Source organism: Arcobacter lacus (assembly GCF_003063295.1).
In the GTDB taxonomy this organism is placed as follows: Bacteria; Campylobacterota; Campylobacteria; order Campylobacterales; family Arcobacteraceae; genus Aliarcobacter; species Aliarcobacter lacus.
Genome location: NZ_MUXF01000001.1, coordinates 228,357 through 286,027 on the forward strand (window position 1 = coordinate 228,357; position 57,671 = coordinate 286,027).

The 57,671-nt window shown below is 26.6% G+C and carries 52 protein-coding genes (2 of these 52 cut by a window edge); 22 read left to right on the plus strand and 30 right to left on the minus strand.

What is annotated here, in order from left to right; all coding sequences use genetic code 11:
- The 3 genes in view from folK to mnmA (B0175_RS01255) are tightly spaced (at most 48 nt apart) and all read left to right on the plus strand, a layout consistent with a single transcriptional unit that may run on beyond the window.
- On the plus strand, nt 1-281 hold the 3' portion of the coding sequence (gene folK / locus B0175_RS01245) for a 2-amino-4-hydroxy-6-hydroxymethyldihydropteridine diphosphokinase (protein WP_004510556.1). Its footprint begins 205 nt before the window's first position; only the last 281 of its 486 coding nucleotides appear in the window; its start codon lies beyond the left edge, outside the window; it ends in the stop codon at nt 279-281.
- Between the two features lie 48 nt (nt 282-329).
- A complete protein-coding gene (mnmA, locus tag B0175_RS01250) occupies nt 330-1,433 on the plus strand; it encodes a tRNA 2-thiouridine(34) synthase MnmA (RefSeq protein WP_108526921.1) in 1,104 nt (367 codons plus the stop codon).
- 11 nt (nt 1,434-1,444) lie between these two features.
- Nucleotides 1,445-2,482 carry a tRNA 2-thiouridine(34) synthase MnmA gene (mnmA, locus tag B0175_RS01255; protein ID WP_108526922.1) on the plus strand — a complete coding sequence of 346 codons (1,038 nt, stop codon included), beginning with the start codon at nt 1,445-1,447 and terminating at the stop codon, nt 2,480-2,482.
- 44 nt (nt 2,483-2,526) lie between these two features.
- On the opposite strand, the gene B0175_RS01260 is transcribed toward mnmA (B0175_RS01255), so the two are convergent.
- On the minus strand, nt 2,527-3,660 hold the full coding sequence (locus B0175_RS01260) for an Opr family porin (RefSeq protein ID WP_108526923.1): 1,134 nt from the start codon (nt 3,658-3,660) through the stop codon (nt 2,527-2,529).
- A gap of 262 nt (nt 3,661-3,922) precedes the next feature.
- Between B0175_RS01260 and B0175_RS01265 the strand changes: the two genes are divergently transcribed.
- Both B0175_RS01265 and B0175_RS01270 read left to right on the plus strand, forming a co-directional pair.
- Nucleotides 3,923-4,855, plus strand: coding sequence for a ribose-phosphate pyrophosphokinase (locus B0175_RS01265; protein WP_108526924.1), 933 nt, complete (start codon nt 3,923-3,925; stop codon nt 4,853-4,855).
- Nucleotides 4,856-4,931: 76 nt separating this feature from the next.
- Complete coding sequence (locus tag B0175_RS01270; RefSeq protein ID WP_108526925.1) at nt 4,932-5,948, plus strand: OmpA family protein; 1,017 nt, start codon at nt 4,932-4,934, stop codon at nt 5,946-5,948.
- Between the two features lie 64 nt (nt 5,949-6,012).
- Here the strand turns inward: B0175_RS01270 and B0175_RS01275 are convergent, their stop codons facing one another.
- On the minus strand, nt 6,013-8,532 hold the full coding sequence (locus B0175_RS01275; RefSeq protein ID WP_108526926.1) for a heavy metal translocating P-type ATPase: 2,520 nt from the start codon (nt 8,530-8,532) through the stop codon (nt 6,013-6,015).
- Between the two features lie 11 nt (nt 8,533-8,543).
- Nucleotides 8,544-8,810 (minus strand): metal-sensing transcriptional repressor, encoded by a 267-nt coding sequence (locus B0175_RS01280; protein WP_004510548.1) that lies wholly within the window; start codon nt 8,808-8,810, stop codon nt 8,544-8,546.
- A 174-nt stretch (nt 8,811-8,984) separates the two neighbouring features.
- Between B0175_RS01280 and lepA the strand changes: the two genes are divergently transcribed.
- Nucleotides 8,985-10,772: a translation elongation factor 4 gene (gene lepA, locus B0175_RS01285; protein WP_108526927.1), complete on the plus strand. Its 1,788-nt coding sequence runs from the start codon at nt 8,985-8,987 to the stop codon at nt 10,770-10,772.
- Between the two features lie 132 nt (nt 10,773-10,904).
- On the opposite strand, the gene B0175_RS01290 is transcribed toward lepA, so the two are convergent.
- Nucleotides 10,905-11,309, minus strand: a complete 405-nt coding sequence (locus B0175_RS01290) for a hypothetical protein (RefSeq protein ID WP_108526928.1) — start codon at nt 11,307-11,309, stop codon at nt 10,905-10,907.
- Nucleotides 11,310-11,455: 146 nt separating this feature from the next.
- On the opposite strand from B0175_RS01290, the gene B0175_RS01295 reads away from it, so the two are divergent.
- Nucleotides 11,456-12,028 (plus strand): phosphoribosyltransferase family protein, encoded by a 573-nt coding sequence (locus tag B0175_RS01295; RefSeq protein WP_108526929.1) that lies wholly within the window; start codon nt 11,456-11,458, stop codon nt 12,026-12,028.
- 1 nt (nt 12,029) lies between these two features.
- Here B0175_RS01295 and B0175_RS01300 read toward each other — a convergent pair whose 3' ends face one another.
- Nucleotides 12,030-13,778, minus strand: coding sequence for a Na/Pi cotransporter family protein (locus B0175_RS01300; protein ID WP_108526930.1), 1,749 nt, complete (start codon nt 13,776-13,778; stop codon nt 12,030-12,032).
- Between the two features lie 119 nt (nt 13,779-13,897).
- Here B0175_RS01300 and hisH point away from each other — a divergent pair, with 119 nt between their 5' ends.
- From hisH to B0175_RS01320, 4 genes are all read left to right on the plus strand, one after another.
- Nucleotides 13,898-14,506, plus strand: a complete 609-nt coding sequence (gene hisH, locus B0175_RS01305) for an imidazole glycerol phosphate synthase subunit HisH (RefSeq protein ID WP_108526931.1) — start codon at nt 13,898-13,900, stop codon at nt 14,504-14,506.
- 20 nt (nt 14,507-14,526) lie between these two features.
- Entirely contained in the window at nt 14,527-15,387 is an 861-nt protein-coding gene (locus B0175_RS01310; protein ID WP_108526932.1) for a TIGR01777 family oxidoreductase, read from the plus strand.
- A gap of 1 nt (nt 15,388) precedes the next feature.
- A complete protein-coding gene (hisA, locus tag B0175_RS01315; protein ID WP_108526933.1) occupies nt 15,389-16,096 on the plus strand; it encodes a 1-(5-phosphoribosyl)-5-[(5-phosphoribosylamino)methylideneamino]imidazole-4-carboxamide isomerase in 708 nt (235 codons plus the stop codon).
- A gap of 71 nt (nt 16,097-16,167) precedes the next feature.
- Nucleotides 16,168-18,027 carry a GGDEF domain-containing protein gene (locus B0175_RS01320; protein WP_108526934.1) on the plus strand — a complete coding sequence of 620 codons (1,860 nt, stop codon included), beginning with the start codon at nt 16,168-16,170 and terminating at the stop codon, nt 18,025-18,027.
- Between the two features lie 8 nt (nt 18,028-18,035).
- Here the strand turns inward: B0175_RS01320 and qhpG are convergent, their stop codons facing one another.
- Genes qhpG through peaA form a run of 7 tightly spaced genes read right to left on the minus strand, consistent with a single transcriptional unit; the run spans nt 18,036 to nt 26,124 of the window.
- Complete coding sequence (gene qhpG / locus B0175_RS01325; RefSeq protein WP_108526935.1) at nt 18,036-19,382, minus strand: flavin-dependent monooxygenase QhpG; 1,347 nt, start codon at nt 19,380-19,382, stop codon at nt 18,036-18,038.
- Nucleotides 19,369-20,007, minus strand: a complete 639-nt coding sequence (gene qhpE, locus B0175_RS01330; protein WP_108526936.1) for a subtilisin-like serine protease QhpE — start codon at nt 20,005-20,007, stop codon at nt 19,369-19,371. Before qhpE ends, qhpG begins: the two co-directional genes overlap by 14 nt.
- The gene (locus tag B0175_RS01335) at nt 20,000-21,637 is read right to left on the minus strand and encodes an ABC transporter ATP-binding protein (RefSeq protein WP_108526937.1); all 1,638 of its coding nucleotides are present in this window, start codon (nt 21,635-21,637) and stop codon (nt 20,000-20,002) included. The genes qhpE and B0175_RS01335 overlap by 8 nt, the downstream gene beginning before the upstream one ends.
- Nucleotides 21,638-21,651: 14 nt before the next feature.
- The gene (peaD, locus tag B0175_RS01340; protein WP_108526938.1) at nt 21,652-22,785 is read right to left on the minus strand and encodes a quinohemoprotein amine dehydrogenase subunit beta; all 1,134 of its coding nucleotides are present in this window, start codon (nt 22,783-22,785) and stop codon (nt 21,652-21,654) included.
- A gap of 17 nt (nt 22,786-22,802) precedes the next feature.
- The gene (gene qhpC / locus B0175_RS01345; RefSeq protein WP_108526939.1) at nt 22,803-23,123 is read right to left on the minus strand and encodes a quinohemoprotein amine dehydrogenase subunit gamma; all 321 of its coding nucleotides are present in this window, start codon (nt 23,121-23,123) and stop codon (nt 22,803-22,805) included.
- 10 nt (nt 23,124-23,133) lie between these two features.
- A complete protein-coding gene (gene peaB, locus B0175_RS01350) occupies nt 23,134-24,507 on the minus strand; it encodes a quinohemoprotein amine dehydrogenase maturation protein (RefSeq protein WP_108526940.1) in 1,374 nt (457 codons plus the stop codon).
- A gap of 9 nt (nt 24,508-24,516) precedes the next feature.
- Complete coding sequence (gene peaA, locus B0175_RS01355; protein WP_108526941.1) at nt 24,517-26,124, minus strand: quinohemoprotein amine dehydrogenase subunit alpha; 1,608 nt, start codon at nt 26,122-26,124, stop codon at nt 24,517-24,519.
- A 181-nt stretch (nt 26,125-26,305) separates the two neighbouring features.
- On the opposite strand from peaA, the gene B0175_RS01360 reads away from it, so the two are divergent.
- Nucleotides 26,306-27,118 (plus strand): helix-turn-helix domain-containing protein, encoded by an 813-nt coding sequence (locus tag B0175_RS01360; protein ID WP_108526942.1) that lies wholly within the window; start codon nt 26,306-26,308, stop codon nt 27,116-27,118.
- A 10-nt stretch (nt 27,119-27,128) separates the two neighbouring features.
- On the opposite strand, the gene B0175_RS01365 is transcribed toward B0175_RS01360, so the two are convergent.
- A complete protein-coding gene (locus B0175_RS01365) occupies nt 27,129-27,344 on the minus strand; it encodes a GNVR domain-containing protein (protein ID WP_146175176.1) in 216 nt (71 codons plus the stop codon).
- Between the two features lie 148 nt (nt 27,345-27,492).
- Here B0175_RS01365 and B0175_RS01370 point away from each other — a divergent pair, with 148 nt between their 5' ends.
- Entirely contained in the window at nt 27,493-27,762 is a 270-nt protein-coding gene (locus B0175_RS01370; RefSeq protein WP_108526943.1) for a hypothetical protein, read from the plus strand.
- 24 nt (nt 27,763-27,786) lie between these two features.
- Nucleotides 27,787-27,954 (plus strand): hypothetical protein, encoded by a 168-nt coding sequence (locus B0175_RS11225; protein WP_210004210.1) that lies wholly within the window; start codon nt 27,787-27,789, stop codon nt 27,952-27,954.
- A gap of 8 nt (nt 27,955-27,962) precedes the next feature.
- On the opposite strand, the gene B0175_RS01375 is transcribed toward B0175_RS11225, so the two are convergent.
- The 16 genes from B0175_RS01375 to B0175_RS01450 all read right to left on the minus strand — a co-directional run bounded on the left by B0175_RS01375 (nt 27,963) and on the right by B0175_RS01450 (nt 48,942).
- Nucleotides 27,963-30,920, minus strand: a complete 2,958-nt coding sequence (locus tag B0175_RS01375; RefSeq protein WP_108526944.1) for a MutS-related protein — start codon at nt 30,918-30,920, stop codon at nt 27,963-27,965.
- Nucleotides 30,920-31,339 (minus strand): heme-binding domain-containing protein, encoded by a 420-nt coding sequence (locus B0175_RS01380; protein ID WP_108526945.1) that lies wholly within the window; start codon nt 31,337-31,339, stop codon nt 30,920-30,922. The genes B0175_RS01375 and B0175_RS01380 overlap by 1 nt, the downstream gene beginning before the upstream one ends.
- The gene (locus tag B0175_RS01385) at nt 31,336-31,668 is read right to left on the minus strand and encodes a thioredoxin family protein (protein ID WP_108526946.1); all 333 of its coding nucleotides are present in this window, start codon (nt 31,666-31,668) and stop codon (nt 31,336-31,338) included. Before B0175_RS01385 ends, B0175_RS01380 begins: the two co-directional genes overlap by 4 nt.
- A 39-nt stretch (nt 31,669-31,707) precedes the next feature.
- On the minus strand, nt 31,708-33,261 hold the full coding sequence (locus B0175_RS01390; RefSeq protein ID WP_012012272.1) for a 2-isopropylmalate synthase: 1,554 nt from the start codon (nt 33,259-33,261) through the stop codon (nt 31,708-31,710).
- 286 nt (nt 33,262-33,547) lie between these two features.
- Nucleotides 33,548-36,121, minus strand: a complete 2,574-nt coding sequence (locus B0175_RS01395; protein WP_108526947.1) for a sensor histidine kinase — start codon at nt 36,119-36,121, stop codon at nt 33,548-33,550.
- A complete protein-coding gene (locus tag B0175_RS01400) occupies nt 36,102-37,931 on the minus strand; it encodes an HD domain-containing phosphohydrolase (RefSeq protein WP_108526948.1) in 1,830 nt (609 codons plus the stop codon). The genes B0175_RS01395 and B0175_RS01400 overlap by 20 nt, the downstream gene beginning before the upstream one ends.
- A gap of 119 nt (nt 37,932-38,050) precedes the next feature.
- Nucleotides 38,051-40,042 carry an ATP-dependent zinc metalloprotease FtsH gene (gene ftsH / locus B0175_RS01405; protein WP_108526949.1) on the minus strand — a complete coding sequence of 664 codons (1,992 nt, stop codon included), beginning with the start codon at nt 40,040-40,042 and terminating at the stop codon, nt 38,051-38,053.
- A 4-nt stretch (nt 40,043-40,046) separates the two neighbouring features.
- Complete coding sequence (locus tag B0175_RS01410; RefSeq protein ID WP_108526950.1) at nt 40,047-40,865, minus strand: 50S ribosomal protein L11 methyltransferase; 819 nt, start codon at nt 40,863-40,865, stop codon at nt 40,047-40,049.
- An 81-nt stretch (nt 40,866-40,946) separates the two neighbouring features.
- Complete coding sequence (locus tag B0175_RS01415; RefSeq protein ID WP_004510516.1) at nt 40,947-41,876, minus strand: tRNA dihydrouridine synthase; 930 nt, start codon at nt 41,874-41,876, stop codon at nt 40,947-40,949.
- Complete coding sequence (locus B0175_RS01420; protein WP_108526951.1) at nt 41,877-42,884, minus strand: hypothetical protein; 1,008 nt, start codon at nt 42,882-42,884, stop codon at nt 41,877-41,879.
- A 59-nt stretch (nt 42,885-42,943) separates the two neighbouring features.
- Nucleotides 42,944-43,399: a 23S rRNA (pseudouridine(1915)-N(3))-methyltransferase RlmH gene (locus tag B0175_RS01425; RefSeq protein ID WP_004510514.1), complete on the minus strand. Its 456-nt coding sequence runs from the start codon at nt 43,397-43,399 to the stop codon at nt 42,944-42,946.
- Nucleotides 43,389-44,000 carry a thiamine phosphate synthase gene (locus B0175_RS01430; RefSeq protein WP_108526952.1) on the minus strand — a complete coding sequence of 204 codons (612 nt, stop codon included), beginning with the start codon at nt 43,998-44,000 and terminating at the stop codon, nt 43,389-43,391. The genes B0175_RS01425 and B0175_RS01430 overlap by 11 nt, the downstream gene beginning before the upstream one ends.
- Before the next feature lie 3 nt (nt 44,001-44,003).
- Nucleotides 44,004-44,867: an acetyl-CoA carboxylase, carboxyltransferase subunit beta gene (accD, locus tag B0175_RS01435; protein ID WP_004510512.1), complete on the minus strand. Its 864-nt coding sequence runs from the start codon at nt 44,865-44,867 to the stop codon at nt 44,004-44,006.
- 61 nt (nt 44,868-44,928) lie between these two features.
- A complete protein-coding gene (metK, locus tag B0175_RS01440; RefSeq protein WP_210004221.1) occupies nt 44,929-46,137 on the minus strand; it encodes a methionine adenosyltransferase in 1,209 nt (402 codons plus the stop codon).
- A 179-nt stretch (nt 46,138-46,316) separates the two neighbouring features.
- Nucleotides 46,317-48,119, minus strand: a complete 1,803-nt coding sequence (glmS, locus tag B0175_RS01445; protein ID WP_108526954.1) for a glutamine--fructose-6-phosphate transaminase (isomerizing) — start codon at nt 48,117-48,119, stop codon at nt 46,317-46,319.
- A 49-nt stretch (nt 48,120-48,168) separates the two neighbouring features.
- Nucleotides 48,169-48,942 (minus strand): inositol monophosphatase family protein, encoded by a 774-nt coding sequence (locus tag B0175_RS01450; protein WP_108526955.1) that lies wholly within the window; start codon nt 48,940-48,942, stop codon nt 48,169-48,171.
- A gap of 64 nt (nt 48,943-49,006) precedes the next feature.
- Between B0175_RS01450 and B0175_RS01455 the strand changes: the two genes are divergently transcribed.
- Entirely contained in the window at nt 49,007-49,570 is a 564-nt protein-coding gene (locus B0175_RS01455) for a YkgJ family cysteine cluster protein (RefSeq protein WP_108527064.1), read from the plus strand.
- 16 nt (nt 49,571-49,586) lie between these two features.
- On the opposite strand, the gene B0175_RS01460 is transcribed toward B0175_RS01455, so the two are convergent.
- Nucleotides 49,587-52,235, minus strand: a complete 2,649-nt coding sequence (locus B0175_RS01460; protein WP_108526956.1) for an ABC transporter substrate-binding protein — start codon at nt 52,233-52,235, stop codon at nt 49,587-49,589.
- 199 nt (nt 52,236-52,434) lie between these two features.
- Between B0175_RS01460 and B0175_RS01465 the strand changes: the two genes are divergently transcribed.
- The 7 genes in view from B0175_RS01465 to B0175_RS01495 are tightly spaced (at most 3 nt apart) and all read left to right on the plus strand, a layout consistent with a single transcriptional unit that may run on beyond the window.
- The gene (locus B0175_RS01465) at nt 52,435-53,517 is read left to right on the plus strand and encodes an ABC transporter permease (protein WP_108526957.1); all 1,083 of its coding nucleotides are present in this window, start codon (nt 52,435-52,437) and stop codon (nt 53,515-53,517) included.
- Entirely contained in the window at nt 53,514-54,137 is a 624-nt protein-coding gene (locus B0175_RS01470; RefSeq protein WP_108526958.1) for an ABC transporter ATP-binding protein, read from the plus strand. Before B0175_RS01465 ends, B0175_RS01470 begins: the two co-directional genes overlap by 4 nt.
- Nucleotides 54,121-55,692, plus strand: coding sequence for a hypothetical protein (locus tag B0175_RS01475; protein ID WP_108526959.1), 1,572 nt, complete (start codon nt 54,121-54,123; stop codon nt 55,690-55,692). Before B0175_RS01470 ends, B0175_RS01475 begins: the two co-directional genes overlap by 17 nt.
- Complete coding sequence (locus B0175_RS01480; RefSeq protein ID WP_047022503.1) at nt 55,680-56,645, plus strand: hypothetical protein; 966 nt, start codon at nt 55,680-55,682, stop codon at nt 56,643-56,645. The genes B0175_RS01475 and B0175_RS01480 overlap by 13 nt, the downstream gene beginning before the upstream one ends.
- Nucleotides 56,638-57,162 (plus strand): YceI family protein, encoded by a 525-nt coding sequence (locus B0175_RS01485; RefSeq protein ID WP_108526960.1) that lies wholly within the window; start codon nt 56,638-56,640, stop codon nt 57,160-57,162. Before B0175_RS01480 ends, B0175_RS01485 begins: the two co-directional genes overlap by 8 nt.
- 3 nt (nt 57,163-57,165) lie before the next feature.
- The gene (locus B0175_RS01490) at nt 57,166-57,621 is read left to right on the plus strand and encodes a hypothetical protein (RefSeq protein ID WP_108526961.1); all 456 of its coding nucleotides are present in this window, start codon (nt 57,166-57,168) and stop codon (nt 57,619-57,621) included.
- On the plus strand, nt 57,618-57,671 hold the beginning of the coding sequence (locus tag B0175_RS01495; protein ID WP_108526962.1) for a metallophosphoesterase. The gene runs 678 nt beyond the window's last position; the window shows 54 of its 732 coding nt (coding positions 1-54); the start codon lies at nt 57,618-57,620; its stop codon lies off the right edge, out of view. The genes B0175_RS01490 and B0175_RS01495 overlap by 4 nt, the downstream gene beginning before the upstream one ends.

Consider the following 57,671-nt stretch of genomic DNA (forward strand, 5'->3'; position numbering starts at 1 on the left):
AAAATCCTCCTTTTGGATTTTTGGAACAAAGTGATTTTTTAAATGGTATAATTCGCCTCAAAACAAATCTTTGTCCTAATGCTTTTTTAAAAGCAATGCAAAGATATGAAAAGAAATTCGGAAGAAAGCGATCCTTTCAAGATGCGCCTAGAACCTTAGATATAGATATTATATTTTTTGATGATAAGAAAATAGATACAAAAAATCTTATTATCCCTCACAAAAATTGGGCAAATAGAGAGTCAGTGATTATTCCTTTAAAACATATGCAAAACAACTAAATTGTTGTAAATACAGTTCTAAAAAAAGAACTTTTTAAAGGTAAAAAGATGAACAAAAATAAAAAAATTGTTGTAGGAATGTCAGGTGGAGTTGATTCATCTGTTACTGCGTTATTGTTAAAACAACAAGGATATGATGTTGTTGGACTATTTATGCGTAACTGGGAGTATGGAATTAAAGGTAGCCAATGTCCTAATCGTATAGAATTTGAAGATGCTAAAAAAGTTGGTGCATTAATAGGAATTGAAGTAAGAGGAAAAGACTTCGTAAAAGAGTACAGAGATAGAGTTTTTGATGTATTTTTAGAAGGTTTAAAGCAAGGTCTAACACCAAATCCTGATATTTTATGTAACAAAGAAATAAAATTTAATGTATTTTTAAATGAAGCAAAAAGTATGGGTGCAGATATGATTGCAACTGGACATTATGCAAAAATTGCAAAATACAAAGATCATTTTGTATTAGACACTCCAAAAGATAATACAAAAGACCAAAGTTATTTTTTACACGCATTATCAAGTGAACAATTATCACATGCTATGTTTCCACTTGGAGATTTAACAAAAAAAGAAGTTAGAGAAATAGCAAGAGCTCATAATCTTCCAGTTAGTGATAAAAAAGATAGTACAGGAATTTGTTTTATTGGAAATCAAAAATTTGATGAATTTATTACTCAACACTTACAAGCAATTCCAGGTGATATTTTAGATGAAAATGGAAAAGTTATAGGAAAGCACAAAGGTCTTGTTTGTTATACATTAGGTCAACGAAAAGGTATTGGTCTTGGTGGTATTAAAGGCAATGAAAGTGAAAATAATACACACAAACCTTGGTTTGTAGCTTCTAAAGATGTAGTAAATAATACCTTAACTATTGTTCAAGATACAAATCATCCACTACTTATGAGTAAAACGGTAGAAGCAAGCCATATGCATTGGGTACTTGAAGAAGCACCAAAAGTTGGTGATAAATTAATGGCACAAGTTAGATATAGACAACAAAAACAAGCTTGTACAGTGGTTGAAGCAAATGAGGAAAAAGTAGTAGTTGAGTTTGATCGTCCTCAAAGAGCTGTAACATTAGGACAAAGTCTTGTTTTATATTCAGGTGATTACTGTCTTGGTGGTGGCTTTATAAGTTTCTACAAATAAAAAGGCAAAAAATGAGCAAAAAAAAAGTAATGGTTGGAATGAGTGGTGGAATTGATTCTTCAGTTACTGCTTATATGTTACAAAATGAAGGATATGAAGTTGAAGGAATTTATCTAAAACTTCATAATCGAACAGACGGTTATCATGAAAAAAATTTAGGTTATATAGAAGATGTAGCTAAATTTTTAAATATCAAATACCATATATTAGACTTAGCTGATGAGTTTTCAAAAGAAGTTTATGACTATTTTGTTGATTCTTATCTAACTGGAACAACTCCAAATCCATGTGTAAAATGTAACAAACAGATAAAATTTGGAGCTATGCTTGATTTTGCAAAAAAACATGGAGCAGATTTTTTAGCAACTGGACATTATGCAAAAACTGATGGTAAGTTTTTTTACGAAGCTGATGATAAAACAAAAGACCAAAGCTATTTTTTATCACAAGTAGATAAAAATGCCTTACAATATATGATGTTTCCATTAAGCACTTATAAAAAAGAAGATATCGTAAAATTTGGTGCAAAGCTTGATGTAGCTTACAAAAAAATTACTGAAAAAAGTGAATCTCAAGAGATTTGTTTTGTTGAAACAGTTTATACAGATGTTGTAAAAAGACATGCAAACATTGACCAAGAAGGTGATGTTTTAGATGAAAATGGAAAAGTTGTTGGGAAACATAAAGGTTTTGCACACTATACAATAGGGAAAAGAAGAGGATTTACAGTTAAAGGTGCTCAAGAAGCACACTTCGTTACAAAACTAAATCCAAAAGATAATACTATTGTTGTTGGTAAAAAAGAAGCTTTAGAAGTAAATGAAGTTGTTGGAAACAATTTAAATATGTTTATTGATGATACTAAATTTTCATGTAATGTAAAACTAAGATATCGTTCAGTTTCAACACCTTGTGAAGTGCAAATAAAAGATGAAAAAGCTTATATCACTTTAAAAGAACCAGTTTTTGGAGTAGCAAATGGACAACTTGCTGTTTTTTATGATAAAGAAAAAGTGATTGGAAGTGCTTGGATAGAGAGTACTAAATAGTTTTGAAGTTAATAATTTAGGAGAATCTCCTAAATTATTTTATATTAGAATGTATATTCTATAGTTGCAATCCATTTATCATAATCACTATAATCTGGCTCATTAGAATCTGCATCAACATTTACATATAATACTGAAGTACTTAAAGATTCAGTAAATGCATATCCTACAGATAGATTCAACTCTTTTTCTTTTAAATTTTTAACAGTTGTATCGTAATCATAATCAGTTTGTCCATATAATGCTCCGAAAGTAACATCAGCTATTGTATATCCTAAGCTTCCATATACAGTTTTAGCATCTAAACCGTAGTTATAATTTCCATCTTCAAATGGAGAGATGTTATCACCTGCCGCAGCCATAGTTCCTGTTCCACCGTCTTTATCAGTTTTGATATATCCAACAGCCGCAGTAAATCCATCTATTTCAGTATTTAATTCAAGATGTGCAATAGAACCATCTTCAACATCTTGAACATCTTCATTTGAAGCTGCATAATGAGCAACTATACCAAAATAATCTGTATTAAATGTAGTTTTTAAACCATACCAATCAGCTAAATCTGGAGCTGAATAATAGTAAGGATTTAATTCAACACCTTCAAATCCTGCATATTTAATATCAGCTACATAAGCACCTTTATTTTCATTAATTTTCCAAAAATCTTCACTTAATTCAGATGTTGATTCAGCTTTTCTTTTTGTCCACCCTAATACTATTGTTGTATCAGGAACTGCTGTAATTCCAGCAACAACAGCCTCATGGTAATCACTTAACCATTCTAAATCAATAGCTTGTCTACCAGCACTTACAAAAAATGATTCATTAGCATATTTTAAATATGCTTCTGTCATTAATCCATCATTTTCAAATGGAGCATAATCTCTATCATTATTATGCACTTCACCTAAATCTAAATTTCCTTTAAATTCAGCTTTTGCACTAAATCCATATAAAGAAGCTGTTTCAAAACCAATAGCTGCATTACCATTTAAATAACCATAATCTTTTTCATCAAGACCTTTATCATTTTTTGGATCAACACTTTTTCCATATAAACTTAAACTTCCAGATGCTTTTCCATTTTTAAAAGCATCATCAAAAGTTTTTACTTCATTTGCAAATACAAATGAAGAACTTAAAACTAATCCACAAGTAATTAAACTTAATCTTTTCATTCTGTGTTTCCTTTTAATTAGAATTTTTTTGTTTTAGAAGAACAATCAAATTATATTATCAATTAAACAATTTTTTTTGTTTTTTCTGTATAAATAATATACTATGCCAAAAAATAGCACTAATTGATATGAATTATCATTTTATATACTATTTACTTAAGAATTTATTAATTTTCAGTTAATAATCCATTAATATTTAAAATAAATTTATTAAGTACATTTTTGATAATATTCTTTTTCAATCAAATCTAAGGAAATTTTTATGTCAAATTTTAAACTTTTTAGTGGTTCAGCTAATCCTGAATTTGCCAAAAAAGTGGGTGAATATTTAGGTATGCCTGTATCTGATGCCACTTTAAATAAATTTAGTGATGGTGAAATATCTGTTCAGATCACTGAAAGTGTTAGAGGTCAAGATGTATTTATAATCCAACCAACATGTGCTCCAACTAATGATAATTTAATGGAATTATTAATAATGGTAGATGCACTTAAGCGTTCAAGTGCAAAATCTATTTCTGCAGTTATTCCATATTATGGTTATGCAAGACAAGACAGAAAAGCAGCACCAAGAGTTCCAATTAGTGCAAAATTAGTAGCAGATTTACTTGAAGCAGCAGGAATTACAAGAGTTGTAACTATCGATTTACATGCTGCTCAAATTCAAGGTTTTTTTAATATTCCAGCTGATAATTTATTTGGTTCTATTCTATTTGTAAATTATCTTAGAAGCAAAAATTTAAAAAATCCTATTATTGCAAGTCCAGATATTGGAGGAGTTGCTCGAGCTAGATTATACGCAGATAAACTAGGTTATGACTTAGTAATAGTTGATAAAAAAAGAGAAAAAGCAAATGTTGCTGAAGTTATGAATATCATTGGTGAAGTAAAAGGAAAAGATGTTATTTTAGTAGATGATATGGTTGACACAGCGGGAACTTTAGTAAAAGCAGCTGAAGTATTGAAAAAAAGAGGTGCAACTTCTGTTATGGCTTGTTGTACACATGGAGTTTTAAGTGGGCCTGCTTATGATAGAATCGAAAAAGGTGAGCTTGATGAACTTGTAATTTCAGATACTATCCCTGCAAAAAAAGAGATAAAAAAGATAACAGTATTAACAGCTTCAACTATAATAGGAGAAGCAATTAGACGAATTCATAATAATGAATCTGTTAATTCAATTTTTAACAATTAACTATTCATTAATCTTCTTCTAATAAAAATTATCATAAAATTATTATTAGAAACTAAATTTTAAAAAAGGAAAGCTTATGAAAAAAGTATTATTATCAACAATTGCTTGTGCTTCTTTAGCATTAGCTGCAAATAGCGATTACAAATATGAAATTACTCCATTAATTGGTGGAGTTTTAACTGAAGGGAATACAGGATTAGAAAAAAACTATGCTAATGCTGGTTTATCTTTTGGTTTTAATCAATTTGATTCATTTATTGATCAAGTTGAATTAGGATTTTTAAGAACTCTTGAAGACGTTGATGGAAAAGGTAATTTCAAAGGTCAAGATACAGGTGTTACAAGAGTATTTGCTAACTTAGTAAAAGATTATGATTTAACTTCTGATTTATCTTTATATACATTAGTTGGAGCAGGTGTTGAGTTTTTTGACAATGAATTTGAAGACAATGAAAATGGTTTATTTGGTAACTACGGTGTAGGATTAAAATATAACCTAGCTGAAAGATTAGCTTTAAAATTCGATGTTAGACATTTAATTGAAGTTGATCATGGAGATAATACATTATTATATACATTAGGATTATCAGTTCCATTTGGAGAAGTTTCAAAACCAGCTCCAGTTGCTGAAAAACCAGCTCCAGTTGCTACTCCAGTTGCTGCACCAAAAGATTCTGATGGTGATGGTGTTATTGATAGTTTAGATGAGTGCCCAAATACAATGAAAGGTGCAAAAGTTGACAATATTGGTTGTATGACTTTAGTTAACTTAAATATCAACTTTGATACTGCAAAAGCAAACATTAAAGATTCTTACAATTCAAGAATTAATGAATTTGCAAAAGTTATGAAAGCTGATCCAAAATTAAAAGCAAACATTGAAGCTCATACAGATTCAGTTGGAACAGATGCTTATAATCAAAAATTATCAGAAAGAAGAGCTACATCTGCTGTTAATGCTTTAGTTGCAGCTGGTGTTGAAAAAGATAGAATTAAAGCTGTTGGATATGGTGAGTCTAGACCAATCGCTTCTAATGATACAGTTGAAGGTAGAGCTGAAAACAGAAGAGTTGAAGCTGTAATGGTTAAATAATTTAACTGTTTTCTTTTTTAAAGGGTTAGAAAATATTTTCTAACCCTTTTTTATTGTCTAATTTTTATTTGATAACTTCATATCCAGCATCTACTATTACATCAGATAAAGTTTGTTCTGATATATCTTTTGACATTTTAACTGTAACATTTTTAGAAGCTAAATCAACTTCAACATTATCAACACCATCAATTGCACTAACCACTTTTTCAACTCTTGCTTTACAATGTCCGCAAGTCATTCCATCAACTTTTAAAATTTTTTCCATTTTATCTCCTTTTGAAATATTATTTTGTTCTATTAAATTTTTACTAATTCTTGGTTCAAATAACTTTAATCTTAAAGCATTTAAAACAACCGTCACACTACTTAAACTCATAGCTGCACCTGCAAACATTGGACTTAATTTCCAACCAAGTATTGTATAAAATACTCCTGCAGCTAAAGGAATACCTATTATATTATAAAAAAATGCCCAAAATAGATTTTGTTTTATATTTTTTATAACTGCATTACTTAATTGAATTGCTTTTACAGCATCTAATAAATCACTTTTTACAAGTACAATATTTGCAGATTCTATTGCTATATCAGTTCCAGCTCCTATTGCGATTCCTACATCTGCTCGAACTAAAGCTGGTGCATCATTTATTCCGTCACCAATCATTGCAACTTTTTTACCTAAACTTTGAAGTTTTTGTATCTCTTTTTCTTTATCTTGAGGTAAAACTTCTGCTATTACATTATTTATATTTATTTGTTTTGCTATTGCATTTGCTGTTTTATAATTATCACCTGTTAGCATTATTACTTCTAAGCCCATTTTTTCGAACTCTAAAATAGCATCTTTGCTTGTTGGTTTTACAACATCAGAAATAGCAATCAATCCTAAAACTTCACTTTCGTCTGCAATAAATATTGGTGTTTTACCTTCATTTGCCAGTTTTTCACTCTTTTCATAAAATAAATCTAAAGAGATATTTTTACTATCTAATAATTTTTTATTTCCAATATAAAAAAGTCTATCTTGAACTTTTGCTTTTATTCCTAAACCATTAAGTGCTTCAAAATCAGTTGCGTTTAAAAGTTCAATTTCTTTTTCTTGTGCTTTTTTTAATATTGCATCAGCTAAAGGGTGTTCTGAGTTTTTTTCAATTGTTGCACATAATTGAAGTAATTTATCTTGAGTAATTTTTTCGTTTGTAAAAATATCCGTTACTTGAGTTTTTCCTTCAGTTATAGTTCCTGTTTTATCAATAACAACTGTATTTATAGTGTGAGCTATCTCTAAAGATTCTGCACTTTTGATTAATATTCCATTTTGAGCACCTTTTCCAGTTCCAACCATAATAGCTGTTGGTGTGGCAAGTCCTAAAGCACAAGGGCAAGAAATAACTAAAATAGCAATACCAATAGATAAAGCAAATTCAAATGAATATCCTAAAAACAACCATGTAACAGTTGCAAGTATTGATATAACTATAACTGTTGGTACAAAAATAGCACTTATTCTATCTGCGAGTTTTGAAATAGGAGCTTTTGAAGAACTTGCTTCTTCAATCAATTTTATAATTTGTGATAAAACTGTATCTTCTCCCAATTTTGTAACTTCAAATTTGAAAGAACCAGATTTATTTATACTTGCACCTATTACTTTATCTCCAACTTTTTTAGAGACTGGTAAACTCTCACCTGTTAACATTGACTCATCAATAGAACTACTTCCAAAGATAATAACACCATCTGTTGGAACGATATTTCCAGGTTTTACAATAACTATATCTTTTAAAACAAGTTCATCAACAGGAATTTCAATCTCTTGATTATTTCTTAAAACTAAAGCTGTTTTGGGAGTTAAATTTATAAGTTTGTTTATAGCTTCGCTAGTATTTTCTTTTGCTCTTGCTTCTAAAAACTTTCCAAGTGTTATTAAAGTTAAAACAATAGCTGCTGATTCAAAATATAAATCATGAGAATATTGTATCACCATATCTATATCATTATTTCCTAAACCATAAGCTATTTTATAGATTGAAAATACTCCATAAATCATAGCTGCGCTTGTTCCAATAGCTATCAAAGAATCCATATTAGGAGAACCTTTATATAAGGTTTTAAATCCTACTTTATAATATTTGATATTTATAAAAACTATTGGTAAAGCTAATAAAAATTGAGTAAAAGAAAAAGTTATAGCATTTGAATATCCATGAAATAAATGAGGAAGATACCAATTTAGCATATGTCCCATTGATATATAAAATAATGGTATCGCAAAAATAAAAGATATAATTAATCTATTTTTCAACTCATTAGTTTCTGTTTTAGCAAGATTATCTTCTGTTGAATTTTTTTGAGTTTTTTTACCATTTTCAACTAAAAATGCTTCATAACCTGCATCTTGAACTTTTTTGATAATTGTTTCATTATTAAGTACATTTTCATCATATTTTACAATCATACTATTATTTAGTAAGTTGACATTAACTTCATTTATTCCTTCTAATTTTTTTACATTTCTATCAACAGCAGTAGAACAAGCGGAGCAAGTCATACCTTTTATGTCAAATTTTTGTGATTTCATAAATATCCTTATTATTTATCAAGAATTTTTGATAATACTTGGGTGATTTCATCAATTTTATTATTAGCATCACCACTATTTACTGCTTCTAAAACACAATGATTCATATGTTGTTTCAATATCAATAAATTTGCTTTTTTTACCAAAGAAGAAACTGCAAAAATTTGATTTGATACATCAATACAATATCTTCCATCTTCAAGCATTTTTATAATACCTTCTATTTGTCCTTTTGCTGTTTTAAGAGCCTGAACAGCTTTTTGTTTTTCTTCATTCACTTTTAACTCCTAAGTTGCATATACCCTACCCCTAGTGGGTGGGGTATATGCAATTGTAAATCACTTTAGTTAAAATGTCAATATAGCAATAAATTTTTTTAACAAAAAACTTACTATAAATTAGATATAATCGCTAAATTTTAAGAAAACAAGAAACAATTAATAGGAAAAAACTTGCAAAAAAATATTAGAAATTTTAGTATTATTGCACATATTGACCATGGTAAATCAACACTAGCTGATAGAATCATTCAAGAGTGTGGAGCGATTGCTGATAGAGAAATGACTTCACAAGTTATGGATACAATGGATATCGAAAAAGAAAGAGGTATCACAATAAAAGCTCAAAGTGTTAGACTTGATTATATAAAAGATGGTCAAAAATATGTTTTAAACTTAATTGACACTCCAGGTCACGTTGATTTTTCATATGAAGTTAGTCGTTCTTTAGCTTCATCAGAAGGTGCTTTACTTATAGTTGATTCAACACAAGGTGTTGAAGCACAAACTATTGCAAATGTTTATATTGCTATGGATAATGATTTAGAATTACTTCCAGTAGTTAATAAAATAGATTTACCAAGTGCTGATCCTATAAGAGTTTTAGAAGAAGTTGAAGAAGCTATCGGACTTGATTGTACTTTACACAATTTAATTTCTGCAAAAACTGGTCTTGGAGTAAAAGACTTGATTGATTCAATAGTTGATAGAGTTCCAGCACCAACAGGAGATGAAAATGCTCCTACAAAAGCACTTATTTATGACTCTTGGTTTGACAACTATCTTGGAGCTTTAGCACTTGTAAGAGTTTACGATGGAAGTATCAAAAAAGGTCAAAAAATAAAACTTATGAATACAAAAGTTGAACATCAAGTATTAAGTTTGATGTATCCACACCCAATAAGAAGACAAGATACAAATGAGATAAAAACTGGTGAAATTGGTATTGTTGTACTTGGTCTTAAAACTCTTGATGGAATTGCAGTTGGTGATACGATGACTGATGCAAAAACACCAACACAAGAGCCAATTGATGGATTTGAACCAGCTAAACCTTTTGTATTTGCAGGAATTTATCCAATAGAAACTGATAAATTTGAAGATTTAAGAGAAGCATTAAATAAATTAAAATTAAATGACTCTTCTATCTCTTTTGAACCTGAAAGTTCAGCAGCACTTGGAAGTGGATTTAGAACAGGATTCTTAGGTATGCTTCATATGGAAGTTATCAAAGAAAGGTTAGAAAGAGAGTTTGATTTAGACTTGATAGCAACTGCACCAACTGTTATTTACCAAGTTGAAAAAAGCAATGGTGAAACAATAGAGATTCAAAATCCTAGTGAATTACCTGAGCCAAATTATATAAAAACAATATTTGAGCCTTATGTAAAAGCTACTATTTTAGTTCCTGATGAGTTTTTAGGAAATGTTATCAAACTTCTAAATGACAAAAGAGGAATCCAAATAAAAATGGATTATATTGGAAAAAGAGTATTACTAGAATATGATTTACCAATGAATGAAATCGTAATGGATTTTTATGATAAACTAAAATCAACTACAAAAGGTTATGCTTCATTTGATTATGAGCCAGTTGGATTTAGACCAGGAAACTTAAAAAAACTTGATGTTAGAGTTGCAGGTGATGTTGTTGATGCATTATCAATCATAGTTCCTGAAGATAAAGCTGTTTCAAAAGGAAGAGAGTTTGTAAAAGCACTAAAAGAACTTATTCCTAGACAACTTTTTGAAGTTGCAATTCAAGCTAGTATTGGAAGTACAATAATTGCAAGAGAAACTGTAAAATCTATGGGGAAAAACGTAACTGCAAAATGTTATGGTGGAGATATTACAAGAAAAAGAAAACTTCTTGAAAAACAAAAAGCTGGTAAAAAAAGAATGAAAGCTATTGGAAAGGTAAATGTTCCTCAAGAAGCTTTCATGGCAGTTTTAAAAATATAATTTCATCTTTTGGCAAATTTCTTTGTCAAATCAATAATTTAAATGCTCACGTACTTTTAGTACGCTGCGCTTTAAATTCTCTCTTTTCCTTGAACCTCACTCAAAATCTAAAACTTTATTTTCAAAATCATACTATATATAATAACAATTTCTGCATACTTTACATTGATAATGTTCAGAACTATATTCACTTCTTTTATAATAAGTTAAATGATGATATTTCCCGTCTTTTTCTTTGCATACTGTACAAAATGGTATTTTATCGTTTTCTTTCCAATAAAGTTTACCATCAAAAATTAAGGATTCTTTTTCTTCAATTTTATTCTTTAATTCTCTAATCACATCATCTTTATCAATTAAATCCACTTTAATATCTGCTAATTCCATTTTTAAATCTGCTAAAGAACTAATCAATTCTGCCAATTTCAATTTTGTTTCTGCTTCACCTAAAGAACTAGCACTATCGCTAATAAGTTTTGCAATATCCATTGATGTTTTTAAATGTGAAAAGGCTGTTCCAATTATTGTAATATCCATAAACTTCCTTTTAATAATTTCAACCATTATTATAGCAAAATCTGAACTACGCTCTTAAAATGTGAGCATTTTCAAAATAGTGAACGCTTTTGTTTCTTTTCTTTACTAAAAAGAAAAGATATATAATATATGATACTATTTATCTCATGATTTGCTTAACTTGTAAAAACCTATCATTTGAAATTATTTGCAAAGATTGTCAAAAAAATCTTTTAATTCCCTCTTTTCATAAAAGAGAAATAGATGATGGATTTTTCAACTACTCTTTTTACTCTTTATCTGAACTTGAAGATTTGATAAACTCAAAATATTATTTTCATGGTGATAGAGTTTTTAATATTTTGGCAAAACTTTCTTTTGCTAAATTTGCATTAAATTTTGATTTTCCTTCTGAAGTTTTGGCAATTCCTATTGATGACCATACAAGACATGATTTTTCCCACTGCGCAATCTTGGTAAAACATTTAAAATCAAAAATAATCAAACCAAAATACAACTCATTAAAAGCTACAAATATAGTTAAATATGCAGGAAAAAATTTAGAATTTAGACAAAAAAATTCAAGAAAATTTCAAATAAATAACCTCTCAGATAAATTTGTAATTTTATGTGATGACTTAATCACAACAGGAACTACAATAATTCAAGCAAAAAAAGCTTTGGAGAAAAAAAATAATCAAGTATTATTTTCTTTAACCCTAGCTGATGCAAAACTCTAAATTAATTTAAATTTTCGTCTTCTTCTAATAATAAAAAGTTATCTTCAACAAATAAAGTTATAAAAATATCTATTAAATTTTGACAAATTAAAATTGAAAAAGAGATATCTTTTAAAACTTTTGTTGAATTTTTTGCATCTATTTTTTTCTCTTCAAATAATTTCTCAATTTGGCTACTACTTAAATTATCAAAAGAGATTAATTTTTGTTGTAAAGTTTTAACTTTATACATTTTATCAATATTATCTAAATTAGAATTTGAAGAAATATTTTCAAGTTCTTTTATAATAATTATAAAAATCTCTTTTATAAAAAAATATTCTTTGACTATATCTTTATTTTTTGATTCTAAAAAAGGGTCAATATTTTTATCTAAATTTTTTATACTTTTTAGCAACTTAAATATTTGTTTTGTAATTCCTTGAAAATTATTAATCTCATAAAAATCGTCTTTATTTATTCTTTCTTGTGCAATTGAAACATACTCTAAAATTTCATCATGCAAATTTTTTATCTTATCTTTGTAAAGTTTATCTATTTTGTGATTTTTATCTTTTTTTATATTTTTATGTTTTTTGCTCCAATAAATATCTTCATCATTTATACTAAGTTGATGTCTTATAGCTTTTATCAAATTATTATATAAAACTATATTTTCTTTCTTTAATCCTATAATTATAGATTTTGAAGATTCAAGAGATTCGTTATCTAAAAACTCCAATCTTGACCAAGATTTAACCTTAGGAATAAACATTTTTTTTATTTTTTCCACTAATTTTGGCAATATCGGTATCATAATTAAAACAGCTGATAAATTGAAAATAGTAACAAATATTGTGAGTTTTATAACTTCACTTTTTATTTCAAAATATGTTGATAAATAATCTATTAGATTTATAATTGGATAGAAAAATATTATTCCAAATAGTGCAGCAACTAGATTTAAAATAAATTGCGCAAAAGCTAATCTTTTTCCATTTGAATTTGAAGTTGTTGAACCAATCAAAGTTGTAGCTGTACTTCCTATTTTACCACCAATAACAGCTGCTATTGCATTATAATATAAGATTTGTGAACTAGCTAATGCAGATAAAATTATAGCAATACTTGCAGAGCTTGATTGAACAACAAATGTCATAAATGCACCAATTATTGAAAAAATAAACATTCCAAAAAATCCATCAAAAGAGTACACTGATAAATCTACATTTTGTTTTAACTCAAAAAATCCATTTACCATATATGATATTCCTAAAAATATAAACCCTAAACCCAAAAGAATATTTCCAAAACCTTTTTGCTTTTGATTTTTTGAAAACCTAAAAAATATTCCAAAAGCAATTATTGGCATAGCATAATGAGAAATTTTTATCTTTAATCCAAAAAGTGAAATAAGCCAAGCAGTTGTGGATGAACCTAAACTTGAACCTAAAAGAACACTTATGGCGGCTTCTAAACTAATAAGTGAAGCTCCTAAAAATGAAATTAAAATTACACTCGTAAGAGATGAACTTTGAACAACTGAAGTTATCAAAAATCCATTTAAAATTGATTTTGGCATACTATTTGTAAACTTTTCTAATACTTTTTCTAAAAAACCACCTGAAAATAGTTTAAAACCATCTTCCATAAAAAACATACCTACTAGAAATATTGAAATACCCGCTATTATCTCTTTTGCACTCTCATAACTTAGTACAAAATAGGCTAAAACTAAAAATAATAGCGGAAATAAAACTTTTTTAATCATATTTATCTCCTTTTTTCTTTATATTTTATAAGAAATAAATAGCTTAAAAATAACTTCTATTAAAAATTTAAGAAAATCAAATTTCTACTAAGATATAATAAACAATTAAAGGAATATAAATGATTGGAATAATAGATTATAATATGGGAAATTTGGCAAGCGTTTATAATGCCTGTCATTTACTTGATGCAAAAGCAACTATAGTTAAAAACCCTGAAGATTTAAAAAATTTCAGTAGAGTTATTTTACCAGGAGTTGGTGCATATAAAGATGCAATGGAACATCTAATCAAAACAGGTATGAATGAAGCTGTTTATGAATTTGCAAAAAGTGGAAAACCAATGCTTGGAATTTGTCTTGGTATGCAACTTTTATTTGAAAGTTCACAAGAATTTGGTCATACAGATGGTTTAGGTTTAATTGATGGTGTTGTAGTAAAATTTGATAAATCAAAAATGAATGAAGACTTCAAAATCCCACACATGGGTTGGAATACAATTGTAAATAAAGAACACCCTTTATTTGAAGGACTTCATAATCCTTATTTATATTTTGTTCACTCTTACCATGCAGTAACAGAAGAAAGAAATATAATAGGGAAAACAACTTACGGATATGAATTTGCAAGTGCTGTAAATAAAGATAATATTTATGGTTTTCAACCACATCCTGAAAAATCTCACGATAATGGATTGAAAATTTTGAAGAATTTTATGAGCCTTAATTAATTTAAAAAAAAGGATTTTGTATGAAAACTATTGCAATTAGTGGTGCTAATGGATTTGTAGGAACAAGTTTAACAAACTTTTTTTCAAGCTTTGGATATAAAATCGTACCTTTATCAAGAGATATTTTAAACAATAAAAGTAAATTAGAAGAAGTACTAGATTCTGCTGATATTGTGATAAATCTTGCAGGTGCAAATATCATAAATAGATGGAGTGAAACTTATAAAAAACTTCTTTATTCTAGCCGAATTGATACAACTTCAAAAATAGTAAATGCAATAAGTAGTATTTCAAACAAACCAAAATTACTTATTTCAACTTCTGCTGTTGGAATATATGATAATAAATCAATTTATGATGAAAATGGCTCTTTTTCAAATGATTTTTTATCAAATCTTTGTCAAGATTGGGAAAAAGAAGCTTTAAAAGCAAAAAATGGGACAACAAAAATTGCTATTTTTAGATTTGGAATAATTTTAGGAAAAGATGGTGGAGCACTACAAAAAATGATTACTCCATTCAAATTTGGTCTTGGTGGAACAATAGGAAGTGGAAAACAAGCTTTTTCTTTTATTCATATAAATGATTTATTAAATGCTTACAAATTCGTTATAGAAAACAATTATGATGGAGTATTTAACCTAACAGCACCAACTCCAACAACAAATAAAGGTCTAACTCTTGCTTTAGGAAAAACACTAAAAAGACCTACTATACTTCCAATACCAGAGTTTGTTTTAAAACTTATTTTTAGTGAAGGAGCACGTGTTTTAACAGATGGACAAAGTGCAATTCCAAAAAAATTATTAGATTTGGGATTTGAATTCAAATTTAAAACAATAGAAGAAGCAATAGAAAATTTATGCAGTAAAAAGGACTAAGATGGACATATTACCAGCGATTGATTTAAAAGATGGAAAAGCAGTAAGATTAAGTAAAGGTTTAATGGATAGTGCAAAAATCTATTCTGATGAACCTTGGCAAGTAGCAAAAAGATTTGAAGAATTAGGTTCAAAATGGGTTCATATTGTTGATTTAAATGGAGCATTTGCTGGAAAACCTGCAAATTTAGAACAAATCAAAAAAATTAGAGAAAATTGTAATCTAAAAATTGAACTTGGTGGTGGAATTAGAGATGAAGAAACTATCAAAATGTATCTAGAACTTGGAGTTGATAGACTTATTCTTGGTTCAATTGCTGTAAAAGATCCAATGTTTGTAAAAAAAATGGCTTCAAAATATCCAATTGCTGTTGGAATTGATGCAATGAATGGAATGGTTGCAGTTGAAGGTTGGGCGGAAGTTTCAACAATGAAAGCAACTTCTTTAGCAAAAGAGTTTGCAAATGCAGGTGTTCAAGCAATTATTTGTACAGATATTAGCAAAGATGGAATGCTTTGTGGAGTTAATGTTGAGTTCACTGAATCAATTGCACTTGCAAGTAAAGTTGACACAATTGCAAGCGGTGGGGTAAAAGATATTCAAGATATTATAAATTGTAAAAACAATGGAAATATTTCAGGTGTTATTGTTGGAAAAGCATTTTATGAAGGAACTCTTGATTTAGAAGAGGCTTTTAGAATTTTATAAAATACCTATAAAAGTTATAAAAATAAAAATAATTTTATGATATTATATTTTATTAAAGAAAAGGGAAATAGATGAGCTCAAATAAAAAAATAACTCTTATAATTTTTACTATGATTTCAATACTTGCTGTTATAATAATAATTCTAATAGCACTTGGTTCAAGACACAGTGGATATGATGGAGCAAAAAAAAGAGCTTATTTAACAGCCGAATTAGTTAAAAATTCATTGACAAGCCATATGATAAATGGAACAATGCACCAAAGAGACACTTTTTTAAATAGTTTGAATAACCTACAAGGTATCAAAGGACTTTGGGTTGTAAGATCTAAAAGTGTTAGTGAACAGTTTGGAAATTCTTTATTAGCTACAGAAAAAGCAAGAGATCAAATTGACCAAAATGTATTAAAAACGGGGATAGAAGAAGTTGTTATCAAAGAAAGTTTAGAAGATGCTACTTTAAGAATAACTATTCCATATACTGCTTCATCTCTTGATAAACCTAACTGTATGTCATGTCACAATGCTCAAGAAGGACAAGTTTTAGGGGCAATTTCTCTAACTTTTGATATTAAGGACGATAGAGTTTCAAATATTATAGTACTATTAAAAGTTGTCGCTACAATTTCTATATTTTTAATCTTTATTTTAATTTATTTAAGAAAAAAAATCACTCCATTTACAAGTTCATTTGACTCAATAACGGAAGCTTTAAAAAGAGTGCATGAAGGTGATTATTCAGTTAGAGTTAAAGAAGGTGTTCTAAAAGAAGATAAAGAAGCTTCTATTTGGTTAAATGAACTTATAGAAAAACTTGAAACAGTTTTAACAGGTATTGAAAAAAATCTTACTTCATTTGTGCATAATAGAGCTACGATTTTTAGTAATGACAAACTTCTAACAGCAAAAGAGATTATTGAAGATATTACTGAAATTTATAACTATAAAAAAACTATTGAAACTGACTTAACAAAAGATGATATTTTTTATAGATTAATTCAAGTTTTAAAAAATAAATTAAATATTGAATCTTTTTATATTTTTGAAACTGATTTAATAAAAGATGAAAGAAAAACAATTTATCCTATAAAAGAGACTGAAAAACCTTGTTGTAGTATTTCAAAAGGTATAAAATATGGTTGTAGAGCAGAAAGAACAAACACTATTGTTTCTTCAGAAAATTTTCCTGAAATTTGTAGAATTGCAAAATGTTCAGGTGATATAAACCATATTTGTATTCCATTTTTAATAAATGAACAAAAAAATATTGTTATACATATAGTTTGTAAAGATAAAGAAAGTTTACAAAATACTAAATATCAAATAGGAATAATCAAAAAATATTTAGAAGAGACAAAACCTATTTTAGAAAGTAAACTTTTAATGGATGCATTAAGAGAAAAGAATTTAGTAGATGGTTTAACAGGACTTTATAATCGTAGATATTTAGATGAATTTATCGATAAAAAGTTACCTCATGAATTGCAAAATGGTACAAAATTTGCAATTATGTTCTTAGATATTGATTACTTTAAAATGATAAATGATACTTATGGACATGATGCAGGAGATGCCATACTACAAAAATTATCAGATACAATGAAAGAATCTATTTCTGAAAATGAGTTTATTGTTAGATTTGGTGGTGAAGAGTTCTTAATTATTATGAAAAATCCAACTGAAGTTACAGCAAAAGAACTTGCTGCAAAAATAAATGAAGAGTTTGCAAAACTTGTGTTTAATTACAATGGTCAAGCATTTAGTAAAACTGTAAGTATCGGTTATTCTTTCTTCCCAGATGATGCTGATCAAATTTGGAAATGTATAAAATATGCAGATATATCTTTATATCAAGCGAAAGAAACGGGTAGAAATAAAATAGTAAGATTCCAAAAAGAGTTCTTAAAAAGTGCAGATAAAAAGAGTTATTAATACTCTTTTTATCCTAAAACTTCTTCTTTTATACACCAATTTTTTAAAGAATTAGATACTTGAGATGAAATATTTTTTTCTTTACAAAAAACATCAAAATATTCCAAAGATTTTTCAAAGTTATTTTCTAAACAATATTTAGCTAAATCTATAATTTCAATATTTCCAAAATAGCAAGCACCAAAAGGATTATCTTTTGTAATTACTACCTCACTTTCCTTTACAAAACCATCTTTTACAACTGCTTTTTTTTCTATTCTTGGAAGTTTTTTTTCTATTCTTGGAAGTTTTTTTTCTAATTCATTCTTATCTTGAGGCCAAGTTTGTCTTTTTTGCCAAAAATTTGTATCAAACCTATTTTCAAGTAGATAAAACTCTTTTCCAACTTTTGTAAATTTATCAAATATAAACTCTACCCTACTTTTATAAAAATCAATTGCAACTTTTTGTTCATTTTCATTTTTGTTTAAAATTGTGTTTATTACATATGGAGCGATACTTGACATACTCATAGCTTGAAAAGCGCCATTTCCAGAAAGTGGGTCCACACTAGATGCACTATCTCCTATTAACATCATTTTACTATTTATTATCTCTTTATGGATTTTACAAAATGAATCTCTTTTAACTAATTTTCCAATAACTTTATAGTTATTTAAACTCCAAAGTTTTATATTTTGCTCTTTTAGAATTTTTAACATATCTTCAAAACTAGTAACTTTATTAGCTAATTCTTCATCACAAGAAAATTGGATATAACCTCTTTTTTCTCCAACATAAGCTTGCCAAATCCAACCATCTTTTACAGAATCAATTGAAGTTTTATTCTCTTTTACATTTTCAAGTTCTAGTTCTTGTAGAAGTGAATAACTTTTTGGACCAGTTATATATTCATCTTTAAAAGGGGTAAATCTTCCCCTTGCATCAACTATAAAATCAGCAATTAATTCATATTTATCTTCATCTATTTTATAATTAACTTTAGGTTTTAATTCACTTGTATCAATAGAACCAACAACTTTTGCTTCAATTATTTTTATATCATTTTCACCAACATCTTTTAATAATGCTTCATCTAAATCTCTTCTATTTACAACATATTCATAATTTACTTTATCTGCTTTTGCTGCCCAATTTGAGTTTCGTAAAGATTGATCAACTAAAAGTTTTGAAGCTTTTATACAACCTAATGAGATAAGTCCCTCTTTTGTTTTTTGACTAAATCCTTCATAAGCAGTAAATGGTCTTTTTTTGTAAATAACAGTTACATCAAAACCTAATTTTTTAAGTCCAATAGCAGTAGAACTACCTGCAATTCCTGCACCTAAAATCAATATTTTTTCATTTTGGTTCATTGATAATCCTTTTAGAAAACTCTTCAATTATTTCCTCTTTTTTAAAACCTTTTTTTAAATAGCTACAAAACTCTTTTGTAAACTTTGCAACAGCCACACTTGAACCTGCCACATTTTTTACACTAGAAAAGGGATTTGCTCCAAAAAATAGTTTTTCTTTATCTAAAGCTACAACTTTATCATCTTTACACATGCCTTCTGATGTTACTTTTATAACTCCATTATATGAAGCTGGATAGACAAAATCTTCTCCTCGTCTAGGAAATGATGAAACTATAACTACACCTTTATTTATAAGTTCATTCACTAAATTTTCTATCTCTTTATAGTTTGTTTTTAAACCTAAACTCATACTAATTACATCAACTTTTTTATCTTTTAAATAGTTTAATGCTCCAAAAATATGATTTGGAGTAGTTGATAAATTTTCATTAAATACTTGAATGTCATAAATATTTGTGTTTTCATCTTTTATGATGTTTCCAATAACATTTCCATGTTCAAAATTTATATTATTTTGTTTTTTAATTTTTATTCTATTGTTTTCTATATGTATGGCAATTTTTTCATAAGTTTCAAAACTACAACCACTATCAATAATTGCTACATAAATCTCTTTAGACATTTTTATACTCTTTTAAATTTTTATCTTCAAGTAGATAAACCTCATCAAAATTATTTAACATATTTAGATGATGAGTTATTGCAATAATAGTTGAATCTGGGAAAATTTTTGAAATATTTTCATAAAACCAAAAAGTATCTTTTTCATCAATAGAAGAGGTAAATTCATCTAAAATGATAATTTTTGGATTTAATAAAATTATTCTTGAAAGAGCTATTCTTTGTTTTTGACCACCAGATAAATTTGCTCCAGATTCAAAAATATTTGTATCTAATCCATTTTCAAGAGAATTGTACCAATCAAACATACCAGTTTTTTTCAAAGAATTTATCAATTCTTCATCTTTTGCTTTTTCATTTGCTAAAAGAAGATTTCCTCTTAAACTGTCATCAAATATAATTGGAGTTTGTTCAAGTTTTACCAAATATTTTGAAAAGTTTATAAAATCTTTTTTCCCTATTTCTTCATTTCCAATAAATATATTTCCATTTTGAGCTTTTAGAAATCCACAAAGTAAATCTCCAAATGTACTTTTTCCTGCACCATTTTTTCCAATAATCGCAATTTTACTTTTCTCTTTTATATGAAGATTTAATTTTTCAAATATTTTATTATTAGCATAAGAAAAATCTAAATCTTTTACTACAATCTCAAAATTTGTACTTTTAAAAGTTTCAGTTTTTTCATCTTTTGGTAAAATTTCTAAAACTCTATTTAAACTAACTTTCATTTTTGGAAGATTATTTACAACTCCTAAGATTGTATGAACTGGTGCTAGAATCATCGTAAAATATGTCAAAAATGCAAAAAGTTCACCAACTTTTAGCTCACCTTGAATAGTTAAGTATCCACCATATGCTATGATTATTGTTTTTCCAAGAAGTGAAATAAATGCTGGAATTTGTGAAAAGATTAGATTTATCTTTTTATTTTTTATTACAACTTTTTTATAATCATCTTGAATAAAATCTAGCTTTTCTAAAGTTTGTTTTTTTGCTCCAAGATTTTTTAGAACTAATAAATATCTAAAATTTTCAATAAAAAATTTTCCAATATTTGAAGTTGATTCTCTCATAGTTTTTGTACTTTTTTGAACATGAGGATAAAGTGGTTTTAAACAAATAAACTCAATTGGCAAAAATATAAAAATAAGTATCATTAGTTTTATATTATACGAATATATAATACAAGAGATAAATACAAGACTAATGATAGTTGAAAATAGTGAGAAAACACTATCAGTATAAAATCTTTGAAGTTCACTAATATCACCTTGAACTCTTGACATCAAATCAGCAGAGTGATATTTGTTTAAAAAAGTTTTATCATGTAAAAATAGTCTATTAAAGACAATTCTTCTAAACTCAAACAAAATATTCATAGAGTTTTTTGTGTAATAAATCTCATTTATATAACTTATTATCATAACAAAAACAGTAAGAAAAAATGAGATAGAAACTAAAAAAATAAGCTGATTTATATTTGAAGCTAGAATAGCATTATCAATTATGTGTTGCATGATATATGGTTGAATCGCTCCACCAAGAGAGACAAGAATAGAAAATAAAAAAATGACAAAAAATCCTCTCTTATTTTTTCGTAAGAGAGGATATATAATACTTTTAAACATACTAAAAAGTTTGCCTATTTTGTTTTAAATACTTGAAGAGCTGCTGAACCCATATCTCCAGATAATTGAATTTTTCCAATTTTTTCTAAAGTATTTGCATCATAAACAGCAATATCATTTAAACAACCTCCAAGATATAGTTTTTCTCCATCCATTGAAGGAACAACACTATAATATGTATGATCTGTAACAACTCTTTTTAACACTTTTTGTTCTTTTAAATCAAATTTTGTTAAATCATTTAAAACTCCATACAAAATATTTGAATCTTTTGGACTTCTAATTGCTGTAAACATCAAAGTTTCATACTCTGAAATATTTTGTTGAATTATTTCTCCAGTATTTAGATCAACACTTGTAATTCCCCAATACCAAGTTCCAGCATCTTCAGATGGATTATTTGGATCATCATATTTTATAGTTGCATATAAAGCTGTTAAATCTCCTGTTTGTTGCCCAATGATATAGTTTGCAGCAGAATCAAGGTCACTATATCCCTCTTTCCCCCATTTAACTATTTTTTTTGCAATTTTTATATCTCCACTATTTGCATTTACTTCATATAAATCTGTTCCAACTACATAAACTTTTCCATCTTTTCCAGTTGAAACAACTGTCGTTTGTCTTGGCATTTCAAAACTTTTAACAGGTTTTGCATCCAATCCATCAGCTACATTATAAACTGAAAAATATGGAGGTAAAACTTTATATCTATCATTTAACATCTCTGTTCTATTATAAATTGCATAAACTTTTGAACCATCTTCATTAACTGATAAACCAAACAGAGATTTTGCTCTAATATTTCCTTGAGTTAAAGAAGTATGAAATACTTTTTTACAAGTTTCTATTTCATAACCAGCAACTTGTTCTCCATATTCACCTAAAATAAATGCAACTTTATTATTTGGAGATAAAACAATCGCTCCTGGAGAAAATGCTTCATCTATTTTACATTCATTTATCATTTTATTTGTTTCCAAATCAACTAAAGCAATATTATTTGGTCTTGTAACAGTAACCAAATAATCGTGATTTGATTTTAATTTAACATTTGCTGCATTTAAATTTGTTGTTAAGCTTGAAGATAAAATCAATGAAAAGCTTAATAATCCTAAACTACTTTTTAAAAATTTTTTATTTAACATATTATCAACCTTTCTATTTATATTTTTGGATATACATGGTCTAATTCTCGCCAGTCATCTTTTGTTGCAGGAGCTTTTTCACCCCATTTTTTATAACTAGAAGAAGTATCAGGAACTTGAGTTGGCCACCAACAAGGATCTGAACATCCATATAAATCTGCTTCCATTGGCTGACAAAGACTTGCAACTCCACCATCACTATCTACTTCCCAACCTGGATCAAACGTTGTAACACATCCCACAACACTTGACATTGCAACTACTTCATTTGCATTCCCTTCTTTTAAAGCCTCTTCTAAAAGTTTAGCTTTTGGTGTAATTGGTTTTAAATGTTTCATTTTCTTTTCCTTATTTAAAATATTTTGTAAAAAATTCTGGATTTTTTGCTTTTATTCTTATATATGCTTCTACTGCAAAATCAATCCAATTTCTCATATCATCACAATAATGTAACACTGATTTTTCAGGTGTTCCATATTTGATATAACTTTCGTGATAACAGCCACCTGCACATAAATTTCTAATTCTACATGTTTGGCAACTTGTATCTTTTTCATTTGCTCTTTTTTCTAAAAAACTCCCTAAAGCTTTTTTATCAAGACCTTTTTCTATATTTCCAAAAGATGGATAATCAGAACCTGTAAATCTATGACACAAATCTATATCACCTTTATATGAAACTGAAAGTAATCCAACTCCAGCTCCACAAGGTAATTTTTTCTTTCTTCCTTCATGAATATCAATTACTGTTCGATGAAGATTTGAAAAACCATTAAAATTACCCTTAATTGCCTCATTTATATAATCTTCACCCAACTCTTTAAATCCTGCAAAAACTTTTTTCAAATCACTATCACTTAAATTAAAAAAGTCATTATCGCCTGAAGTTGCAGGAGCAAAACCAACCTCTTTAAATTTTAAGTCATATCTTAAGTGATTCCAAATTGTTTTTACATCTGTAACTCCTCTTGTTAAAGTAACTCTAGCTCCAACTGTTCTATTTTTATAAATATCCAATAGTTTTGCTACATTTTTAGCTACTTTTTCATAACTTCCTTTTCCATTTTCATATACTCTAGTTTTATTATGAAGTGATTCAGGTCCATCAATACTAATAGTTAAATCAACTTTACTTTCATGTAAATATCTAATAACTTCATCAGTTAAAAGTGTTGCATTTGATGTCATCGAATAACCAATTTTTAAACCTTTACTTTCAAAAAAATCATTTGCATAAGCAATAATTTGTTTGATTAAAGGTAAGTTACTCAAAGGCTCTCCTCCAAAAAAAGTAATTGAATACTCTTTTAAATATGGAGATTCTTTATAAAACATATCAATAGCATCTTTTGCGATTTCAAAAGTCATTTGACCACTATTTTTTAAAGATGTTAAATCTGCTTTATAGCAATATGTACAACTAAGATTACATCCTGAAGTTACATTTAAAACTAGAGCTTTTGCAGGAAAATGTTCTATTTTTGTCTCTTCTTCTTTTACAAAAAATCTGCTTCCTACAATGTTTAACTCTTTAAACTCTTCAACTATCTCTTCTTCATCTTTTGTTATCTCTTCTTTGTTTTCCATCTTTTTTAGAAGATTTGCACTTTCAGTTGATAACTCAAAAACTGAAGAAGTTGGTATATGAAATAAAAACTCTTTTGAGTCTATTTCTAAAATATGGTAATTTGTTTTTATTAAACTATAGTTATTGATACTCATGATAAATTCTTAATTAATTGGTGGGTTCACAAATTTAGGAACTGTTACAATCATATGAGATTTTTCACTTAACTCTTTTTGTCCATCTTTATATGTTGCAACAACACTTATATTTCCAGCATTATTTGTCATCAATTTTCTTTCTTCATTTGGTCCAGCTATGCTTGGAGTAAATTTTCCTGTATTAACATCTATTTGACCAACATACTCTAAATCTTTATCCTCTTGCGCTTGTTCATCGTAAGCTTCTAAACTCCAAGTTGCAGGAACAACACCTAAATTGATATCATCATCTGTATCTTTTTTACCATCTTTTCCAAAAGAATAACCAATTGCTTCAAAAGTTGCATACTCTTTTAAGATTTTATCTTTTCCTTCTTCTCCACCAATTCTTGAAATTGCATAATCAGGAGTAACTTTTAAATAATCAACTTTGTCATATACAACTAAACTATTTTTAAATGTTTTTGTACCAATCGAAATATTTCCATCAATAGTTTTTGAAATTTTATTTGCAACAACCTCTAAAATAATCTCATTATTTGTATGTTTAATAGTTTTTAAAACTTTTAAACTACTTGGTAATTTAATATCTCCAACTAGATTTGTACCAACAATTGAAATAGTCGATTTTTCTCCAGCTTTTACAGCTTTTGGATAAACTGCTACTAATGCTGTCTCTTTTGAATCTTTTGCTTTTCCTACTAAAGTTGAACCATTTTCAGGATGAAGTGCTTCAAACATTCTTCCTTCAAAACTATTTGTTTTTGGATTTAAGTGTAAAGTTTGTCTATATTTAACCCCATTTACTTCAAAAGAAGCTCTAATTTCACTTCCTCCATAAACTACAGCTATTCCTCTTCCTTTATATTCTTCACCAGAAGCATATTTGTAATCCATCAGCATTGCATAAGATTCATCTGTACTTTTTATTAAAGTTAAAGTTGCTGTAAAATCACCTAATATTGGAGTATGACCATAAGTAATCCATTTTTTTGGTAATTCATAATTTTTTACTGATTTTATGTATTTATCAAATTTTTCTTTGTCTTTCCCAAAATTTTCTGCTAAATATGGTACTACTTCATTTTGAGCTACACCAAACCAATCTCTATCCCTTGCTTGTGCTTGAACTTCAAAAGAAGGGAATTGTGCAACATGGTAATTTACTAAGCTATTCCATTCATTTGCAGTTCTTCTTTGAAGACCAATTCTTGCTTCCGAGTGACATCTAACACACATTTCCGTTAGCAATTCATCTTTGCTTTCTTCTTGAATATTTGGTGTTTTATCTAAAACATATGTGTATGGTTTTATCTCATCAGGAGTTAAACCTTGGTAGTCTGCTAGATATTTAATAACATTTGTTTCTTCATCTCTTGTGATAGATAAGCCATGTTCTCTTTGCATTCTTTTTACTGTCATATACCAACCTTCTGGTGTTTTTCTTTGATCAGAAATACGACTTAAGCCCTCTTTTAAATCACCTGTATGACAGGCAATACATTTACTTTCAATAACTTCTTTTCCTTTTTGTGCATCAACTGCAAATAAAGGTAAAGCAGCTAATAAAACTAAAGATTTCATCCCAAATTTTGATAATCTTTTGTAATTCAACTTTTGCTCCTCAAATAAAATTTTTTTAACTAAAAACCTATTATTTAGTTTCAATGGATTATAAATAATCATTCACTTATTTGTATAGTATTAAAACGACATTTGTGTATATAAAATATACAAACTGAAGAAATAAATAGTAATGAAAAGTATTAAAATTCTTTTTTACAAAGGATGAAATTTGTTTCAATTTAAAACTTTTAAACCAAATTACAAATTAGAAAAATGGGTTAAATCTTATTGGTTTGTTAACTATGAACAAACATTAGATGAAATAGAAAAAGAAAAAGTTATTTTGCCTTATGACAATGTATGTTTATTGATGATAATAGATATAAAAAAGAATCTTTCTTATTCAAATAAAACTTTAAATAGAGGTATTTATATATGTCCTCCAAGTTTAAATATACATAATTTAAACCTTGATTCAAATATTTACTATATAGATATTTCTTTATTCCCTGGTGTTTTTTATAAACTTTTTGGAATACCTGTATCGAAACTTGAAGATAGAGTTTATGAAATAAAAGAGTTATCTTTAAATTTTGATGTTTCTATTCTTGATTTATTGTATGAATTAAAAAATAGTACTTTAAGTTCTTTAGATAAACTCGATGAATACCTATTTAAAATATTTCAAAATATGCAAGAAGATAGTTTATTATCAAATCTTTATGAATTTACTAAAAATCCTAATTTAGAAAATTTTTATAATCAAAATAGATTATCTATTAGACAAATTCAAAGAAAAGTAAAAGATTTTACAGGACTTGCTCCTAAATCAATTGAAAAAATAAATAGATTTTATGGAACTTTAAAACTTATAAAATCAAATAAAAATAGTATTGATTTTAAAAATATTGCAGTTGAAAATAACTTTTATGATCAATCATCTTTTATAAAAGAGTTCAAGTTTTTTACAGGAGTTACTCCAACTCTATTTCTTTTACAAGCAGATGATTTTTTACAATATAAATGTAATATTTTTTGTTAAATTTTAAAAACTACTCTTTTCTAATAAAATTCAAAATAAACACTAAAAATATTGATAATATAAATCCAGTTACAAATGAAACTGCTAAAATCAAAGATTTCTTTGGTTTTACAGGATAATCATTTACTATATAATCTCCTACGACTTCACTATTTCTAACACTATCATTTGTAAGTTTTAACTTTTCTATCATTAAACTATTTTTTAAATCATCTAATTTCTTCACTAAATTTACATTTAATTTGATTTCTTCTTCTCTAATATCTTCTTTTTCTTTATATTATAGAATTTTTCCTCTTATATAGACTTTATGTATAGATTTTTTCTTGTTTTAGAGAAGAATAATATATAAAATTTCTACAAAAGGTAGAATTATGGAAATATATGAAAAAATAAATCTATTATTGAAAGAAAAAAGTTTAAATAAGAAAAATTTTGCTATAAAACTTATTGCACTTGAGCCAAAATTAAAAAGTACTGGAGAAATTCCTACTATAAAAGCAATATATGCTTATTTAAGTGGTGATATTGCTTTAAAAGTAGAGTTATTACCATATATTGCAGAAGTGTTAGAAATACCTGAACAAATACTCTTTGATGATAGTAGTCGAACTAGAAAAATCTATTTAAAACATATTTTATAAAGTCTCTCAAGTGAAGAAAAAGAGTTGATAAAATCAAAAGTTTGTTCAGAACAAACATCAAAAATAAATATTCCAAAAGATAGATTTCATCAAATCAATGATTTACTAATCTATGCTCCAGAGATATTTTTAGAAAATTTAGAGAATACTTTAAAAAACTACAAAGATTTAACTTTAAAATTTACAAAATAAATAGTTTTTTATTTCTCATCAACCATTGTATAATGTAACTCTAAACCTTTAGAAGTTGCAACAAAACCATTTATATTAATAGTTCCATCATGTACCATTTTATGATGTTCTTTACAAAGAGGAATTAGATTATATTTATGGTTTGCATTTATATGTCCAATAAAGCCATCTTTATTAGCACGTGCTTGTTCTTTTATATGATGAACATCATCACAAGCTCGTCCACAAATTACACAGTTTGAAGCAAAAACACTATTATTATATTTTGAAGTTTTCTTTTGAGATAGTCTTTCTAAAGGATTATAATCATCAGTTAATTTTTTTCGTATTTCATTTGCAATATTTAAAAACTCTTTATCCATATGAAGTGATTTTGCATATTCTAATCCATACATAGAAGAACCACTTCCAAAAGCTAATTTTCTATCAAAAATAAGTTTATCTTCATCATCTTTATAAAAAACGGATAAATGTAAAGAAATAATATTTTTTAGTTTTTGTATCTCTTCAATTTCAGGAAGTTGATGTAAATGTGTAGCAAAAACAAATAAAGCTTCAAGTTTTGCTAATTTTAAAATAGCACTTGCAACGATACTTAATCCACTCATAGTTTCTGTACTATGTGAGATTTCGTCACCCAAAATAAGTGAATTTTTACTAGCTCTATTAAAGATATTTTTTAACTCCAACATCTCAACTGCAAAAGATGATAATCCTTTTGCAATATTATCAGCTCCACTAATTCTTGTATAAACTGCATCAAAAATAGAAAATCTCATAGAACGACATGGTACATAAAATCCAGCTTGTGCTAAAACAACTGCGATTCCAATCGATTTCATCAAAGAAGATTTTCCCGAAGAGTTTATTCCATAAAGTAAAACTCCATGCATTTTATTATTGTACATATTTACTGGATTTGAATTTTTTATAATTATATTATCTTTGTATTCTTGAGAAGCAAGGCTTAGTTCTCCCAAAATAATGTCATTTGGTACATAAATTCCTTGTTCTTCATTTGCTTCAATTATTGGATGTCTTAAATCAATAAGTTCTAAAAAGTTTTCATTCTCTTTTGTTTTTACAATCTTTGGACAAGTATAGTTATATTTTTTTGCTGTTTTTATATTTGAAACTGTTAAATCTACCTCAGCTATAAACTGTACTAATTCTTGAAGTAAAGTAGCAAATTTCTTTTCAAATTCGTGAATTTTTTCTTTAAAAACAAGCTTATTTAACTCTACAATTTTTCGTAAATTATGTACATATTTATCTGAAATATCTTCAGTTAATTTACAAAAAATCTTTACTGAATTTGTTTGAACTTTTATATTAAAATCTTTAAACAAATACAATTCATCATCAACTATTAAATGAGAATTTAATAACTCTTTTTTAACTAAGTTAAATCTATTTTTTGTCAAAGTGATAAAAAATCCCTCTTTATCGAGTCTATTTATACTTACAAAATTTGAATCATCACTTTTCATAAATGATAAAATATGTGTTCTTAACAATTCTAATTTAGAATATAAAATCTCATTTTGAGCGTTTAATTCGTCAATTTGAGTATTTATTCCAAAACTTATCATATTGCTATCAACATCTTTTAACATAAATTTACCACTGATATTTAAATCAAAAGTCGAATCAATAGATTGAATAAATAAAGTTAAATCCGCACTACTACAAGGCGGAGTTATAAATTTATAATTCTCCATAAAAGCTACAACTTCTTTGATACTTAAAAGCGAATCATAAAGATAATTTAACTCAAAAGGATGAAGCCTATTTAGTTTTATTCTTCTTGTTAATCTTTCAATATCATAAATATTTGCTAATTCATTTTCTATTGGAGAGTGATAATCATATAACTCTTTTGATAAAGCATATCTTCTTAACAACTCTTTACTATCTTTAACTGGATGAGTAAGTCTCTCTTTTAAAAGTCTTTTTCCCATTGCTGTTGAAGTGTTGTTTATAAGTTTTATCAAACTTGGATTATGAGTTGTTTCAATTATATTTAGTTGTTCAAGTGCATTATTTCCAAGATAAATGTATCTACTAATATCAAGTTTTTGTGGAGTTGAAAGTTTTTGAATAATATTAGAGTCATGCCCAATTACAAAATCAATCAAAACAGCAAGAGATTCAGTGCTTAAAGGAACTCTTTCCATATCAAGATGTTCAATAGAAGTTAGCAAAGACTCAATATTAAATACATTTTTAAAAAGTTCATTTTGATAAGAGATTTTTGGTCTAAAACTTCCAATATGAAAAGTCTTAAGATTTAACTCTAAATAATCAATAACCTCTCTTTGATTTATATTTTTATCTGCAAATGTTATAACTACTTCGTTTGTTTTATGCATATTCATATAATTAAACACTTCATCAAGTGCAAAAAATTTATCTTCACTTGTTCCATGAACTTCATTGTAATAACACTTTCCAGTAGTTACATCAATAGCACTATAACCAACCAAATAAATACCTCTTATTTGATCAATTAAAAGTGAAGTTATATTATTTTCATCTTGGTCTATTACAAAATCAAAGTTTGTTCCAGGACTTACAACCGTATCCAAATATCTACTTACATTTGGAGGAAGTCCTTTTTGTCTGATAATTGCAATAGTATATTTTTGTTCAGATATTATTCTTGCTAAATGCTTTTCAAAAGCAATTGCTGGAACTCCAGCCATTATTGGATTTTCTTTTGAGTTTTCTAAAATAGATTTATTTTTTCGTGTAAGTTGAATATTAAGAAGTTCTGCTATCTCTTTTGCTTTTCCTATTTTTTCTTCATCATTATTTACTTCATAAACCTCAAAAAAAGTTCCTATTTCCATAAGAACCAAAGCGTTTGAGCCATATTTTTTTTCAAATAACTTTTGAAGTTTAAAATAGGTAATAGTTAGAAGTTCACCCCTATTTTCTAAAAGTTCAGCAACTTCTTCTCTCACTATCTTCGCACTCCTGTCCAATCTCTTATTACTTTTCTATCTTCAGAGCTGATATTAGCTTTTGTATGTATTAAAAGGTAAGGTTGAAGAGGCATAGCAGCATATATTGTTCTATAAATATCTTTTAGATGTTCTTCTTTCTCTTTTTCACTATAAGTTTCCCAAATTGAGAAATTTAAAGCTTTTTTTCCTTCATTTACATGTTTTGAAATTGTCCAAGAAAAAGGAGCAATATATGAATACCAAGGATATACTGTTTCATTTGAATGGCAGTCATAACAAGCTGTTCTTAAAATATCCATGATTCCTTCTTCAGCTGTTATTTCTAAAGATTTATCTACAACTTCATTTTTTTTATTTGTTGGAATAAGTTGTATAACTAAAAAAAGTCCCAATAAAATTAATAAAAATCTTTTCATGTACCATCCATTAAATTATAAATTCTTCTTATTTCCTCTATAAATAGAGATAAGCTTATATTTCTTCCATATCGTTTGAACTCTTTTTTATCAAAAAGAACAACAATTGTAGGAATCGAAAATACGCTAAACTGACTAGAAAGCTCTTTTGAAATATCTGTTTTTATTTCAAAAAGTTTCATTTTAGGAAAGTTTTTTGATACTTCAGTTTCAATTTTTGGTTTTAAAACTTTACAAACAGAACAATTATCTCCACTAAAATAAAGTATTATAGCTTGATTTTCACTTATAGCTTTTTTTAGTTCTTTTTCGTTTTCTATTTGTGTCATTTTATACCTCAAAAAAAAAGATAGCTAAAAAGCTACCTTTTATACTTGGTGTTCACTACTTTTTGAAAGTCTCTTTTTCTGAGAAAGATAAGAATTTAAAGCACCAATATATGCTTTTGCTGTTGCAAGCATAGTATCAATACTCAATCCATGTCCTACAAAAGCTGGACTTGTTTCATCAAAAGAAACCCTTGTTGTTACTTTTGCTAAAGCATCTTTACCTTCTGTTACAGAGATTACTTTATAGTCTTTTAATTCACCACTAAATCCTGTAATTCTATCAATCGTTTTAAAAATAGCATCCATTGTTCCATCACCAATTGCAGCATCTTTTATGATTTCATCTTTATATTTGATAGCAACAGCTGCTGTTGGAACACCATTTGTACAATCACTAATTTGTAATCCAATTAAATCATAAGTTTTATCGTGATTTAAAGCTTCATCTGTGATTAACATTCTTACATCTTCATCACTTATCTCTTTTTTATTATCTGCTAAAACTTTAAATCTTTCAAATGCTGCATTTAACTCATCATCACTTACTTTATCAAACCCTAATTGAACAATTTTATCTCTAAATGCTGCTCGACCAGAGTGTTTTCCTAAGATTAAAGTACTATCTTTGATAACACCAACATCTTCAGGTTTCATAATTTCATAAGTTTCTTGATGTTTTAAAACACCATCTTGGTGGATTCCACTTTCATGTGCAAAAGCATTTTTACCAACAATTGCCTTATTTTGTTGTGGCTCAACTCCTGTGATTGTAGCAACTAATCTTGAAGTTGCATAAATTTCAGGAGTATTAATAGTTGTATATAAATCTCCAAAAGCATCTTTTCTAGTTTTTATAGCCATTACAGCCTCTTCTAAAGCTGAATTTCCAGCTCTTTCACCCAATCCATTTATTGTTACTTCTATTTGTCTAGCACCATTTAAAACTGCTGCTAAAGTATTTGCAGTTGCTAATCCTAAATCATTGTGATTATGTACTGAAATTATCGCTCTATCACCTGCATAAGCACTCAATTCTTTAACCATTGCACCTAACTCTGTTGGTAATCTGTATCCAACAGTATCAGGTAAGTTTATAGTTTTTGCACCTGCACCTATAACAGCATCCATAACTTCTTTCATAAAAGGAATTTCACTTCTTCCTGCATCTTCTAAAGAAAATTCAACATCATCTACAAAAGTTTTTGCATATTCTACTGCTCTTATTGCTCTTTTGATAACTTCATCACCACTCATTTTTAACTTATATTGCATATGAATAGGACTTGTTGCTATAAACGTATGAATTCTACTTTTAGCAGCACTTTGAACAGCTAATCCCGCTTGTTTTATATCATTATCAACTGCTCTTGCTAAAGAACAGATACTTGAGTTTTTTATAATTTGAGCGATTCTACTAACTGCATCAAAGTCACCTGGACTAGCTGCTGCAAATCCAGCTTCAATTACATCAACTCCTAATTTTTCTAATTGTAAAGCAACTTTAATTTTTTCTTCAGTATTCATCGAACAGCCAGGGCTTTGTTCACCATCTCTTAATGTTGTATCAAATACTATAATTTTATTTTTATCCATTGTAATTTACCTTTAAATATCTTATTTATTATATCTTTTTTTAATTAAAAAAAGAAAAACTGTCGTGTGATTATATGTGTTAAATTGTAATTATAAAAATTATAATTAGAGAGAAAAAGAAAGCAGGAGCAGAGAGTTTACACTTTTAATGAAATGGCTTTTATAAAAATCAAATATTTTCATATTACTCTCCTTTGTTTATTTTAATTTTTAAGTATAATTAATAAATTTTTATTTGTCAATAGCTTGAGTAAAAGTTTTGGAAATTTTTACTCAAATATAACTATTATAAATTTATAGGTAATTTTATAATAAAATTTGCCCCTTTTTCTAAATTATACACTTCAATTTTACCATTCATGTTGTTCTCTATAATTATTTTTGACATATAAAGACCTATTCCAGTACCTTTACCTTCATCTTTTGTTGTAAAATAAGGTTCAAATATTTTATTTACTATATTTTCATCTATTCCATTTGCATTATCTTTTATTGAAATACAAATATTGTCATTTTCTATTTTAGTTTCAACAATTACAAGTGGATTAAGAATTTTATTTTCAATTATTGCATCTTTTGCATTTGTTAATATATTCAATATAACTTGAGAAAATTCATTTGGAAAACCATGGAATTCTAATTCATCTGAAGAAAAATTCTTTTCTAATTTTATATTATGATGTTCAAAAGTGGATTCAACCAATTCTATGGCTTTATTGACATTTTCATTGATTCCAAATTTTTCTTTTGATTTATTAGGCTTAAAAAAGTTTCTAAAATCATCAATAGTTTTTGACATATTTTTTGTAAGCATATCTGCTTTATTTATTGATTTATCCATCATCTTTTCATCTAATTCCCCCATATCATAAGAGAATTTTAAATTTTGAAGAACCAATCCTAAAGCATTTAAAGGTTGTCTCCATTGATGAGCAATATTTCCTATCATTTCTCCCATTGCAGCTAATCTTGTTTGTTGAATTAGAAGTTGTTCTTGCTCTTTTTGTTTTGAAGTTTCTATTTGAACTTTTTGTTCTAAATTACAATTTAATTTTTTTTCTTCTTTTATCAAATCTTCAATTTTTCCAGCCATTTCGTTAAATGAATTTTCAAGTTGTCCAATTTCATCTTTTGAAGTTACTTTTATTCTATAATCCAATTCATTATTTGCAAATTTTTTTGTTCCAACTAAAATATTTTCAATTTTTTTACTTAAATAACTTGACATTAATAAAGCTATTACAATCACTAAAATAACCATTGCAAAAGTTATTATTGTTAATTCATTAATTAATGCATTTATAAAATCTTTTATTTCTAATTGATTTTCATTCATTATTTCAGACATACTTTCAGTTTGATTATTTAAAATTTTAATTACATCTTCTCTTGTTTTATTAGCAGCTGAATGAAAATCATCAACACTTGCACCAATTGCTACAAATCCAAATCCTCTTTTTGTATTGCCGTATTTACCTGTATAATAAGGAATTGTTGCGGCTGTTGTTAATTTCCAAACATTACTCCAATTTATTATAAAAGATCCATATCCCCCATTTTGAGTTAACTGCATCCAACCTTCACATTGAGGAGCAAAATTTAAATATCTACAATCAAGTCCGACATTTCCATCCTCTTGTAATTGTTTTAGATTCGGTTTTTTTTCTAAACTTTGTTCTTCAAATTTTGGATAATCTTTTAAAAATTGATTTATATCTTCATTTGAACTATAAAATTTTTCTGCAACATCAGCACTTAACCATGGCATTACTTTTTCACCACTATTTTTATCATATCCAAAGATTGAATAATCTCTTGGATGAGCAATACTTTTTCCTTCATAATCCCAAATAAAAGCATAATTACCTAAAGTTGCATCTGCAATATTTTGTTTTAAATTTATACTCGTAGGATTTAATGTATCTGTAAATTCTTGAATATGTCTATGATCTAAAGCCATAGAAATGTAACCTATTTTTTCATTATTTTTAAATACAGGTGTAATAAATCGAATAATTCCTTCAAATCTTTTTCCTAAAGGATTTTCAATTCCTGCATATCCATATTTTTCTGGTTCAAACTCAATTCCAGCTTTTTTTGCTTTCTCTTTTGTAAAAGTTCCTATTATTTTACTTCCTATATATTCACCAATAACATCAGAAACATAAATCTCATTTTTATTTAATTTTGAAATATCATCAAAATATTTTTCAGCTTTCACATAAGTATTTTTACTATCTGAAACATTTGATTTTTCAGGATTTATTGAAGAAATTTTATATTTCTCATTTCCATTCAAATCAAAAAAACTTATCTCTTTGTAAATTGGAATATTTTTTGTTTTAAACTCTATTGGGTCAATATAATTAAACTCTTTTTCATTTTCTTTTAAATTTGCAGTTTTTTTATCTCGTTCAACTTTTTTTATCTCTTCTTTTGTTTTATAAGTATTTGTTTCATCATCATAAAAATATTCATCATGGACAATAACATTTCTTGTTTTTGATTCATAAAAATTTTCTAAAATCTTTTGATTTAAATCTAATTTTGATAAAAACAATAAATCTTTATCTCTTTCATATAAGAAATCAGCAATATTATTTGCAATTTCATAGGAGATTTTTTCTAAAGAATCTTGAGATTTTTTATCCAAATTTTTTATACTATCTTCAATAGATGCATTTGCAGTATTTATAATAATCTCTTTATTTTGATTAAATAGAAATGTTGTACTTTTGTTTATGTACATATCTAATTTTAAAACACCTTCATAAGCAATATATGCAATGAATAATAAAGGAATAATTTTTATTAAAATAAAAATTACAATTAATTTAATTCTAATGCTCAAATTTTTCATGTAGGTCCTTATATTTTTCTTTTATTATTAAAAATTCATCTAAATTATTCATAAAAATATTTATCAAATTTGGATCAAAATGTTTTCCCTTTTCTTCATCAAAAAGTTCAAGTATTTTTTCTATACTCCAAGCTTTTTTATAAACTCTTTCACTACTTAAAGCATCGAAAACATCTGCTATTGCAGTAATTCTTCCAAATATATGTATTTCTTCACCTTTTAATCCTAAAGGATATCCTGTTCCATCCCATCTTTCATGATGAGTATAAGAAACAATGCCTGCTGCTTTTAAAGTTTCTCTTTTTGAATTTTTTAAAATATTAAAACCTATTTGAGTATGTGTTTTCATAATTTCCCATTCTTCAGCAGTTAATTTTCCAGGTTTATTTAATATTGCATCAGGAATACCTATTTTTCCGATATCATGCATAGGTGAAGCCATAAAAAGTATATTTACATCTTTATAATCCAAACCTGATTTCTGTGCTAAAAGTTTTGAGTATTCGGCAACTCTTTTTACATGATATCCTGTTTCAGAACTTCTCGTTTCTCCAATTTCGCCTAGCTTATATATTATTTCTCTTTGTGTATCTTCTAACTCATCATGTAAATTCTCAATTTCTGTTATATCATGACTTATTGCCATATATTCAATTACTCTATTTTCTTTATCTTTTAAAGGAAATATCGTCATATTTAAATGAAAAATTTGTTTATTTTTATTCAAATATGAATTTTCACCTTTCCAAATCTTCTCATCAAACATTTCATCTGCTTTTGATTTTTTCTGTTTTAATAAATTTATATATTCAAAAATAAAATAATTTTTTCCTATTAATTCATCTTTTGTAAATCCACTAATATTATAAAAAGCTTCATTTGCATAAGTTATATTTTTGTTAAGATCCATTCTAAGAATAATATTACTTTCATCTATTGCTTCTTTATAGGCGTTTACAGTTCTAATTGATTCATTTAAATCTGAAACACTTTTTTGTGTTAAATTTTCAAAATAATTTTTTGATATTTCTAAATCTGTTATGTCATTTGATAAAGATATAAACTCTAAGATATTTTCATCTAAATCTAAAATTGGTTTTACTATTAAATCAACAAAATATTCTCTTCCATCTTTAGAAATATTCTTTATACGACCTTGCCAAGATTTTTTTTCACCTTTTATTTTTTTCCACATATCTTTAAAAATAGTTTTATCCATTAAAGGATGATTTATAATGCTGTGTGGTTTTCCTAAAATTTCTTCTTTTGTATATCCAGAAATTTTTTCAAAAGGTTCATTAATATATGTTATAATTCCATCAATTGTAGCTTTTGATATAATTGATCTTTCATCTACAATATCTTTATACTGTTTTAAAGTATTGTAAATTTCTTTATTTTCTTTTTCTAAATATATATTTTTTGAGATACTAAAAAGTGTTTCACTTAAAGCATAAAGATTTAGTGGTTTAGTTAAATATCCTGCTACATTTAATTTAATTGCTTCGAATAAATAATCCGTGTCATTAAATGCTGTCACAAAAACAATAGGAATATTTGAATTTATTTCCTTAATTGCTTCGACCATTTTTATACCATTCATAATAGGCATTTGAATATCAGCTATAATCAAATCAGGTTGATTTTCTTTGAATAAATCAAGTCCTTCTTGTCCATTTTTTGCAACAAATAGTCTTTCAACTTTTCTTTCTAAAAAATACTCTAATTCCTCTCTTGTATTATCATTATCTTCAACATATAGAACTTTTGTTTTTTTTAAATAGAAAAAATAATCTTGAGTTTTTTTCATATTTGACCTTAATTATAAATGCTCTTTTAAGATTATTATACAACAATTATAACTAAAAATATGGAAAAATAATTTTGATAGAAAAAAGTTAGGTAATTATTTACCTAACTTAAAATATATTATTCTTTTGTCTCTTCTTCTTTTACATCTTCATCTTTGATAGCTTCAGTATGTAAGTCTTCATCTTCAAAAACAGTTCCACCATTTTCTTTGATAATTTCTCTTACTCTTTCACCTGTAATTACTTCTATATCTAATAATTCTGCTGTCATTTGCTCAATTGCTGCACTATTATCTCTTAATGCTTGTAAAACAATTTCATATCTTTCATTTAATACTGTTTTTACGTGAGTATCAAGTTCTTTTGCCATAGCATCTGAATAATCTTTTTGAGTTTGTCCACCTAAAAATTGATTTGTTCTTTTTTCTAAAACCATCAATCCAGCAATATCACTCATACCATAAATAGTTGCCATTGATTTTATAATTCCAGTTGCTCTTTCTAAGTCATTTCCAGCACCAGTACTAATTTCACCAATAAACACTTGTTCTGCTGCTCGTCCACCTAATAAAACATCAACTTCAGCAAGTAATTCATGTTTTTGCATCAAATATTTATTCTCTTCTGGAGTATTAAGTGTATATCCAAGTGCAGCAAGTCCTCTTGGAACAATAGATACTTTATTTACTTTATTTGCACCTTTTGTAATCTCAGCAATTAAAGCATGTCCACTTTCGTGATATGCTACGATCTTTCTCTCTTTTGGAGAAATTCTTCTTGATTTTTTTTCAAGTCCAGCAATTTGTCTTTCAACTGCTTCTTTAAAATCTTCTGGTCCTACTTCATTTTTTGAAGCACGTCCAGCTAAAAGAGCAGCTTCATTTACAATATTTGCTAAGTCAGCTCCTGCAAGTCCAGCTGTCATTTTTGCAACTTCTTTTAAATCTACATTTTTACCTAATTTTACATCTTTGATATGTACATTTAAAATTTCAATTCTTCCTTCATAATCAGGTTTATCAACTAAAACTTGTCTATCAAATCTTCCTGGTCTTAAAAGTGCTGGGTCAAGAACTTCTGGTCTATTTGTTGCAGCTAATACAATAACAGGTGCATGTTCAGTTGAGAATCCATCCATTTCAGCTAAAAGCTGATTTAATGTTTGCTCTCTTTCATCATTTCCACCCATTGGTCCACCACTTGCTCTACTTTTACCAATAGCATCAATCTCATCTATAAATATAATTGCAGGAGCAACTTTTTTAGCTTGTTCAAATAAATCTCGTACTCTTGAAGCTCCAACTCCAACAAACATCTCTATAAATGCTGAACCAGAAACTGATAAAAATTCAACATTTGCTTCACCTGCAACTGCTTTTGCTAAAAGTGTTTTCCCTGTACCTGGAGGTCCTACTAATAAAACACCTTTTGGAATTTGAGCTCCAAGTCTTACATATCTATCTGGAGATTTTAAGAAATCAACAACTTCTTGAACTTCTTCTTTTGCTTCTTTATTTCCAGCCATATCATCAAATTTTACATTTGGTTTTTCAGAATTTATCATCTTTTTTGATGAACCAATTCCAAGGATTCCTCCTGAACCACCACCCATAGATTTTTGCATTCTTTTTGCAATAAACATCCAAATAGCAAAGAAAATAAAGATTGGTAAAACCCAACCGAATAAAATATCAGCTAGAATATTTTCTTCATTTATTCCACCATAACCAATATTGTTTTTTTCTAATTCAGTAATCAAAGTTTCATCAGGTATTACTCGTCTAGCTGTATAAGTTATAACTTGTCCACCTTCATTTTTAGAAATTGCTCTAATTTGAGTATTTCCAATACCTACATATTCAATTTTTCCTGCACTAATTAATTTTTTCAAATCTGAATAAGCAATTGTTTTATTTGAACTTTGACCAAATGCTTGAACATTAGAGTTTGACACTCCCATAGTTTCGTCAGAAAAAATAGTTTTAAATGCAAATATTGTAACTATTGCAAAAATTACAAATATTAAAATTGGATTATTGTTAAAAAAATTATTGTTATTATCGTTGTTATTGATATTGTTATTATCATTTTGTTGTTGTTTTTTTGACATTTAACTAAGACTCCTTATTCTTTTTAAATATTGCAGTTATCCATTCATTTTTATGAATAACTTTTATAACTTCTAAATCTTTAAATTTATTTAATACTCTATTCTCATGTTTATCTAAAATACCTGAAATAATCAGTAAGCCATCAGGATTTAAAGATTTTTTTAAATCATTTGCTATCATAACTAAAACATCTGCTACTATATTTGCTATTACAACATCATAAGTTTTTGTTGATTTATTTATAGAACCAACCCAACTATCATTAAATTTAGTATTATTTAATTCAAAATTTGATTTTGTATCTACTATACAAACTTCATCTGTATCACAAATATCAACTACACAACCTTTTTTAGCTGCAGCAATTGCTAAAATACCACTTCCAGTTCCTACATCTAAAACCGTTTGTTTTTCTTTCACAAATTCATCTATTGCTTCTATACAAGAAGAAGTTGTTTCATGATGTCCTGAACCAAAAGATAATGCAGGGTCAATTATAATATCAATTTTATTATCTTTTTTTTCTTCCCAAGACGGACGAATAAAAAAATTCCCAACTTCAACTGATTTAACAGATTTTTGGTACTCTTTTATCCAATCAATATTCTCTTTTTTTTCATAAATTATTTCACATTTTACATCTAAAGCTTCAGAAAATCTCTCTATTCCAAACTTTAAATCATCTAGTTCATCTTCACTTCTAATAATTATACAACCATCATTTTCTTCAAAAGCATCTTCAGTTAATGACTCAAGTAGTTCTAAAAAAAGTTCGTAATTTTTTTTTGGTTTAAGCACCAATTCAAAATAGTATTTAGACAAATATTTCCTTTACAAAATACATTTTTACTTTTAAAAAGTGCAATATTCTATCGAAATAACTTTTTAATTCAATTAAAGTTATTAAAAAAAGTTTTCTATCATATCTCTCATAACATCAACTTCACTAACTTTGTTTACAATATCTCGAAACTCATTAGCTCCTGTGTAACCTTTTGAATATGAATGTAAAAGTTTTCTAAACATTATAGCACCATGATTCCCATGAAAATTTATCATAGAATCAAAATGTTCTAAAATAATCTCTTTTTTCATTTCATTTGAGATATCTTCAATTCCATGTTTTAGTTGATAAAATACCCAAGGTTTTCCAATAGCACCTCGTCCTATCATCACTCCGTTTGCTTTTGTATATTCTAAAACTTCTTTAGCTTTTGCATAATCTTTAATATCACCATTTGCAATAACTGGAATTGAAATAGCTTCTTTCATCTGTTTTATTGCATCATAATCAACTGGAGCTTTATATTTCCCAGCTCGTGTTCTTCCATGAACAGATACAAAATCAACACCACAAGCTTCAACTGCTTTTCCAATTTCAACTGGAATTTTTTCATTTACTCCAAGTCTTACTTTTGCACTTGTATATTGTTTTTTAGAGTATTTTTTTACTGTACTTAAAATCTCTTCAAGTTTTTTTAAATCTCCTAAAAGATTTGAACCAGAGCCATGATTAAAAACTTTTGGAGCAGGACATCCACAATTTAAATCAATTCCATCAATGCCTTCAACATCATTTAAAATTTCAACTGCAGCTTTAACTAAATCAACACTATTTCCTGCAATTTGTACAAAATATGGATCTTCAGTAGGAGATTTTTCTACCATTTTAAGTGTTCTTGCACTTTTATATACTAAAGCATTTGAACTAATCATTTCTGAAATAGTTAAATCAGCACCAAATTTTTTAACAACACTTCTAAAAGGTAAATCTGTATAACCTGCAAGTGGTGCTAACACCACTAAAGGTCTTGTAAAGTCGAGTTTATTCATTTATTTATATGATAGAGTTTCTACATTATATTTTTTTCCAGCATCTTTTAAATCTAAAAGTGCTTTAAAAGGAAGGAACTCATTTTCTTGTGTATTTGCTAATACTTCTCTTAATTTATCAATCATTTCAAACTCACATAAGACATGTAAATATGCTGTAGTTGCTTCATCATTTTCAGATGATAGTTTTTCGAAAATTGAGATGATTTCATCTGGATTTAATATTTTTTCATAAGTTTTTGCTAAATTTAAATAATCTTTTTTATCAAAATTAAGCTCTTTTACTAATGCTAAAATTTCTTCTTGAGTAAACCCAAATTCATTATTTAAAGCATCTTTTTCAAAAAGTTTTTGAGCTAACTCTTTATCTAATTTAATATTTTTATAAAGTTTTTTAATTGTAGTCATAGTTTTTTCACTTAAAACTTTTAAGAAAGCTTTTTTAACTACATCAAAAGAGTAATTTTCTGGTTTTTTTATAACATCAACTGCAAAATCAACTTGTTCTTCTATTTTATTTAAAAGATTTTGTTTTGCTAAATCAGAATTTTCATTTAATTTTACAGATTTAACAAATTTTCCTTTATTTATATCTTGTACAGCTGCAACAGTTTTATTTAAATCTTCATTTAAAGAAGTAAAAGTTTCAGATTTAACAGATATATTAAGTTGAGATAAAACAGCAAATAATTCTTTGAATTTTTTTGTTCTAAATTTTGCATTATTATCTTTTCCAAGTAATTGAGAATTTATAAACTCTATCATTGTTTCATGGTCTTTTGATACTGCCCATTTTTTAAAGAAATCGCATGCAGCATAAAAAAATAAATGTAAATATGTAGCTATTGCTAAAAACAAGAATGGTAAAATAATCCAAACTGAAACTGGTAAAATTTGACTATATCCAAATAGTGAAATTTCGTAATCACCTAACTCTAAACTATATAAAAATCCAAATAACAAAATAGCTAAAATTACAGTAGAAACAATATATCTTTTAAGCCCCATCTTATCTCCTTTTAGAACTTCTTTTTTTTAAGTTTTGATTATACAAAAATGTTTATAAATTACTTATGATATGGATGATTATTTTGAATACATAAGCTTCTAAATATCTGCTCAGTTAAAACAACATTTGCCACTTTATGAGCCATTGTTAAATCACTTAGTGAAATTACACTATCACACTTATTTAAAAACTCTCTTTGAAATCCATACGCACCACCAATAAAAAAATTAACTTCATTTTTATTATCAATTAATGATGAAAAGGCATAAGTATCAACTCTTTTGCCTAAAACATCAAGTGCAATGTTATAACCTTTTAACAAAGGTTCATATGTTTGAGAATATGCAAGTTGAGACTCTTTTTCTCCAATAGTTTGGGCTTTTGCTATATTTTTATTAAATATATAATGAACTTCAACTTTTGCATATTTTGACGACATTTTTATAAACTCTTTTATAATTTGGTCAAAATTATCAGCTGTTGGTTTTAATATTGCATAAATATTAATTTTCATCAAAAAATCCACTTCCAACAACATTAAATTTTACATTTAAAATCTTATCTTCTATTTTTACGCCACCAATAGCACAAACTGAATGTTTAGAAATTTTTGCTAAATAACTGATTTTTTCACCTAAAATATTGCTTACATCTTTTGTATTAGTTTGTTTATAAGCTCCAAGACCAATCATATCTAAGTTCAATTCATTTGCTTCTAAAATCTCTATTTCATTGTGAGTTGAAAGTCCAAGTAGTTTATCTTTGATTTTAATTCTTACAAGTTTTATAGCAAGATTTTTATCTTTATGAATTTTTTCTAAGTCTTCTTGACCTAAGTGTAAACCATCTGCAAAATCTATAAGTTCTATTTTATCATTTACAATTATTGGGATATTCAATTTTGATTTAAAATATAAAAGATTTATTTTTTGTTCTTCCAAAGATGAAATTTTATCTCTATATTGGATAATTTTTACATCTTTTTTTCTACATAAATCAACAAAAGTTTCTAAAGAAATATTTTTTTTAAGTAGCGTTTCATAATCACATAAAACATATAAGTAGTTGAAAGCTTCAAGTTTAAAACCCAAAGCTTTTTCTAAATTTGAAATCATTTATTAACTAATTTTTTCTCTTTGAAACATTGTTAATAAATCTGTCAAAGTTTGCTTCATCTTAGATCTATTAACAACCATATCAATAGAACCTTTTTCAAGTAAAAATTCTGCTCTTTGGAAACCTTCTGGTAAATCTGCACCAATTGTTTGCTTAATAACTCTTTGTCCTGCAAATCCAATTAATGCTCCTGGCTCAGCCATAATAATATCACCTAAAAAAGCAAATGAAGCAGAAACTCCTCCCATTGTAGGATCTGTTAAAATAGAGATATATGGAAGTTTTGCATGATCAAGTTTTTTAAGTGCTGCAGAAGTTTTTGCCATTTGCATTAAAGCAAAAGTTGATTCTTGCATTCTAGCTCCTCCAGAAGCTGATACAATAATTAAACCTTGCTCTTTTTCAATAGCTCTATTTACAGCTCTTACTATCTTCTCACCTTCAACACTTCCTAAACTTCCACCCATAAAAGAAAAATCAAAAACTACCATTTGAACAGGAATTGAATTTATAGTACATTCTCCACTTACAACAGAAGATGTTCTTCCTGTTTTATCAAAAGCTTCCTCAACTCTTTTTTTATAAGAAGTTTTATCTACAAATTTTAAAGGGTCATTTGGTTTTAAATCTGCATCAAATTCAACAAAACTATTTTCATCAGATAGAATTTCTATTCTTCTTTTTGCACCAATTCTCATATGGAAACTACATTTGGGGCAAACATTATCTTGATTTTCTACCTCTTTAAAAAACATTAATGCACTACAATTTGGACATTTTATCCAGTGAGTTGGTGCATCTTTTTTTGTTGGTTGTTCTTTTTTACTATCAAAAGATATTTTGCTAAACAAGTTTTTTAAATCCATATATACTCCTTTTAAATTGGTTCCCAATTTAAAAGGAACCTTTCTTTTTTTACTATTTTATTTAAAGATTTTTAAATTTCTCTAATTCATCTAATTTTTCCCAAGGATAATCACTTTGTCCTACTTGTCCACGTGCAGCAACATCTGCATAAAGGAAAGTATCAACACTTGGTTTATCCAAAGCAAATTTTTGTGTAATCCATCTTGGTGTTAATGGGAAATTTTCCATAACAAAAGCTGATAATACATCATCATTATGTTTTGTATAAGTTCCCATTGTATCAACAGCAACTGATGTTGGACGTGCAACTCCAATAGCATAAGATATTTGAACTATTGCTTTTTTAGCAAGTCCAGAAGCAACTATATGTTTTGCTATCCATCTTGCAGCATAAAGTCCACTTCTATCAACTTTAGTGTAATCTTTACTACTTTGTGCTCCACCACCAATAGGTGCATATCCACCAAAAGAATCAACAATCAGTTTTCTTCCTGTTAAACCACTATCATGTAATGATGAGTGATTTACATATCTTCCTGTTGGATTTATATGAATAATTGTACTATTTTTATCATACAATTTATCAGGTAATCCAGAGTTGTCAATTAAGCCTTGAATCAATGTTCTTACTTCTTCAATTGGCATTCCTTCAACAGAAGGAGCACTTACAACTATTGTATGAATTTTTTGTGGTTTACAATTTTCAAAATTCTCTTTTGTACCATAATCAACAGTAACTTGAGTTTTTATATCAACCCCTAATTTTTGATTATTTTTTAAAGCATAATTATAAACTGTATCACAAAGTTTTCTTGCATAAACTATTGCTGCAGGCATAAATTCATCTGCTTCATTTGAAGCAAATCCAAACATAATTCCTTGATCACCTGCTCCAATTTCTCCAGTTGTTTGGTCAACTCCTTGAGAAATATCAGGACTTTGCTGATTTAATAAAACTTGTACTTTTACATCATCAGGATGAAGTGCTTGTTCTTTTGTAAATGCACTTTTTCCGTCATATCCAATTTTTGCTAATGCATCTTTTACTATTTTTTCATAATCATTTTGTGATAATTTTGCATTAGATTTTACTTCACCACCAATAACTATGTGTTTTCCAGCTACAAAAACTTCACTTGCAACTCTACTATTATTATCTTCTATTATTAATCTATCAACTATTGAATCTGCAATAATATCAGCACATTTATCAGGGTGTCCAGGGCTTACTACTTCACTTGTAAATAAGTATTGAGATTTTTTTTCCATTTTGTTTTCCATCCTTTGTTTTCCACAAGCTTTGCTTGAGTTGTTTTCCATCTTTTGTTTTCCATTTTTTTATCTCTTATAATTGTTAAGAAAATTAAAATAAAAATTTAAAGAATTCAATTTCCCCAAAAGGGAAAAAGTTTCTTATTTTAACGAAATTTAACTTATATGTTTTATATTTATTCGACAGTCACAGATTTAGCCAAATTTCTTGGCATATCTACGTCATTCCCAAGTCTTATTGAAATTTCCATAGATAAAAGTTGTAAAACAACCAACATTTCAAAAAACTCTAACATATAGTGTTCTGATTTATTTATTTTTATAAAATCATCAGCCAAATCAAAATCAAGTGCAGAAATAGCACAAATAGTACTATCTCTAGCACTAAGTTCTTCTACGTTTGATTTAATTTTATCATAAAGTAAATTTTGTGGCATAAGTGCGATTGTAAAAAGTTCTGGGTCTGCAAGAGCAATAGGACCATGTTTCATTTCACCTGCTGGATAACCTTCTGCATGTAAATAAGAAATCTCTTTTAGTTTTAAAGCACCTTCTAAAGCCAATGGATAAAATACATCTCTTCCAATGAAGAAAAATCCATGTCCATGTAAATATCTTTTTGATAATCTTCTTGTTTTTTCATGTATTTTGTCACTAATACAAAGTGATTTTGGAACTTCTCTTAAAGTGTGAAGTTCAACTTCTAATTTTTCATTTGAAATTACATTTTTTACTTTTGCAAAATATAAAGATAACATCCAAAGAACAACTGTTTGAGTAGAAAATGCTTTTGTTGAAGCAACACCTTTTTCAATTCCAGCTCTTGTAAGAATAGTAAAATCAGCCGTTCTTGTCATAGAAGAGTTATCAACATTACAAATTACTAAAGTTTTTAATCCTGCATTTTTTGCCATTTTTAAAGCTTCTAAAGTATCAGCAGTTTCACCACTTTGAGAAATAACTATAAATAAAGTATCTTTAGTTAAAAGTGGTTCTTTATATCTAAATTCACTTGCTACTTCAACACTACATTTTATTTTAGAAATTCTCTCAAATAAATATGAAGAAGTAAGAGCAGCGTGATATGAAGTACCACAAGCACAAATTTTTATCTCATTTATTCCATCAATTATTGATTTATCAATTTCATCAAATAAAATTTCATTATCTTTTATTCTTCCCAACATACAATCACTAACTACACTACTTTGCTCATAAATTTCTTTTTCCATAAAAAATCTATATCCATCTTTTTGAGCAAACTGTTTTGATGTTGGTAATGTACTCCATTTATGATTATCACTGAAAAATTCTATACCTGAAGCAGTTGCAACTCCACCAACTTTGTCTTCTAAATAAACAACATCATTTGCTAAACCAATAAGTGGAGCATCAGATGAAGCAAATAAAACTTCATTTTCTTCAATTCCTCGTGCAACGATTAAAGGACTTCCTAGTTTATAGAAAAATATTTTTTTAGGTTCTGCTTTTGAGATTAGAAGAATTGAAAAAGCACCTTCAAGTCTTGAAACTGTGTTTTGAAAAGCTTTTGTAGCGTCATTTAATTGGTTATTATAATTTTCAAAAAGATGAACTATAACTTCTGTATCTGTTTGAGAAACAAATTTATGTCCTTTTTGTGTTAACTCATCTTTTAACTCTTTATAGTTTTCAATTATTCCATTATGAACTACATAAGAATACTCTCCTAAATGTGGATGAGCATTTAGTTCTGTTGGTTTACCATGAGTTGCCCATCTTGTATGTCCAATTCCTAAATCATAATCTTTAGAAGGTACACTATTTACTTTTTCTTCTAAATTTACAAGTTTTCCTAAAGCTTTAAAAACATCAATATTATCATCTTTAAGTACAGCGATTCCAGCACTATCATAACCTCTATACTCTAACTCTTTTAAACCATCTAATAATAATTTTGTAGTATTTTTTTTACCTATATATCCAACTATTCCACACATTCTATAAAACCTTTATATATTTTTCAAGATTGATTATATTGAATAATCACTAAATATTTAGTTTTTCAATTAATTTATTATGTATTTTTCCATTTGTTGCCACTATATATTTATCTTCAAATAAATTATACTCTCCACCACTTATATTCGTGATTCTTCCACCTGCTTCACTTAAAATTAAAACTCCAGCACTTACATCCCAAGGTTTTAAATTCATCTCATAATATCCCTCAAAAGTTCCTCTTGCAACAAGGCATAAGTCAATAGAAGCACTTCCTAATCTTCTTAAATCTTGACAAAAAGGTAAAACATCTTTTATTTTTTTCAAAATATCTTTTAAATCACTTTCATTTGAACCACTTGTATATGGAAATCCTGTAGCAATAAGTGATTTTTGTAAATCTTCTTCATTACTTACTTTTAATTTTTTACCATTTAAAAAAGCACCTTTTCCCGCTCTAGCAAAATATAACTCATCTAAAATTGGATTATAAACAACAGCTAAAAAAGGTTTTTTGTTTTTATAAACTCCAACAGATATAGCTGTATGTGGAACACCATTTACAAAATTTGTAGTTCCATCTATTGGATCAATTATAATTGAATTATTAAACTCTACTTTTGAGTTATCTGACTCTTCAGCTATGATATTAAACTCTTGAAAATGTTTACTAAAATGTTTTTTTAGATAGTTTTCAACAGCAATATCATATTTTGTCACTAAATCTTTTTTTGCTTTAAAAGATACTTCTTTATCTGAATAATAACCATTTTTAAGTATTTTTCCAGCTTTTTTTATAATTTTTATTAATTTCTTTTTCATAGGATTTCCTAAATTTTTTCAGTATTTTATCTAATTGAAACAAAATATATGTAAAATCCTTTTTATGAAAGATTTTATTCCTACTTTAAATCAAAACTTTACTTTTGGAAATTGTAAAAATTGTCAAGCACATTGTTGTAGTGGTTTATATGGAAGCATATATTCTCAAATCTTAAAAGAAGAGTTTGAATCCGTTTATAAAAATTTTCCTATATTATTTATATTTGGAACTTTAGGTTTTATAAAACCTGTTATTTTGTTGTCTAATGGCTTTGATTTTTGCCCACATTTAAAAAACTTTAAATGTACGATTTATGAAAATCGTCCAATTGTATGTAAAACTTATCCTTTAAGTCCAAATTTAGATAATCAAATTTATATAGATAGTTCTTGCCCTGAAATAAATAAAGGAGAAGAGCCTTTTAAGTTTGAAGAAAGTTATTTTAAAAACTATCAAGAAAAATATATAGAGACTCATTTTGAATTTGAAAATCTTAAAAAAGAAGATTTTCAACTCGTTTATAATATAAAAAATGAAAATTTTTATAAATACATAGGAAATGAAAATTCTAGTTATTTAAAACTACATATACTTTCACTTAAAAACTTACACAAATTAGAGCTTTAAAATATAAAAAAATTATTTATATTTTAATTATTACTTGATTTCTACCTTTTTCTTTTGCGTTATATAAAGCTTCATCTGCTCTTTGAAATATATCTTCTGTTTTTTCGTTTTGTTTATAAATCGTTGCACCAATAGAGCAAGTTATATGTTCAACTTCTTCAAAATGATTTTCTTCAATAGCTTTTCTAATATTTTCTAAAACTTTTCTTGCATTATGTGTAGTTTTAACTTTTAAAAGTAAAATAAACTCTTCTCCTCCCCAACGAATCAATAAATCATCATTTCTTGAAGATTTTTTAATAACATTTACAAACTCTTTTAAAACTTTATCACCTGTATTGTGTCCATAAGTATCATTTACTTTTTTGAAAAAATCAATATCCAATATAGCAAAAACTAATATATCTTCTTTTGTGTACTCTTTTACAATCAATTTAAAATGTGATTCATAATATTCTCTATTAAATGCACCAGTTAATTTATCATGGTTTGTTTTATCTTCTAATAATATTTGTTTTAAAATAGTATCACTTATATCAGTAAGAGATATCAAATATTTTTCATTTTCCAATTCAACTACTGAAATATTAAATACTTTTTTTGTTTCTGTTAAAGGATGAATAATAGAAACTATTCTTTTTTCTAAATCTAAGTTTAAAATATTTTCAATCCAACTAGAATCATTTTTGATTTTTCCTAAATGAAAAAACAACTCTTCTTGTAAAAAAGTATATATTAAACATTGGTGTTTATCTTGAAACTCTTTCAAATCTTTACAATCAAAAAATTCAAGAAAAAATTTATTTGCAAAAATAGGTCCAAAATCATTTATAATAAAAATCATATTTGGTTGAATATCTAAAATTGTATTAATAAATTTTTTCTGTTCAGATAATCTTCTATTTAAAAATTTTAATTTCACGTAAAAAAATAAAATAAACAAAAAAATCACTATAAATGGTAAAATTATTTGCCATAATAAAACATAATCTATATCTTTTTCATATATAGTATATGCCCATTTATCTATCAACTCTTTGATTTGGCTAGAAGGTATTGCATTTATTGTTTTTTGTAAAACATCAAATAATATTCTGTCATCTTTATTTATACCAGATACAAACTCTATTTCATCACTTGTTTTTCCTGCAATTTTCAAATGACTTGAATATTCTGTTTGAATCTTATATGCAACACTATATAAAGAACCAATAAATGCGTAAATTTTGCCTTCTTTTAGTTGTTTTAAACCCTCTTTTGTATTTTCAACTTCAATAATATTTAAATTTGAATATTTATTTCTAAAATAATCAATATTTACATAATCTTTTGAAATTGCTATTTTTTTATTTTTTATATCTTCAATTTTATTAATAAAAGAGACATCAAGTTTTGTAGCGATTACTAAAGGAACTTTAAAAATAGTACTTGTAAGTTTTAACTCATTTTCAGTTTTTGGTGTTTTAATAACTAAAGATGAAAAATCACATTTTTTATTTTTAATAAATTCTATTGTTTCATCCTGAGAAGTCGTTTTTACTACTTCAAATTTTGTTGATAAATGTTTTTCTACTATACTAAAATAATCAGCTCCAATTCCTGTATATTTGTTATTTGCATCCAATTTTTCATAAGGATTCCAATCAGAATCTATACACATTTTTATAGGTTGTTTATCTTCTAAATAGGCTTCCTCTTTCATATTCAAATCAAATTCATTTATACTTAAATCATTAAAAATAATATTTGTAAAATCTATTGTATTTTGTGCTAATCCTAAAACTTTATAAATACTAAAAATTTTTTCTAGTTTTTCTGGTGTTATTTTTCCTATTTCATTTGTGTTATGATAAGCCAATTTTTTTAGTTCATTTGCTTCATAAATCAAAGCTTCTTTTGATTTATTTTGAGAATTATATTTTTTATAAATTATTTCAACTGTTTCATTTATATTTGAAAAAGCATAATCCCAACCTTTTAAAGATGCTTCTTTAAATCTTTTTACCTCATCTTTTTGATTTTCTGAATATTTTTTACTTGTAGCTAAAATATCACTATAAAAATCAAACCCAAAATCTTTTGGATTAAAAATCACTGGATTTCCACCTAACTCTTTTAAAACATAAGGTTCATTTGAAATATATGATGCAATTAAATCTGTTTTACCATCTAATAAATCTTTTGTATTAAATGATGGTGTTTGAATTATTAAATCTTTGAGTTTTAAACCTTGAGAAAATATCATAGATAAAAGAGAAACGTCTGCACTTAAATCACCTGAAGTCATAACTCGTTTATTTTTTAATTCGCTTAATGATGTAATATTTGAACTTTTATCAACAAGTAACACTAAAGGACTTGATTGAAAAATTGTTGCTAAATAAATCAACTCTTTTCCTTTTGAAATATCAATCATAGAAGTTGGTCGAAGAACAGCATATTCTATTTTTCCATTATCTAAGTTTTCAATTGTATTTAAGTTTTCTTGCCACTCTTTTAAATCAACATCTAAACCCGAATCTTTATAAAAACCTTTTTCTTTCGCGATTATATATCCTGCAAATTGGAATTGATATTTCCAAGGAAGTTGTAAAGTTACATTTTTTTGCTCATTTGAAATTAATGAAGTGCATATAAAAATAATTATTAGAAATATTTTTTTCATTTAGACTTTAACCTTTTAAATTGCGAATTATTTGGATTTTTATATTTTTGTAGAATAAAAATAAAACGATAATAATACTTTAATAATAATTAATTATTAATTACTCAAAATATTATTATTATGAACAAAAATTCATATTTAATTCATCATATATTCATATTCAAAGATTAAACTTTCAAAAAATAAGAAAGGAGTTATCTTGGTTTCATATGCTTTTAAAGCACTATTTGCAAATAAACTAAAAACCTTTTTAATCGTTTTAAGTCTGATTTTTTCGATAGTTTCTATATTTTTGATTAGTTCTATTTCAAATGGAGTTATCTCTATGTATTCAACACTTCTAAAAAGTGATGGAGATATTATAGTTACTCAAGCAAAAATATCTGATACATTTTTTTCAAATGTAAATATCAACTTAATTGAACAAATAAATAACTTAAAAGATATAAAAGATACATCAGCGATGATTGTAGGAGCAAGTCCTGTTGAAAAACTTCCAATCATTGCAGTTTATGGAGTAACGCAAAATAGATTTAAAAATTACACTTTAACACAAGGAAAATATCCATCACAAAATGAAGTAATTATTGGAAAATCAATATTTGAACAACTAGTAAATAAAAATGAGATTCAAATTGCAAATAAAAGTTTCAAAATCTCTGGAGTTTTTAAAAGTGAAATTGGTTTTGAAAATGGTGGTGTTGTTTTAAATATAGATGATGCTGGAAAGATTTTTAATAAATCAGCTTCAATGATTTTAGTAAACACAACTTTAAATGCAGATGTTGAAAATATTATAAAAGAGATTAAAAATTTATCAGAAGATATTGATGTTAAATCAACACAAAATTTTGTAGATAACTACAACCAATTTAAAATCATAAAAACTTCATCAAATGTTATTTCATTTATTGCTTTTTCTATGGGTTTACTTGGAATTGTAAGCCTTATGAGCATCACAATAAATCAAAGAAAAGCTGAATTTGGAATAAAAAGAGCTTTAGGAATAAAAACTTCAAAAATCGTTTATTCAATAATGATTGAGAGTTTTTTACTTGGAGTTTTTAGTTTTATTTGTGCCTTTATTATTTCAAATGTAACTTTGTATTTTGTAAAAAATGCAAAAACTCTACAAGGTTATGTAAATGGAGAAATATCTGTTGAACTAGCTTTTTATATCTTTGTTACTTCTATTTTAATGGCGATTATTGGTTCAATAATTCCAGCTTTAAATGCTGCAAAAACTGATCCAGTTGAGCTTATTCAAGGAAATAAAATATGATAAAAGCAGTTCATTTAACACACTATTATAATAAAGATTTAGCTTTAGAAAATATAAATTTACAAATAAACAAAGGAGAATTTATATGTTTAGTAGGTGAAAGCGGAAGTGGAAAATCTACACTTTTATCACTTTTATCTACACTTTTAAAACAAACAAGTGGTCAACTTTTTTTTGAAGGAAAGAATTATAAAGATATAGAAGATATCGATAGTTTTAGAAGAACAAATATCGGTTTTATCTTTCAATTTCATTATTTAATAAACTATTTAACAGTTAAAGAAAATATAAAACTCGCAAAAGAAAAAGCAACACATGAGGAAATTTATAATCTATTAAAAATTTTGAAAATAGAAAATCTAATAGATAAATATCCAAACGAAATTTCAGGAGGTCAAAAACAAAGAGTTGCAATAGCAAGAGCTTTGATAAACAAACCAAAAGTAATAATCGCAGATGAACCAACAGGAAATTTAGATTCAAAAAACTCTTTAAACGTTTTTGAAATCTTTAAAAAATTAAGTGAAAGTGGAACAACAATAATAGTTGCTACACATGATAAAGATTTAGCAAAGTTTGCAAATAAAATTTATGAGGTGAAAGATGGAAAAATCAGTTAATTTTGAACAATTTATCAATAGACATTTTAAAATATCTATTGCTTTTTTTGCAATAGGATTATTTTTTGGAATTGTTTATTCATTAAACTTATTAGGATTTATTATAGATTCTGAAACTTTAAATCCTGTGAATATGAGAGCAATTCATATAAGTTTAATGCTTTATGGTTTTGTTCCTTTAATGCTTTCATATTTACCTTTTTTGCTTATAAATAAAGAAGCTGGAATTTCAAATGAAGGACTTAGATACTTAAATCTTTATACTCTTATTTGGTATATATTTTTGGTTTTTATGGTTATGTCTTTACTTTTAGGTAAAAATAGAGGTTTAGCTTTTTATGATTTTGCTTATGAATTAAATTTTTTATTAGCATTTGCTGGACTATTTTATATCTTGGCTTTATACAAATTTATCAAACTTTATAAAGTTCTTCCTTTATGGATAAAAGTGTGTTTAAGAGTTGTAACAATTGCTCCATTTACACTTTTGATTTTGATGAATCCAACAATTGGACAAGTTGAAAGTACAATATCTGGACCTCATGGAGATAATACACTTGGAATGAGTTTAGCTTTAATTCCTATTTATTATTTAATCATCAAACTATTAAATGAGGGTGAATTCAAAGCTAGATGGAATATTTTATGGATTATTCCAACAATTTTTTATTTTAGTTCAGTTTTATACAGAATTTTTATTGGTCATCTATCATACAACCAAGAGTGGTTTTTACAATATCTAACTCTTTTATATGTTCCACTTTTATATAGATGGTACAAAGATAGTAATATCAGTGATGTTGCTAAAAAAGCTCTATTAGTTTCTATTTTAGCTTTTTTATTTGTTGATGTTGAAGGAAATATTTTGTTCATTCCTGAAATTAGATGGATATTTCATAGAAATGATTTAATAGTTGCTCATGCACATGTCGCTATGGGAATTGGAGTATTTTTTATGGTTATTTCAATGTTTATAAATCATATAAAAGAACTACATAAAAATATATTTTTAAAAATTTATCTAATTGGTATTTTAGGAATTTTTACAGCTTTAAGTATTTCAGGATTTACACAAGCTGGATTTAATTTACTTGAAACTCATACATTATGGATTTTTAGATCTTTATTTGGAGTTGTTGCATTTAGTTTTATATTTGCTTTTATAAAAATAAATACTTCTTACTCAAAACTTCGATTATACAATCTAATAGGAATTTTAAGTGATGGAATTGGAGGAGTAATTTTAATTCTACTAGCAAGTTTTTTATATCCGATTTTAGGTTTTAGCTTTAGTGGAGTTTATGAATATGTTGTTTTTACTTTTGTAAGTACGACAGGAATTATTCACTACTTAGCTTTAAAAAATGAAAGTTATGAACAGCTATTAACAAATTTATCTGTGATTATTAGAGTATTTGCAAGTTCTATGTTTTTTGCCTTATATTCAAGTGATAAACTTGGAATTGAAGCTCTTGCAATTTGCCTTTTTGATTTATCTTTTGTTTTCATTTATTTAATTTTTATTCAAAAAAAGGAGTTTTTATGCAAAGATTAATTTTGATATTTTTTATTGCAAGTGAGTTATGTTATTACTTACTTATAGCACAAACTGGAATTGTTGAATATTTTTCATCAAACTTATTTTTAATAGCTCCTCTTCCAATTGGTGGAGTTATAGGTTCATTATTAGTTTCATATATAAAAATAAAAAATAAAGTTTCACTATTTTTAGTTGCACAACTAATTTTAAGTTTTATGTATCCACATTACAATTTATTAACACTTTTTATTTTAGGTTTTGTTGTTGGAAGTATGGCTCCACTGATTATAAATGAAGTTAAAAAAACTACATTTTTAGAACTTGGTCTTGCATTAAGTTTATCTTATGTTACAGGAACAATGCTTTTTAATTATGAAGTTTCTCAAAGAGAGATTATTGCAGTAACTCTTACGATGATAACTCTATTTTGTTCTTTATTTTTAAATTTTATGAAAGAAGGAGAAAAACTAAATACAACAAGTCACTCTTTATTGATGATGATTTTATGGGTATTTTTAGATTCTGCGCTATTTGAATCACTTTCAAGAGATTTAGCTGTTTCAATTTGGAGAGGTGGTTTTACTTTTGAAATTGCATTATTTCATGTAATTGGTGTATTTAGTGCATTGTTCTTTAAAATTGAAAAAAATCAAAAAGAGTTATTAATACTTACTCTTTTTGCACTTTCATATCTATTTTATTTTTTAAGGGAGGGTTTTATTTTATCATTGATTTACCCATTTGTAATTTCATATTACAATGTAGTAATTCTTCAATCTATAAAAAAATTAGATTTTAGAACAATCTCATTTTATATGATATTTATAGGTTGGATGGCTTCAGGTGCTGGACTTTCTATAGCTTTAGCTAATTTGATATTCTTTGTTCCAATTACTCTTTTATTTGCAATTTTTAGAGTAATGAGTAAAGAATATTTACCAAATAACAAGGAGATTAAATATGTTTAAAAAAATAGTTCTTTTAATAATTTTGAGTTTTAGTTTGTATGCAAACAACTTATCAGTAGTAACAGGTGAGATAAAAGGTCATACAGAAGTTTTTGGTGATAGCGAAATCAACCCAACAACAAAAGAGGTAAAAGCTAATTTAACAGTTGAAAATAGTTTAGAATCAATAAAAGGTCAAATATTTTTCGATACATTAAGTTTAATTAGCGAAAAAAAAGATAGAGATGCTCATATGTACGAATTACTAAATGAACCAAAATTTAAAACTATCTCTTTTGATATAAAAAATATTGTAAAAAATGGTATAAATTACGATATTAAGGGTGTTCTTGTTTTAAATGGTGTTTCAAAAGATATTACAGTAAAAAGCAATATAAGTGAGCAAAATAATCAAATTTTATTTGATGGAGGATTTTCATTTAATCTAACTGATTTTAATTTAGAACCACCAACAATGTTCTTTTTAACAGTTAGAAATCAAATTGATGTTACTTATAAAATTGATTTAAAAAGATAAAAAATGATAAAACAACTTATATTATCAATAATTTTTGTAAATTCTTTATTTGCAGTAAATCTCAAAATTGAAGATAAAATAAGTAATTTTTCTTTAACAGATCAATTTGATAAAATTCATACAATTTCGAATGATATAAAAATTATAATTGTAACTTTTCAAAAAGATACACTTTTGATGGTAAATAATTTTTTATCATCAAAAAGTTCAGATTTTTTAGAAAATCATAAAGCAATAGTTATAAATGATATTTCTTCAACTCCAAATATAATTACAAAGATGTTTACTTTGCCAAAACTAAGGGATTATAAATATAGTATTTTGTTAATTTATGATGAAAACAATACAAAATTTACAAAACAAACTGGAAAAATAACTACTTATTCTTTGGAAAATGGTGTAATAAAAGATATTAAATTTTTATCTTCTACATATGAACTTGAGGAATTTTTAAAATGAATTTAACTAAACATTTTCAAATCATTAATATAGAAGTAGAAGATAAAAAA

What these genes read in the sequence shown, in the direction of transcription:
- B0175_RS01450 (WP_108526955.1), bottom strand. Translation starts at nt 48,942, where the DNA reads ATGAAAAAGAAATTAATAAAAATTATAAAAAAAGCTGGAAAAATACTT.
- B0175_RS01275 (WP_108526926.1), bottom strand. Translation starts at nt 8,532, where the DNA reads ATGAAATCACAAAAATTTGACATAAAAGGTATGACTTGCTCCGCTTGT.
- B0175_RS01300 (WP_108526930.1), bottom strand. Translation starts at nt 13,778, where the DNA reads ATGATTAAAAAAGTTTTATTTCCGCTATTATTTTTAGTTTTAGCCTAT.
- hisH (WP_108526931.1), top strand. Translation starts at nt 13,898, where the DNA reads ATGATTGGAATAATAGATTATAATATGGGAAATTTGGCAAGCGTTTAT.
- peaD (WP_108526938.1), bottom strand. Translation starts at nt 22,785, where the DNA reads ATGTTAAATAAAAAATTTTTAAAAAGTAGTTTAGGATTATTAAGCTTT.
- B0175_RS01415 (WP_004510516.1), bottom strand. Translation starts at nt 41,876, where the DNA reads ATGAATAAACTCGACTTTACAAGACCTTTAGTGGTGTTAGCACCACTT.
- B0175_RS01400 (WP_108526948.1), bottom strand. Translation starts at nt 37,931, where the DNA reads ATGAAAAAAACTCAAGATTATTTTTTCTATTTAAAAAAAACAAAAGTT.
- B0175_RS01260 (WP_108526923.1), bottom strand. Translation starts at nt 3,660, where the DNA reads ATGAAAAGATTAAGTTTAATTACTTGTGGATTAGTTTTAAGTTCTTCA.
- hisA (WP_108526933.1), top strand. Translation starts at nt 15,389, where the DNA reads ATGGACATATTACCAGCGATTGATTTAAAAGATGGAAAAGCAGTAAGA.
- B0175_RS01320 (WP_108526934.1), top strand. Translation starts at nt 16,168, where the DNA reads ATGAGCTCAAATAAAAAAATAACTCTTATAATTTTTACTATGATTTCA.
- B0175_RS01460 (WP_108526956.1), bottom strand. Translation starts at nt 52,235, where the DNA reads ATGAAAAAAATATTTCTAATAATTATTTTTATATGCACTTCATTAATT.
- B0175_RS01290 (WP_108526928.1), bottom strand. Translation starts at nt 11,309, where the DNA reads ATGGATATTACAATAATTGGAACAGCCTTTTCACATTTAAAAACATCA.
- B0175_RS01380 (WP_108526945.1), bottom strand. Translation starts at nt 31,339, where the DNA reads ATGAAAAGATTTTTATTAATTTTATTGGGACTTTTTTTAGTTATACAA.
- accD (WP_004510512.1), bottom strand. Translation starts at nt 44,867, where the DNA reads ATGGATTTAAAAAACTTGTTTAGCAAAATATCTTTTGATAGTAAAAAA.
- B0175_RS01475 (WP_108526959.1), top strand. Translation starts at nt 54,121, where the DNA reads ATGGAAAAATCAGTTAATTTTGAACAATTTATCAATAGACATTTTAAA.
- peaB (WP_108526940.1), bottom strand. Translation starts at nt 24,507, where the DNA reads ATGAGTATCAATAACTATAGTTTAATAAAAACAAATTACCATATTTTA.
- B0175_RS01470 (WP_108526958.1), top strand. Translation starts at nt 53,514, where the DNA reads ATGATAAAAGCAGTTCATTTAACACACTATTATAATAAAGATTTAGCT.
- ftsH (WP_108526949.1), bottom strand. Translation starts at nt 40,042, where the DNA reads ATGTCAAAAAAACAACAACAAAATGATAATAACAATATCAATAACAAC.
- B0175_RS01370 (WP_108526943.1), top strand. Translation starts at nt 27,493, where the DNA reads ATGGAAATATATGAAAAAATAAATCTATTATTGAAAGAAAAAAGTTTA.
- B0175_RS01270 (WP_108526925.1), top strand. Translation starts at nt 4,932, where the DNA reads ATGAAAAAAGTATTATTATCAACAATTGCTTGTGCTTCTTTAGCATTA.
- B0175_RS01395 (WP_108526947.1), bottom strand. Translation starts at nt 36,121, where the DNA reads ATGAAAAATTTGAGCATTAGAATTAAATTAATTGTAATTTTTATTTTA.
- B0175_RS01490 (WP_108526961.1), top strand. Translation starts at nt 57,166, where the DNA reads ATGATAAAACAACTTATATTATCAATAATTTTTGTAAATTCTTTATTT.
- qhpC (WP_108526939.1), bottom strand. Translation starts at nt 23,123, where the DNA reads ATGAAACATTTAAAACCAATTACACCAAAAGCTAAACTTTTAGAAGAG.
- mnmA (WP_108526922.1), top strand. Translation starts at nt 1,445, where the DNA reads ATGAGCAAAAAAAAAGTAATGGTTGGAATGAGTGGTGGAATTGATTCT.
- B0175_RS01430 (WP_108526952.1), bottom strand. Translation starts at nt 44,000, where the DNA reads ATGATTTCAAATTTAGAAAAAGCTTTGGGTTTTAAACTTGAAGCTTTC.
- B0175_RS01425 (WP_004510514.1), bottom strand. Translation starts at nt 43,399, where the DNA reads ATGAAAATTAATATTTATGCAATATTAAAACCAACAGCTGATAATTTT.
- B0175_RS01390 (WP_012012272.1), bottom strand. Translation starts at nt 33,261, where the DNA reads ATGGATAAAAATAAAATTATAGTATTTGATACAACATTAAGAGATGGT.
- B0175_RS01480 (WP_047022503.1), top strand. Translation starts at nt 55,680, where the DNA reads ATGCAAAGATTAATTTTGATATTTTTTATTGCAAGTGAGTTATGTTAT.
- metK (WP_210004221.1), bottom strand. Translation starts at nt 46,137, where the DNA reads ATGGAAAAAAAATCTCAATACTTATTTACAAGTGAAGTAGTAAGCCCT.
- B0175_RS01265 (WP_108526924.1), top strand. Translation starts at nt 3,923, where the DNA reads ATGTCAAATTTTAAACTTTTTAGTGGTTCAGCTAATCCTGAATTTGCC.
- mnmA (WP_108526921.1), top strand. Translation starts at nt 330, where the DNA reads ATGAACAAAAATAAAAAAATTGTTGTAGGAATGTCAGGTGGAGTTGAT.
- B0175_RS01385 (WP_108526946.1), bottom strand. Translation starts at nt 31,668, where the DNA reads ATGACACAAATAGAAAACGAAAAAGAACTAAAAAAAGCTATAAGTGAA.
- qhpG (WP_108526935.1), bottom strand. Translation starts at nt 19,382, where the DNA reads ATGAACCAAAATGAAAAAATATTGATTTTAGGTGCAGGAATTGCAGGT.
- qhpE (WP_108526936.1), bottom strand. Translation starts at nt 20,007, where the DNA reads ATGTCTAAAGAGATTTATGTAGCAATTATTGATAGTGGTTGTAGTTTT.
- B0175_RS01310 (WP_108526932.1), top strand. Translation starts at nt 14,527, where the DNA reads ATGAAAACTATTGCAATTAGTGGTGCTAATGGATTTGTAGGAACAAGT.
- B0175_RS01455 (WP_108527064.1), top strand. Translation starts at nt 49,007, where the DNA reads ATGAAAGATTTTATTCCTACTTTAAATCAAAACTTTACTTTTGGAAAT.
- B0175_RS01335 (WP_108526937.1), bottom strand. Translation starts at nt 21,637, where the DNA reads ATGTTTAAAAGTATTATATATCCTCTCTTACGAAAAAATAAGAGAGGA.
- B0175_RS01420 (WP_108526951.1), bottom strand. Translation starts at nt 42,884, where the DNA reads ATGGGGCTTAAAAGATATATTGTTTCTACTGTAATTTTAGCTATTTTG.
- B0175_RS01485 (WP_108526960.1), top strand. Translation starts at nt 56,638, where the DNA reads ATGTTTAAAAAAATAGTTCTTTTAATAATTTTGAGTTTTAGTTTGTAT.
- B0175_RS01295 (WP_108526929.1), top strand. Translation starts at nt 11,456, where the DNA reads ATGATTTGCTTAACTTGTAAAAACCTATCATTTGAAATTATTTGCAAA.
- glmS (WP_108526954.1), bottom strand. Translation starts at nt 48,119, where the DNA reads ATGTGTGGAATAGTTGGATATATAGGTAAAAAAAATACTACAAAATTA.